Here is a 55,542-nt window from a genome sequence, read left to right on the forward strand (position 1 = left end):
GTCGTGTTGGACCCCTCGGAGCGTGCCTTCCAGTCGACGGCGAACTCGGCCGCCTCGGAGGTGTCGAGGCTCGTGTGCCCGGATCCCTCGAAGAGCGTGCCGTTCCAGACCGTCGTGGCTTCGCTTGTTACCGCCATGGTGCAACCTCCATCGTCGGGCCGTGCAGGAGCGCATCGGCGCTGGTGTTCGTGGGGTCAGCCTAACCGGATCGACCTGGACGGTCACCCCGTCGACAAACGGTGTCGACAGGTGCTTCAGGCCACCGTCACGCTTGTCGTCCGATGACGCGGGCGCGGAGGAGGAGCACATACAGGCGGCAGCCGAGGCAGAACCCGAACGCCGCGTTGAGGAAGGCGGCGACGAACGCGGCACCGGCGGAGACGGCGAGGGATCCCGGCAACCCGACGAGGTGCAGCACGAGTCCGATCGCGACCACCACGAGCCCGACGCCCTGCGCGAAGGTCGGTGGTTCAGGTGCCTCGAGTTCGACGGGCGGGCCGAGCCTCGGGCGGATGAGGCGTCGGAACACGACGCCGTACGGGTGGCGTCGGATCCCGGCGAACGCGCCCCACGCGAACAGGGCTGCGATGACGACGAGGAGGACGAAGGCCGGTTGGCCGGCCTGCGCGGGCAGCGTGTCGGCGAGCGGCGCCGTCAGCGCGAGGAAGACGGCGACGAGGAGGAGCACGGCGGTCACGGTCGCGCCGAACCGCGGGCTGCGCGGGTCGATGCCGGTCGGCTGTGCTGCTGGAGGGTTCGAGGTCATGCTGGTCTCCCGAGGACGGATCGGAGCTCGCCGGCGAGTACCGCACGGCGTGCGGCCCCGGAGAACCGACCGCGCACGATCCCGGCGCGGTCGAGGAGGAGGACGGTGGGCGTCTGCAGGACGGAGAAGCGGTCCGCGAGGTCGGGACGGTGGGTCAGGTCGACGTCGAGGACGCCCACGCCCGCCTCCCCGTCGGCCAGCTCGTGCAGCAGTCGTCTGGTCCCGGGGCACTGGGCACAGAACTCGGTGCTGAACTGCACCAGGGTGGCCGATCGGCCGAGCGGAGTGGTCGTCCCGAGTGCCGCCGACGAGAGGCGGTCCCCGTCGGTGCGGTGCGACGCACGCCCGCTCCGTGCACGCACGACCAGACCCACCGCCGTCGTGGACAGGACGAGGACGAGCATCAGCGAGAGGGCGGGCAGCGGGGACATGGTGTCCGTCAGCATAGGTTCCGGGTGCCGGTCCCTCGGCCAGTGTGACGCGAGGTGACGGCCGTGCGGATGGTGACCCGCAAGAGGGAAACCCGATAGCCTGAGAGGGTGTCGCGTGCAGAGAACCCCTTCGGTCAAGTCCTCGTCGCCCTGGTGACGCCGTTCACCGCCGACGGCGAGGTCGACTGGAAGGCCGTCGAGCGACACATCGACGACGTCGTGACCGCGGGGGCCGACGGCATCGTCGTCACCGGCACCACGGGTGAGACCTCGACGCTGACGGACCCGGAGAAGGTCAAGCTCGTCGAGGTCGGCAAGGCCGTCGCGGGCGGGCGCGCGAAGATCATCACCGGTGGTGGCTCCAACGAGACGGCCCACGCGATCGAGCTCGCGAAGAAGAGCGAGCAGGCGGGCGCCGACGGCAACATGATCGTCACCCCGTACTACAACAAGCCCACCCAGGCCGGCGTGCTCACCCACTTCCGCATGATCGCCGACTCCACGGATCTGCCGGTCATCCTCTACGACATCCCGGGGCGAACCGGCATCCCCATCACCTACGAGACGATCCTGCGTGCGGCCAAGCACCCGAACATCCTCGCGGTGAAGGACGCCAAGGGCGACCTCAGCGAGGTGAGCCGGGTCATGAACCAGACGGACCTCATGTACTTCGCGGGCGACGACGCCAACGCACTGCCGACACTCGCCATCGGCGGCACCGGCCTCATCGGCGTCACGGCCAACATCGCGCCGACGCCCTACCGACACATGGTCGACGCGGTGAACTCCGGCGACCTCCCCGCAGCCACCGCAGCGCACCGGCAGCTCGAGCCGCTCGTGCGCGCGGTCATGACCCACGTCCCCGGCACCGTCGCCGCCAAATACATCTTGCACGGCCTCGGCCGGATCCAGAGCCCGCGGGTACGTCTTCCGCTGGTCGGTCCGGAGGAGTGGGAGGCCGCGCAGATCGAGGATGAGATCGACCTGGTGAAGGACATCCCAGGCGTCGACTTCCGCAACTTCCGGCCAGACCGCAACGCCGCCGCCGGTGGCGCGCTGCCCAAGGTCGCCGGTACGACTCGCTAGACAAACCAGAGGGGGGCTACATGCCCAATACCATCATCGATCCGCCAGTCCTCGAGCCGGGGACGCTCCGCGTCATCCCCATCGGAGGACTCGGCGAGATCGGCAGGAACATGACCTGCTTCGAGATCGACGGCAAGATCCTGATCGTCGACTGCGGCGTGCTCTTCCCCGAAGAGCACCAGCCGGGCGTCGACCTGATCCTGCCCGACTTCACCTCCATCAAGGACCGGCTCGACGACATCGTCGGGGTCGTGCTCACGCACGGTCACGAGGACCACATCGGCGCCGTGCCGTACCTCCTGAAGCTCCGCAAAGACATCCCGCTGATCGGTTCCGGCCTGACGCTCGCGCTCATCGAGGCGAAGCTCAAGGAGCACCGCATCGTCCCCTACACCCTGCCGGTGAAGGAGGGCCAGATCGAGGCGCTGGGGCCGTTCGACCTCGAGTTCGTCGCGGTCAACCACTCGATCCCGGACGCGCTTGCGGTGTTCATCGACACCGACGCCGGCACCGTCCTCGTGACCGGTGACTTCAAGATGGACCAGCTGCCGCTCGACGGCCGCCTGACGGACCTCCGCGCCTTCGCCCGCCTCGGTGAAGAAGGCGTCGACCTCTTCCTCGTCGACTCGACGAACGCCGACGTGCCGGGATTCACGCCGCTCGAGCGGTCCATCGGGCCGGTCCTCGACCAGGTCATCGCGAAGTCCGAGCGCCGCGTCATCGTCGCGAGCTTCTCGAGTCACGTGCACCGCGTCCAGCAGGTCCTCGACGCGGCTCACGCCCACGGCCGCCGCGTTGCGTTCCTCGGTCGTTCCATGGTGCGCAACATGGGTATCGCAGCCGACCTCGGGTACCTGAACGTCCCCGAGGGCCTGCTCATCGACTACAAGAAGGCGAAGGACCTCCCCGAGGACAAGATCGTCTACATGTCGACCGGGTCACAGGGCGAGCCGATGGCCGTCCTCAGTCGGATGGCGAACCTCGACCACGCGATCGAGCCGGGCCCGGGCGACACCGTCATCCTCGCCTCGAGCCTCATCCCGGGCAACGAGAACGCGGTCTACCGCGTCATCGACGGCTTGACGAAGCTCGGCGCCACCGTCGTCCACAAGGGCAACGCGAAGGTCCACGTCTCCGGTCACGCGGCCGCCGGTGAGCTGCTCTACTGCTACAACATCCTCCAGCCGAAGAACGTGCTCCCGGTCCACGGCGAGTACCGTCACCTCGTTGCGAACCAGAAGCTCGCGATCGACAGCGGTGTCCCGGCGCAGAACACCTTCATCGGCGAGGACGGCATCGTCATCGACCTGAAGGACGGCGTCGCGAAGGTCGTCGGCCAGCTCGACGTCGGGCTCGTCTACGTCGACGGCTCGACCGTCGGCGAGATCACCGACGCCGACCTCAAGGACCGTCGCATCCTGGCGGAGGAGGGCTTCATCTCGGTCATCGTCGTCGTCGACTCGAAGACCGGACACATCATCTCCGGCCCCGAGGTGCACGCGAAGGGCTTCGCCGAGGACGACAAGGTCTTCGCCGACATCAAGCCGAAGGTCGCCAAGGCACTCGCAGAGGCGGCGGAGAACGGCGTCCGAGACACGCACGCGCTGTCGCAGGTGATCCGTCGGACCGTCGGCCGCTGGGTCAACACGTCCTTCCGCCGCCGCCCGATGATCGTCCCGCTCGTCATCGAGGCCTGATCACCGGTCGGGTCCGCTCGGTCCCACCCGCCAGGAGGCGGTCGAACATCATTCGCGAGGGTGATGTCCGGCCGCCTTCCGCGTTGCTACCTTGGAATCCCCTATGGCCGCTCGTCACTCCGACTGCGGTGGATTCCGGAGGTCGGCGTGGGCATTGTCCGCACCTGGGTGTTCCCCATTCTGAAACTGCTCGTCTTCGCCGCGATCGCGGTGGCGCTCGTGAAGGTCGCGTTCTTCCCGGACGCACCAAAGGAGGAGGGGCCGACGCAGCCGACGGGGAGCCTCGTGGAACCACAGGTCCAGGCCGCGCTCGGCACCGTGGTCAACACCGTCTCGGTGGAGGGCCAGGTCGTCGCCGACCCGGCCAGCACGGCGAAGTCGACCGTCGCCGGCACCGTCGACGAGGTGTTCGCCGCCAAGGGGGCCGTCCTCGCGGAGGGTGATCCCATCCTCGACGTCAAGACGATCGACGAGGAGGGCAAGGAGCGGTACGTGCAGGTGACCGCGCCGGTCGCGGGCACCCTCGGCAACGTCAAGCTCATCCACGGGCAGTCGGTGCAGATCGGCGACGCGGTGGCGCAGGTGTCGCCGGCCACGTTCTCCATCACCGGGGCGTTGAGCGCCGACAAGCAGTACCGTCTGCTCACCATCCCCGGCGAGGCGACGGTCACCATCAACGGCGGCCCGGCCCCGTTCGTCTGTCCGGCGGTGCGCGTCACGACGCCGTCGAGTGGTGGCGACGAGGAGGAGCCGACGACGGGCGGTGGATCCGGGCAGACACCCGGTGCCGGCGGAACCGCCGTCACCTGCGCGGTGCCCGGTGACGTCCGGGTCTTCGCCGGACTCGCCGCGACGATCGAACTCGCGGGCGGCGTCGCCGAGAACGTCCTCGTGCTCCCGACGACCGCGGTCAAGGGTTCGGCCGGGACCGGGACCGTCTGGGTCGTCGGCGCCGACGGTGCGCAGGAGGAACGGCCGGTCACGCTGGGACTGAACGACGGACAGCAGGTGCAGATCGTCGACGGTGTCGCCGAAGGCGACTCGGTGCTCCAGTTCGTCCCTGGAGCCGTCGCACCCGCGCCCGAAGGGTGCACCACGCTTCCGGACGGCAGCATGGCCTGCGACGGGTCGGTCGGGTGACGCTCCTCGAACTCCGCGGGGTCACCAGGGTCGTCCAGATCCCCGATGCGCCGCCGCTGACGATCCTCGACGGCGTCGACCTCGAGGTGCACGAGGGCGATCGCGTCTCCATCGTCGGTCGGTCGGGTTCGGGCAAGTCGACGCTCCTGAACCTGCTCGGCCTGCTCGACAAGCCGACCTCCGGATCGCTCGTCTTCGACGGCCGGCCGGCGGAGCGTCTCGGGTCCGGTGCGCGCGACCGCCTGCGCGGAGCCCAGATCGGTTTCGTCTTCCAACAGTTCAACCTCCTGCCGGGCCGGACCGCGCTCGAGAACGTCACGACGCCGCTCCTCTACGCGAGTGGACGCTCGTTCTGGCGTCGCCGCGAGATCGCCGCCGCGATGCTCGAACGCGTCGGACTCGGTGACCGCCTCGATGCGATGCCGACGAAACTGTCCGGCGGCGAGCAGCAGCGCGTCGCGATCGCGCGCTCACTCGTCCGCGGGCCACGGCTCATCCTCGCGGACGAGCCGACCGGCGCTCTCGACGTCGAGACCGGCACCTCAGTCATGTCCCTGCTCGACGAGGTGGCGACCTCCACGGGCGCCGCCCTCGTGACGATCACCCACGACCGGGCGATCGCCCGACTCGCGACGACCCACCACCGTCTCGACCACGGCGTGCTCACCCCCGATCACGAACTGGAGGCAGCGGATGTCTAGGATCCTGACCTCGATCGTCGGAGCGGTCGTCGAGGCCGCCCAGGAGCTGCGGATCCATCGTGGCCGGGTCATCCTCTCGCTCATCGGCGTCGGCGTCGCGGTGTGCGCCCTCACGAGCATGGTCGGCATGTCGTCGCTCGCGGCGCAGGCCCAGACCGAGTCGCAGGAACGCTACGGCGGCCGGCCCGCCACGCTCATGGCTTCGGCCTACGGCACCGGAACGGAGCAACCCGACCCGGAGACCTACATCACGGCGGTGCACGACCTCGCCGAGCGGTACGGCATCGGGTACGTCTCGCAATCCGGCAGCACCCAGTTGAACGTGCAGTTCGCCGACGGGACCGTGCCGGTGCAGTCCACCGTCGTCGACGTCCCATACGGCGAGATGCACCGCATCAGACTCGACGAGGGCGCCTGGTTCCAGGAGGACGACGGCGACCGCCTCGCACCCGCGATCGTCGTGAACCCGGCGTTCTGGCAGCGCCTGGGCTCACCACCCATCGAGACGCACCCCACGGTCACGGTCCACGGTGAGCACCCGGTCACGGCCGTGATCGTCGGGGTGTACGCGAGCAACGAGTGGGACACCGAACCGCAGCTGTCGATCCTGCCCGCGGGGACGGCGCTCATCGGTCCGGTGTCCGGCGCCGAGGAGGGCATGGGGCAGCCCGGTCAGCTGCCGCAGTTCGAGTTCTGGGTCCCGAACGCGGACGCCGAGGCCTTCACCCAGCGGATCCAGTCCGACCTGCGTGCCGAACTCGGTGACGCGTACAGCGTCGACGTGTTCCGCAACGACTTCGGCCAGACGGGGGAGGACCCGCTCCTGTCGTTGAAGCTCGTGGTCGGCGCGGTCGCCGGGCTCATCCTCCTGCTCGGAGCCCTCGGGCTGATCAACCTCTCGCTCGTCACCGTCCGCCAGCGGATCCGCGAGATCGGGATCCGACGCAGTTTCGGGGCGACCGCGCCGCGGGTGTTCTTCGCCGTGATGATGGAGAGTGTCGTCGCCACCTTCGTCGCCGGGGTCATCGGCGTCATGCTCGCCGTCGCCGTCGTGAAGAGTCCGATCGTCGAGCAGTTCATCGGTCAAGGGCTCGTGACGGACTTCCCGCCGTTCCCCATCGAGGCGGCGGTCCTCGGGCTGGTGAGTGCCACGGCCGTCGGGGCGATCGCCGGGCTCCTCCCGGCGCTCGTCGCCGTCCGCGTGAAGGTGATCGACGCCATCCGGTACTGACCGACGGCGACCCCTCGCGCGTCATCTGCTCGAAACACCGGTGGCGTACCATCCGTCCATGGCGGTCTACTCGATCCGCGACGCCGCGGTGGCTGATGTGCGCGTCCTCACCGACATGATGGTCGAGGCGGCGAACTGGAACGCCGTCGCGCCCCGTCCCCGGTCCGCCGTCCTCGCCGATGCGCAGCACACCCGGTATGTGCACGGCTGGCGTCGCCCCGGCGACGCCGGGGTCGTCGCCGTCGGGCAGGACGGTGCGCCCGTCGGGGCGTGCTGGTATCGACTCTTCCCGTCCGATGCACCCGGGTTCGGGTACGTGGCGGGCGGCGTCCCCGAACTCATCCTGGGGGTCAGTCCGATCCACCGCGCCCAGGGTGTCGGCCGGCAGTTGCTCCGCGCGACCGTGCAGCTCGCCAGAGCGGCCGGGTACCAGCGCATCAGCCTGAGCGTGGAGCGGGCGAACCACGCCGTCTCGCTGTACCGCACCGAGGGGTTCGCGACCGTGGACCGGCGGGGGACCCGTGACACGATGGTCCTGAATCTGCGCTGACCGCCTGGCGGATCGCGGATCGTGGACACCCCGCCAGCTTGCCGGGCTGCGTCGGTGGCGACGAGTACCGTGAACGCATGGCCGCACGTTCCAACTCGACCAGCCGTTCGCGCAGCGCTTCCTCGCCGAGCGGCGCTTCGTCGCGCACCACGAGCACGAAGACGAACACCAAGCCCGGCACCAAGGCGGGCGCGTCGACGACGAAGCAGCAGAAGACCGTCGCCTATCCGGCCGCCGAGGAGCAGCGCAGTGTGCTGACCTCGATGTGGCTCGGTCTCGCGCACGGCGTCGGTGGAGCGGTCAGAGCCCTCGGCCCCGAGCGAATCGCCAAGGAGGACCGTCGCGACGGCTTCCCCTTCCTGCTCTTCCTGCTGGCCGTCGTCGGTGCCGTCGTCGAGTGGTTCGGCGCGGCCGACCCGGTCGCCCAGACCTTCGACGCCTGGTCGTTCGGCGGCCTCTTCGGCCGACTCGCCTTCGTGCTCCCGGTCATCATGATCGTGTTCGCGGTCTGGCTGTTCCGGCACCCGGCCTCGGTCGACGACAACGGCCGCATCAGCATCGGCCTCGGTCTGCTTCTCATCAGCATCTCGGCGCTCTGCCACATCCACGGCGGCCAGCCGAACCCGAGTCAGGGCCTGCCTGCGCTGGCGCAGGCCGGCGGTCTCCTCGGGTGGATCCTCGGCGCTCCGCTCGCCGCGATCATCACCCCGATCGGCGCGACCGTCCTCATCTCGCTCCTGATCCTCCTCAGCCTCTTCATCGTGACCAAGACGCCCCCGAACCGCGTCGGTGCCCGCGTGCGGCAGTTCTCCACCTGGATGTTCGGCGAGCAGCCGGAGGCACCAGAAGGAGAGCCCGCGGAGCCGAAGAGCGCGCGGACGAAGCGACTCGACGACCTCGACGAGGAACCCGACGAGCCGGCGGCACTGCCGTGGTGGCGTCGCAACACGAGCCGTCGCGAGGACGACCCGACGTTCGAGGACCCGCTCATGGGCGACAACATGACCGAGCTTCTCGGCCTCGAGAAGCCGTCCGGCGGGTTCGACTCGCCGCTCGAACCGGTGGCCATGCCTGCCGCGTCGCCAAAGGTCGCTCCGGTGCACGACGCCTTCGGCTCCGAGCTCCTCGGCGACCTCGAAGCGGCGGAGAGCGCCGTCAAGCGGTTCAACACGGGCGAGATCAAACCGCAGACGGGTCTGCATGACGACAGCATCCCCGGCGCGACCGAGGTCATCGAAGACCTCGACCCGGCGCTCCTCGGTGCACCCGACCAGATCGACTTCTCGGCGCGCCCGATGGCGCAGCAGGGCCAGGACGACACGCCGTATCGTCTCCCGTCCGCAGGGACCCTGGCGGCGGGTGAGCCAGCGAAGACGCACAGCGCGGCCAACGACGAAGCGGTCGCTGCGATCACGAGCGTCCTCGACCAGTTCGGCGTCGACGCGAAGGTCACGGGCTTCTCCCGCGGCCCGACCGTGACGCAGTACGAGATCGAGCTCGGCCCGGGCGTCAAGGTCGAGCGGGTGACGGCACTCAGCAAGAACCTCTCCTACGCCGTGGCGTCCAACGAGGTCCGCATCCTCTCGCCCATCCCGGGGAAGAGCGCCATCGGCATCGAGATCCCGAACACCGACCGCGAGATCGTCACCCTGGGCGACATCCTGCGCTCGACGGCGGCCACGAACAGCAACCACCCGATGACGATCGGCGTCGGCAAGGACGTCGGCGGCGGCTACGTCGTCGCGAACCTCGCGAAGATGCCGCACCTCCTGGTCGCCGGGTCGACCGGCTCCGGCAAGTCGGTCTTCGTGAACTCGATGATCACCTCGCTCCTCATGCGCGCCAAGCCGAGCGAGGTGCGCATGGTCCTCATCGACCCCAAACGCGTCGAGCTCGCGCCGTACGCGGGCGTCCCGCACCTCATCACGCCCATCATCACGAACCCGAAGAAGGCGGCGGAAGCGCTGCAGTGGGTCGTGAAGGAGATGGACATGCGGTACGACGACCTCGCGAGCTTCGGCTACCGGCACATCGATGACTTCAACAAAGCCGTCGTGGCCAACGAGATCGTCCTCCCCTCGGGCAGCGAACGCGTGCTGAAGCCCTACCCCTACCTGTTGGTCGTCGTCGACGAGCTCGCCGACCTGATGATGGTCGCCCCCCGCGACGTCGAGGACTCCATCGTCCGCATCACGCAGCTGGCCCGTGCGTCCGGTATCCACCTCGTCCTCGCGACGCAGCGTCCGTCGGTCGACGTCGTCACCGGCCTCATCAAGGCGAACGTCCCCTCGCGCCTCGCCTTCGCCGTCACGAGCGTCACCGATTCCCGGGTCATCCTCGACCAGCCGGGCGCCGACAAGCTCATCGGTCAGGGCGACGCCCTGTTCCTGCCGATGGGTGCGAACAAGTCCATCCGTGTGCAGGGCGCATGGGTCGGCGAGAACGAGATCCAGCGGGTCGTCGAACACGTCACGAACCAGGCGCGGCCGGAGTACCGGAAGGACGTCCAGGCCGTCGCCGAGCGCAAGGAGATCGACGCGGACATCGGCGACGATCTCGAACTCCTGCTCGCCGCAGCGGAGCTCGTGGTGTCGACGCAGTTCGGATCGACCTCGATGCTGCAGCGGAAGCTGCGGGTCGGTTTCGCGAAGGCCGGCCGGCTCATGGACCTCATGGAGTCGCGCGAGATCGTCGGCCCGTCCGAGGGCTCGAAGGCCCGCGACGTCCTCGTCACCGCGGAGCAGCTGCCGGGTGTCCTGGCCCGTCTGCGCGGCGAGGACGACGGTTCGGCCGCTCCGGCCCCCGCAGCGGCGGCCTCGACAGCCGCTGCGGCCGCTCCGGTCGTCGGCGCTGCCGGCGGCGTCGAGCCCGACCCCTACGGTGCGGACCCGGTCGAGGCCCAGTTCCAGGACTATCCTGAGGTCGAGGGCGGTTCTGACGAAGACGCCTGGAGTCTCACCGGTCGGGAGTAGACATGACGGCATCGAACGCGTCGGCTGCTGAGCCACGCATCTCGAACTGGAACCTCCCGAACGCGATCACCGTCGCGAGGATCGTGCTCGCACCCGTGTTCATGTGGATGCTGTTGGCGGACGACGGTTCCGACGGCGCACTGCGGTGGTGGGCCGCCCTGCTCTTCGTCGTGGCGATCGCGAGCGACGGCATCGACGGACACATCGCCCGCAGTCGCAACCTCGTGACGGACCTCGGCAAGATCCTCGACCCGATCGCCGACAAGGTGCTGACGGGCGGAGCGCTCGTCGCGTTGTCGATCCTCGGCGAACTGCCGTGGTGGGTCACGGCCGTCGTGCTCGTGCGCGAGATCGGCATCACCGTCCACCGCTTCATCGTGATCTCCGACCATGTCGTCGCCGCCGCGTGGATGGGGAAGCTCAAGACCCTGGCACAGGCCGTCGCGATCTCACTCGCCCTCGCGCCGTTCTGGGTGCTCCTCGGTGACTGGGTGCTCTGGGTGAACGGGGTCTTCATGACCATCGCCGTGCTCCTGACCATCGCCAGCGGCATCGACTACGTCGTCACCGCCGTCCGGGGGTCTCGCGCCGACCGGCAGGTCAAGCGATGACGTCCGCCGCCGTCGAGTCGGCCGACGCCGGTGCCGCCTCGGCGGTCCACGCGCTCATCGACGCCCGGTTGACGATCGGTGTCGCGGAGTCCCTGACCGGCGGGCTGCTGGCCGCGGCGCTCATCAGCGTGCCCGGCGCGTCCGCGACGGTCCGAGGCGGTGTGGTCGCGTACGACACCCGCCTGAAGCACTCGTTGCTCGGAGTCGACGCCGGCCTCCTCGCGCTCCATGGCGCCGTGCACCCGGAGGTGGCCCTCCAGATGGCGGACGGCGTGCGCCGTGCCCTGGCGATCGACGGGCTTCCGGCAGACGTCGGTATCGCCACGACCGGCGTCGCAGGACCGGACCCGCAGGACGGCCAGGCCGTCGGGACGGTCTTCGTGGGCATCGTGACGCGAGCGGGTGGACGGGTGGTGCCGCTCACCCTGGACGGAGGCCGCCAGGAGATCCGACACCGGACCGTGGAGCTGGCGTTGGAAGCCCTCGTGCGCGAACTCGGCGCACTCCAGTGAACGCCGGCTCCGTTCGGCGGAATACCGTCCGTTTCCATCGCGTTACAGATGGCGTATTCACAAGAAAAGCCCAGTGATCCTGGTTACTGTTCGGCATACAGTGGTTGTAATGTTGGCCATCCACGAACGAGACGGCGATCAGCTGGGACGACGTGAATCCGCGTTGGAGAAGCAGAGCGCTGTACGACACGAGGTCGTAGAGCACAGAGGGAGGGTCACGTGGTTCTAGTCCGTCAAGAGATCGGCGACGTGCTGAGGGACTTCCGGTTGCAGAAGGGTCGCACGTTGCGCCAGGTGGCGAGCAAGGCGAGCGTCGCACTCGGATACCTGAGCGAGGTCGAACGAGGCCAGAAGGAGGCGTCGAGCGAGATCCTCGCTTCGGTGGCCGACGCCCTCGACACCCCCATCTCCGTCATCATGCGAGAGGTCGGAGACCGCCTCGCGGTCATCGAGGGTCTCTCCCCGAACATCCCGGACACCGTTCCGGACGAACTGGTCAACGAGCTGGACGAACTCGTCTCCCGCTGATCGAGCGAGCACGGCAGCAGAACGCCCCGGGATCCCTCTCCCGGGGCGTTTCCGCGTCCGGACGGACGACGGAGGAAGGGACAGGAGCAGGAATGAAGCTGAGTGAGTTCAGGACGGCCGTCGCCGACGAGTTCGGCGCGGCGTACGGAGCGGTACTCACCGGTGACCTCGGACTCACCGAGTTCGGCTCGAAGACCGCCGAGGAGGCGTTGCGCGCCGGTGTCCCGCCCCGCGACGTCTGGATCGCGCTCTGTACCGCGACCGACGTGCCGGACGAGCGACGCCACGGCGTCGGACGGCTGCAGCCGGGCGCGTAGCGCGTCCAGCGCCACGGGCGAAGCGGTCTTCGACACGCCGCCCGATCGGTATCGAACATCCGTTCTAGTGGTGCTAGTGTCCTCCACAGGATCATTCGTGAGTGCGTTCTGCACGGATCGAGCCGTCCACCGGTGCATGTCGGTGGTGGCGCGTACCGTCGGAGACATCAGGAACGACCGACGCCTTGTCGCCCTCGGGCCCCGACCTTCAGCAGAAGCGGGTCCCGGAACACGCGGCGACAGCCTATAGGCACCCGACACCGAGCAGAGAGAAGCACACCATGCCAAGTCCAGCTGAACGCGAGAAGTCCCTCGAAACCGCACTCGCCCAGATCGACCGTCAGTTCGGCAAGGGCTCGGTGATGCGCCTCGGCAGCGACGAGCGCGCACCGGTCGAGGTCGTCTCCACCGGCTCGATCGCCCTCGACGTCGCGCTCGGCATCGGAGGGCTCCCGCGAGGCCGCATCGTCGAGATCTACGGGCCTGAGTCGTCAGGTAAGACGACGCTCACGCTGCACGCCATCGCGAACGCCCAGCGTGCCGGCGGCATCGCCGCCTTCATCGACGCGGAGCACGCACTCGACCCCGAGTACGCAAAGAAGCTCGGCGTCGACATCGACTCGCTGCTCGTCTCCCAGCCCGACACGGGTGAGCAGGCGCTCGAGATCGCCGACATGCTCGTGCGCTCGGGTTCCATCGACCTCATCGTGATCGACTCCGTCGCCGCGCTCGTGCCCCGTGCCGAGATCGAGGGCGACATGGGTGACTCGCACGTCGGTCTGCAGGCCCGCCTCATGTCGCAGGCACTGCGCAAGCTGACCGGTGGCCTGAACCAGACGAACACGACGATGATCTTCATCAACCAGCTGCGCGAGAAGATCGGTGTGATGTTCGGCAGCCCCGAGACGACCGCCGGTGGTAAGGCCCTGAAGTTCTACGCCTCGGTCCGCCTCGACATCCGTCGCATCGAGACGCTGAAGGACGGCACGGAGGCCGTGGGCAACCGTACGCGCGTGAAGGTCGTCAAGAACAAGATGGCTCCGCCCTTCCGGCAGGCCGAGTTCGACATCCTGTACGGCGTGGGCATCTCCCGCGAAGGGTCGTTGATCGACTTCGGTGTCGAGCACGCCATCGTCAAGAAGGCCGGCGCCTGGTACACCTACGAGGGCGATCAGCTCGGTCAGGGCAAGGAGAACGCCCGGAACTTCCTGCTGAAGAACCCGGACATCGCCGCTGAGATCGAGCGCCGGATCCTCGGCAAGCTCGGTGTCGGTGCCGAGGGTGCCGCAACCAAGAAGGCCGCGGATGCCGCCGCAGCCGAGGTCGCTGCTGCCGAGGCCGCCGCGCTCGAGGCGGCGACCGGTGGAGCCCCGCAGCTCGCAGCCGCCGGCGCACCGAAGTCCGCCGCGAAGCGCAGCGCGTAACGCACGCCCCGAACAGCGAGGTCACCATGGTCGTCTCCTTCCCTCCCGCCGGTCCGGCCGACGAGTCGTCGGAGCGCGTGGCCCCCGTGACCTCGCTGTTCGGGCGCCGTCCGGCGCCCGATCCAGCTGCCGAGCCCGACGGCTGGTTCGTCGGGCAGACCGACGACGCTCCTGTCGTTGCCGCGCCCGTCGTGCGTCCCGTCGCTCCGTTGCGACGGACGTCCACCGAGCGCGACGAGACGGAGGCCACCCCGCCGGGCGACGCATCGAGCGATGCCCCCGCAGCGACGAGCCCGACGACACCACCCGAGCCCGCCCCGCGGACGCTCGCCTGGACCTCGGTCGTCGAGGCGCCGGAGGACGACGACGCAGACGACCGCGCCGAAGTCGATGAGGTCGATGCTCCCGTCGATCCGGAGGTCCGGCTGGCCGAACTCGACCTGCTCGCGGTCCGACGACTCGCCCGCCGCGGGTGTTCCGAGTGGGAGATCGCGGAACTCCTCCGCGGCCACGACGCCGCACCCGACGAAGTCGAACACGTCCTCGCCGAGCTCCGCCGACGCGGCTATCTCGACGACGCCGAACTCGCCCGGCAGCTCGTCGAGAGCCTGCACACCCGCAAGGGGCAGTCCCGTGCGGTGATCGGCCGCGAGCTCTCCTCGCGACGCATCGACGCCTCGATCGTCTCCGAGGCACTGGAGGCCATCGACGACGACGACGAGCTCCGACGAGCGCTGGTCGTCGCCGAGAAGCGTGCTGGTCAACTGCGCTCCCTCGATCAGGCGACGGCCGAGCGACGTTTGTCGGCCTATCTCGCGAGACGCGGATATGGCTCGGCGATCATCCGTGAGGCGTGCTCGCGTGCCCTGTCGGGGTCGAAGCGTTCCGGCGTGAGTTTCCGCTGACCGGAGGCATCTCAGGCCGCGCGTAGACTGCCGGTATGAGCAGCATCGTCGAGACGCCCACGGTCATCAGCGCCTCACCCGCCGCGATCGACGAGTCAGGTCGGCAGCGGAGCTATGAGGTCCGCACCTACGGGTGCCAGATGAACGTGCACGACTCCGAGCGGCTCAGCGGGTCGCTCGAGGCAGCCGGTTACGTCAAGGCGGACGGCGAGCAGGCCGACATCGTGGTCATCAACACCTGCGCGGTCCGCGAGAACGCCGACAACAAGCTGTACGGCAACCTCGGCCACCTGGCATCGATCAAGAAGCAGCGCAGCGGCATGCAGATCGCCGTCGGCGGTTGTCTGGCGCAGAAGGACAAAGAGGTCATCCTCCGGAAGGCCCCGTGGGTGGACGTCGTCTTCGGGACGCACAACATGGGCTCACTGCCGTCGCTGCTGGAGCGGGCTCGGCACAACGACGAGGCCCAGCTGGAGATCCTGGAGTCGCTCGACACCTTCCCCTCCACCCTCCCGACCAAACGCGATTCCAGCTACAGCGGTTGGGTCTCGATCTCCGTCGGGTGCAACAACACGTGCACCTTCTGCATCGTGCCGTCGCTCCGTGGCAAGGAGAAGGACCGTCGCCCGGGCGAGATCCTCGGTGAGCTGCGCGCCCTCGTCGAGGACGGCGCCATCGAGGTGACGCTGCTCGGGCAGAACGTGAACTCCTACGGTGTCGAGTTCGGGGATCGTCAAGCGTTCGGCAAGCTCCTGCGGGCGGCCGGCACGATCGAGGGCTTGGAGCGCGTCCGGTTCACGAGCCCGCACCCGGCCGCCTTCACCGACGACGTGATCGATGCGATGGCCGAGACGCCGAATGTGATGCCACAACTGCACATGCCGCTGCAATCGGGTTCCGACCGCATCCTCAAGGCGATGCGTCGCTCCTACCGGTCCGAGCGCTTCCTCGGGATCCTCGATCGGGTCCGTGCCAGGATCCCGCATGCGGCCATCTCCACCGACATCATCGTCGGGTTCCCCGGCGAGACGGAGGAGGACTTCCAGGAGACCCTCCGCGTGGTCGAGGCCGCACGGTTCGCCAGCGCCTTCACCTTCCAGTACTCGATCCGCGCCGGGACTCCGGCGGCCACCATGCCCGATCAGGTCCCGAAGGCCGTTGTGCAGGAACGGTACGAGCGCCTCATCGCGTTGCAGGACCGCATCAGTCTCGAGGAGAACCAGCGCCAGGTGGGCCGGCAGGTCGAGTTGCTCGTCGCGGTCGGCGAGGGTCGCAAGAACGACGCCACGCATCGACTGAGCGGGCGGGCCGAGGACTCACGGCTCGTCCACTTCGAGGTGCCGGCGGGCTCCGAGGTGCCGCGACCGGGCGACGTCGTGACCGTGACCATCACCGAGGCCGCGTCCTTCCACCTCATCGCCGACGCACCCGGTGGCGAGCCCCTGCGGGTCCGTCGGACGCGTGCCGGAGACGCCTGGGATCGAGCTCAGGCCGACTCCTGCGGCGTGCCGACGCCGGCCGGTGCGTCGGAGCCCGGCCGGGTCTCGCTCGGCCTGCCGGGCCTGCGCATCGGGGCGCCGACCGTCGGCGTGACCACGTCGCCCATCTACGACCCGAGCGACGGCGAACGTCGGTGACCGGCTTCCTCGCGGTCGTCGGAGCGACCGGGACGGGGAAGTCCGCACTGTCGCTCGAGCTGGCGACCGCTCTCCGCGAGGCGGGGCGTCCAGCCGAGATCGTCAACGCCGATGCCATGCAGTTCTATCGCGGCATGGACATCGGGACCGCGAAGCTGCCCATGGAGGAGCGGCGCGGGATCCCGCACCACCTCTTCGACGTCCTGGACGTCACGGAGGAGGCGTCCGTCGCCTGGTACCAGCCGACGGCTCGTGCGGTGATCGACGAGCTCACCGCGCGTGGGGTGACGCCGATCCTCGTGGGCGGTTCCGGGCTGTACGTCTCGAGCGTCATCCACGACTTCCGGTTCCCCCCGAGAGACCGCGCCCTGCGCGAGCGCCTGGAACGGGAACTCGAGGAGGAAGGGCTCCCGGCGCTCATCGAGCGGCTCCGCCTGGCCGATCCCGCGACTGCCGACCGCATCGATGCGGCGAACGCCCGCCGGGTCGTGCGCGCACTCGAAGTGCACGAGTTGGCCGAGCGCGGCCACGGTGCAGCGCTTCCGGAACGCCCCGTCCCATGGCGGCCGGTCGAGGTCATCGGGGTCTCGACGCCGCGAGAGGTCCTCGTCGAGCGCCTCGACCGGCGCGTCGAGATGATGTGGGACGCGGGACTCGTCGCGGAGACGGCCGAGTTGCTCGACCACGGCCTCGAGCAGGGCGTCACCGCCGTCCGTGCGATCGGGTACGCGCAGGCGGTGGCGCAACTGCGCTCGGAGCTCACCGAAGCGGAGGCGATCGCCGAGACCCAGCGTCTGACGAGGCGGTACGCGCGCCGTCAGGTCAGCTGGTTCAAGCGCTATCCGGCGATCACCTGGGTGGAGGGCGGCAGCGCCGAGGCGAGTGAGCTGGCCCGCCGAGTGCGCCCGTAGACTGGTCGGATGGCGTCGACACTCTCCTTCACGAAGGGCCACGGCACGGGCAACGACTTCGTGCTCTTCTCCGATCCCGACGGCCAGGAGGCCCTCGATCCGGGCCAGATCGCGGCGCTCTGCGACCGGCACTTCGGGATCGGGGCCGACGGCGTCATCCGCGCCGTCCGGTCCGCGCACCTCGATGCCGGCGCGGCCGTGCTCGCTGAAGACCCTGCCGCGGAGTGGTTCATGGATTACCACAACGCCGACGGATCGGTCGCGGAGATGTGCGGCAACGGCATCCGGGTGTTCCTGCACTACCTGCTCGAGAGCGGGCTCGTGGAGCTGGCCCCCGGCGAACAGCTCGCCATCGGCACCCGCGCCGGCGTCCGGATGGTCGGCTACGACCCGCTCGGCTACGCCGTCGACCTCGGCCGCTGGAGCCTCGACGAGCGGGAGACGCTCGTCCGGGTGAAGGGGCTGCCCGTGGCCCGCCCGGGGATCGGGATCGACGTCGGCAACCCGCACATCGTCGTCGCGGTCGCCGACGCCGCCGAACTCGACGGAGCGGAACTGGAGTACGTCCCACAGCTCGACCCCGTACCGCCGCACGGTGCAAACGTCGAGCTGGTCGTCCCGGGTGAGCCGCTCATCGCCGACGGCGTGGCACGGATCCGCATGCGCGTCCACGAGCGCGGGAGCGGCGAGACCCTGAGCTGTGGCACCGGGACGGCTGCCGCGGCGCTCGCGTTCCGCCACTGGGCGGGCGCGGCGGCTCCGAACGACTGGCGCGTCGAGGTGCCGGGCGGAGCGCTCGGGGTGCGCATGGTTCCCGGCGCAGACGGCGAGCACGTGGTGCTGGCCGGACCTGCGACGCTCGTCTACTCCGGGACGATCACCCTGGCCTGAGCCGGTCAGGCCGAACGGAGCTCCCGGCGCCGGGTGTGCAGGACGCGGAAGCCCTTGGCCATGGCCGCACGTCCGACGTGGAACGACGTCGGCAGCTGCTCCTGCAACCACTTCTGCAGTGAGTCCGAGCCGAGGTTCTTCTGTACGACGAGCCAGGCGTCACCCTCGTCCTCGAGCCGCGGCAACCAGTGCATGAGCATGCGGTGCAGCTCGTCCTTGCCGACGCGGATCGGCGGGTTCGACCAGATGGTCGCGAAGCGGACCGTGTCGGGGACGTCGTCGGGGAGGACGGCACGGATGTTGGCGAGCCCGAGGCGTTCCGCGTTGATCCGGGTCAGGTCGAGCGCGCGTTCGTTCACGTCGACCGCCCAGACGGTCGCGTCCGGCGACGCGAGCCCGAGCGACAGGGCGATCGGGCCCCAGCCGCAGCCGATGTCGAGGAGGTCGCCCGTCGGCGGGGGAGGAGGGGTGTTCGCGAGCAGCACCTGGGTGCCCTGATCGAGGTGGCCTGGGCTGAAGACGCCACCCGCCGAGACGAGCGAACGGTCGACGCCGCCGAGGCGTGCGGTGATCGGTTTGAGCTGCAACTCGCTCGCGGGTTCGGCGGTGAAGTAGTGCTCGTTCGACATACAGGAACGGTACCGGACCAGGAGGAAGTAGGGTTAACGCGATGCCTAGACCACCGATGGACGCACCCCAGGACCACGCAGACGACACCGATGTCGATGTCGAGGCGGTGGTGGACGACGCCTCGGTCACCGATCCCGACGACGTCGTCGCGCGCGTGCTCACGAGCGCCGCGTCCCGATCGAGCGGGTACACCTTGTTCGGCAGCGGTGCCGCGGCGTTGCAGACCGGCGATGCATCGGGCGGCAGCTCCGACGACGGCGAGCAGTACGACCGCGAGGACCGACAAGCCCTCCGTCGCGTCGCCGGGCTCTCGACCGAACTCGAGGACGTCACCGAGGTCGAGTACCGGCAGCTCCGGCTCGAGAACGTCGTCATCATCGGCGTCTACCCGCAGGGAGCGCTCCACGACGCGGAGAACTCCCTGCGCGAACTCGCAGCGCTCGCGGAGACCGCCGGCGCCGTCGTCCTCGACGGGCTCCTGCAGCGCAAACCGCACCCCGACCCGAGCACCTATCTCGGTCGAGGCAAGGCCCAGGAACTGAAGTCCATCGTCCAGGCGCTCGGCGCCGACACGGTGATCGCCGACACGGAACTCGCACCCAGCCAGCGTCGCGCGCTCGAGGACGCGGTCGGCGTGAAGGTGATCGACCGCACGGCGGTCATCCTCGACATCTTCAGCCAGCACGCGAAGAGCCGAGAGGGCAAGGCACAGGTCGAGCTCGCCCAACTCGAGTACCTCCTGCCCCGCCTCCGCGGCTGGGGTGAGTCCATGAGCCGTCAGGCCGGTGGTCAGGTCGGTGGTGCCGGGGCCGGCATGGGGTCGAGGGGCCCCGGTGAGACGAAGATCGAACTCGACCGACGCCGCATCCACACCCGGATGGCGAAACTGCGTAAGTCGATCACGGCGATGAAGCCGGCGCGCGAGGCCAAGCGGGCGAACCGTCGCCGCAACACGGTGCCGTCGGTCGCGATCGCGGGGTACACGAACGCCGGCAAGTCGAGCCTGCTGAACCGCATCACGAAGGCCGGCGTCCTGGTCGAGAACTCGCTCTTCGCGACGCTCGACGCGACGGTCCGCCGCAACGTGACCTCCGACGGACGCGAGTACACCCTGGCCGACACGGTCGGTTTCGTGCGCAACCTGCCGCACCAGCTGGTCGAGGCCTTCCGCTCGACGCTCGAGGAGGTCGCCGACAGCGACGTCATCGTGCACGTCGTCGACGCCGCGCACACCGACCCGGCCGGCCAGATCGCCACCGTGCGAGATGTCATCGGTGAGGTCGGAGCTCGGCACATCCCCGAGCTGGTCGTGTTCAACAAGGCCGACCTCGTGGACGACGGCCAGCTGCTCGTGCTCCGCGGTCTCGTCCCGGACGCCGTCTTCGTCTCGGCCCGCACCGGTCTCGGGATCGATGAGCTCATGGAGCGCATCGAGACGCTGATCCCGTCGCCGAGCAACGAGGTCCACGTCATCGTGCCCTTCGACCGCGGAGACCTGGTCACGCTGCTGCACGAACGCGGCAAGGTGCTGTCGACGGACTACGACGAGCGTGGCACGATCGTGCACGCCCTGGTCGGTGCCGAGCTCGCCGCCGCCCTCGCGCCGTTCGCCGAGGTCGTCCCGGCACCCGCCGTGGCCGGCTGAGCAGAACCTTCACGCGCAGCGCGCGCGGACGGCATCCTTGAGAGCCTCCGCCGTGTCGGCGTCGAGCGGCAGGGTCATGACGGCCTCCGGGCCGTCGTCGATCCGCACGACGAGTGGGAACAGGGTCCCCACCTTGTCCTCCGCCAGGGCGTGCGGGTCGCACCGGGTCGGCATGATCCGCAGTTCGATGGACTGCGGGCCGTCGGCGGCGTCGACGGTCAGGCTGAGCGGCCAGTCCTGGGGTGGGTCACCGCCGCCGTCCGTCGGCGCCGGTCGCAGCAGGACGGTCGAGCGCAGCGCGACGAGCTGCAGCCGACCCGCGGCGCCGGTCGGCACGGCACTGATCGTCAGGACGGCGACCGTCGTGGCTCCGGCACCCTCGAGGCGGATCCCGGGAGCTGCGGCCACCTCGGCGATGCGCTGCACGGCCGCCACCGTGCACGTCGAGGCACGGATCCGCTGCAGCGCGTTCGTCGGATCGGGGAGGTCGGCGGCGGACAGGACCGAGTCGTCGTCGAGTCGGAGCAGGAGATCGACCTGCACGTCCCCGTCGCGTGCGTCGCAGTCGATCGGTGGCAGCTCGACGGCGAGGTCCGTGGTCTGTCCAGCGCGGACCGTCGAGGATCGGTCCCGGACGGTCGGCGCGGTGAACGCCGCCCCCGCCAGCTCCAGTCCGACGATCGTGATGTCGTGGTCGCCGCCGTTACCGACCCGGACGATCGCGGCGTCGCTCGCGTACTGGTCCCGGTTCTGACGGAACTCGACCACGATGTCCTCGGCTGAGGCTGCGCGTGTCGCCCGGGGCACGGGCGAACCGGCGGTCGTGCACCCGGACAGGGCGATCACCACCGCCACGCAGGACGCGATGACGCGCGAACCGGGTACTCGGCGCTCGGCGCCCCGGTGCCTGGTGCCCATGGTCATGGCATCAGCGTAGGACCGGAGCGCCGCCGGGGGAATGTGTCGCAGGATGACGCTGTCGGGCGGATGTCCGTCGCGCGGATCGTCGGGCGTTGCTATCGTCGTGCGCATCGTACCCGCCCTCACCGGCGGATTCGGAGCGACAGCCGAGCCCGGCACCCGCCCACGACACACCAGCGGAACCGCTGCGTGCTGCGTGGTCGCCGGCTCTCGATCCGCTGCCACCGAGACGAGACCTCATGACCACGACGGAGCCCGCCTGTCCCAGGCGCACCCCCTTCTCGTTCGAGCTGTACCCGCCGAAGACGCTCGACGGCGGCGTCGCGCTCGCACGGACGGTCGAGCACCTGGCCGCCGCCGGCCCGGAGTTCATCTCGGTCACCTTCGGCGCCGGTGGTTCCTCGCGAACGGCGAGCCTCGACGTGCTGCGCAGCATCAGGACGTCGACCTCGGTGGATCCGATGGCCCATCTCACCTGCGTCGGTTCGACGCACGCGCAGGCCAGCCGACTCATCAAGGACTTCCTCGATGCCGGGGTGCACAGTTTCCTCGCGCTCCGCGGCGACCCGCCCGCCGGAGCCGTCGAGGGGGACGCCTTCCTCGGTGATCTGGGGAGTGCCGCAGAACTCGTGCAGCTCATCGGCCGGGTCAGTGCCGAGCACGAGCCGTACGCCGAGGGGTCGCTGGCCGGACTCCCGGGCGCGGTGCAGCTCGGTCGACGCCGTCGGCCTCGGATCGCGGTCGCCGCGTTCCCCAACGGTCACCCGCGCTCCCGGTCGACGACGCAGGACCTCGACACCCTGTTGGCCAAGCAGGCGGCGGGGGCGACGCTCGCCATCACCCAGCTCTTCTTCCATGCCGACGACTACCTCGCCTTCGCCGAACGTGCGAGACGTCACGGCGTCACCATGCCCATCCTGCCGGGCGTGATGCCCATCACGAGTCCGGCGCGGCTGCGTCGGGTGCTCGAGCTCAGCGGCGAGGCGCTCCCGAGCGACCTGGCCATCGCACTCGAGGTCGAGCCGGACGAAGCGGGACGGATCGACATCGGCACGGAGTATTCCGCCCGACTCATCCGCGACGTCGTCGCGGGCGGTGCGCCGGGCGTCCACCTCTACGCCTTCAACCAGCATCGGACGGTGCTCGACGTGTTGCACCGTGCCGGCATCCCCATGCAAGGCGACCGACCGGTCCGCCATCCCATCCCCGATCCACTCACCAGCAAGGACGCACGATGATCCCCACCTCCGCATTCCCCGTCGGCACCATCCTCGGCTACCCGCGCATCGGGCCGAACCGGGAGCTGAAGCGCGCCGTCGAGTCCTTCTGGGCCGGCCGGATCGACGCCGAAGCGCTCGAGCGGACGGCCTCCGAGCTGCGCGCCGCCACGCGTGCCCGCCTCGCGGGGCTCGGCCTCGATCCGACGAACGCCGCGATCCCCGAGAGCTTCTCGTTCTACGACCAGGTCCTGGACGCCGCGCTCACCGTCGGCGCCGTCCCGGAGCGCTTCTCGTCGCTCGTCGGGGCCGACGGCCGGGTCGACCTCGCCGGGGCGTTCACGATCGCTCGTGGCGCCGGCGACCTCGCCCCGCTCGAGATGACGAAGTGGTTCGACTCGAACTACCACTACCTCGTCCCGGAGATCGGCGAGTCGACCCCGTTCGCGCTCTCCGACGACCGAGTGGTCGAGCAGTTCCGCGAGGGCCTCGCCGAGGGGTACGTGACGCGGCCGGTCATCGTGGGCCCCGTGACGTTCCTGCTGCTGTCCAAGGCGGCCGAGGGGGCCTCAGTAGGATTCGCCCCGATCGATCGACTGGAGGCGTTGCTGCCCGTCTACGCGGAACTCCTCCAGCGCCTCGCCGCTGCCGGCGCGCCCTGGGTGCAGCTCGACGAACCCGCACTGGTGTCGGAGACGTTCGACGTGCCGAGGTCGACGGTCCTCGCGGCGCTCGAACGATCGACGGCCGTCCTGTCCGCCGTGTCGGACCGACCGGCGATCTTCGTCGCGGCTCCCTACGGCGCCTTGGGCGACGCCCTCCCGGTGCTGGCCGCCTCGGGCGTCGAGGCTGTCGGTGTCGACCTCGTCCGAGGCGGCCTGCCGGAGTCGTCTCCCGGACTCGCCACGAAGACCGTCGTCGCGGGAGTGATCGACGGCCACAACGTGTGGCGTGGCGACCTGGCGGCCGCGGCCGATCTCCTGGCGCGCGCGGTGGAGCGCTTCCCACAGCTCGCGGTGTCCACCTCGACGTCCCTGCTGCACGTCCCGCACGACGTGTCGGTGGAGACGAGGCTCGACCCCCGTCTCCGGAGCTGGCTCGCCTTCGCCGACCAGAAGGTGGATCAGATCGCGGTCCTCGCACGCGGCCTCACCCGGGGGCGTGCGTCCATCGCGGCCGAGCTCACCGCAGCGTCGGCCGCGCTCGACGATCGGCTGGCCGCGCCCGGCGTCGTCGATGCCGCCATCCGCGCACGAACGGCAGCGCTCGCACCAGCCGACTTCACCCGAGGCGACTACCAGGAGCGCGCCGCGGCGCAGGAGCAGGCGCTCGGCCTGCCGTTCCTCCCGACGACGACGATCGGTTCCTTCCCGCAGACCGGCGACATCCGTCGCGCCCGCGCGCAGCGGGTCGCCGGGACGCTCGACGAGGAGGCCTACGTCGAGACGATGCGCGCGGAGATCGGGCGCGTCGTGGCGCTGCAGGAGGACCTCGGCATCGACGTCGTCGTCCACGGTGAGCCCGAGCGCAACGACATGGTCCAGTACTTCGCCGAGCACCTCGACGGGTTTGCCGTGACGGAGCACGGGTGGGTGCAGTCCTACGGTTCGCGATGCACCCGTCCGTCGATCCTGTGGGGTGACGTCTCGCGGCCGGCGCCGATCACGGTCGAGTGGTCGGCCTACACGCAGTCGTTGACCACCAAGCCGGTGAAGGGCATGCTCACGGGCCCGGTGACGATCCTCGCCTGGTCGTTCGTGCGCGACGACCAACCGCTCGCCGAGACGGCGAACCAGGTCGCCCTCGCCCTGCGTGACGAGATCGCCGACCTGGAGCGGGCCGGCATCCGCATCATCCAGGTCGACGAACCCGCACTCCGCGAACTGCTCCCGCTCCGGCGGGCCGACCAGGGGCGGTACCTCGACTGGTCGGTGGGCTCCTTCCGGCTGGCGACCGCGGGCGTGCGCGCCGAGACGCAGATCCACACCCACCTCTGCTACTCCGAGTTCGGTGTGGTGATCGACGCGATCCGACGACTGGACGCCGACGTGACGAGCATCGAGGCGGCACGGTCTCGGATGGAGGTCGTGTCCGACATCCGGGCGAGTGGTTTCGACCACGGCATCGGCCCGGGCGTCTACGACATCCACTCGCCTCGGGTGCCGAGCGTCGCGGAGGTGACCGCGTTGCTCGAGATCGCGCTGGAGGGGATCCCGCAGCGCCAGGTCTGGGTGAACCCGGACTGCGGACTCAAGACGCGAGGCTACGAGGAGACGGTCGCCTCCCTCGCCAACATCGTCGAGGCGACGCGTGCGGTCCGCGCACGGGTCGGTGCGACCGGCTGACGTCGAGGGGCCTGCACGGACGAGGGCCGGGACGATCCACGGATCGTCCCGGCCCTCGTCGGTGTCGCGGAATGGTCCGGTCGGTCAGACCGTCCGGAGCACGGCGACGACCTTGCCGAGGACCTCGGCGTGGTCGCCGAGGATCGGTTCGAAGGCCGAGTTCCGGGGGAGCAGCCAGGTGTGACCGTCGCGCTGGCGGAACACCTTCACGGTCGCCTCCTCGTCGAGCATCGCCGCGACGATCTCGCCGTTCTCGGCGGTCTTCTGCTCGCGGATGACGACCCAGTCGCCGTCGCAGATCGCGGCGTCGACCATCGAGTCGCCGACGACCTTCAGCATGAACAGACTGCCCTTGCCGACCAGCTGGCGGGGCAGGGGGAAGATCTCCTCGACCTGCTGCTCGGCCGTGATCGGGATGCCGGCGGCGATGCGACCGACGAGCGGGACCATGGCGGCGTCGCCGACCGGGGGAGCGGAGTCGGGATCGCTGCCCTCGACGGCGCTCGGCAGGTCGATGAGCACCTCGATGGCGCGGGGACGGTTGGGATCGCGTCGGAGGTATCCGCTGAGTTCGAGCTGTCCGAGTTGGTGCGTGACACTCGACAGGGAGGCGAGCCCGACGGCGTCGCCGATCTCGCGCATGCTCGGCGGATATCCGCGCTGTGAGACCGAACGCTGGATGACGTCGAGGATCGCCAGCTGCTTGTCGCTCAGGCTCTTCCGTCGCCGGGTGCCGCCGATCTGGCGCTCCCGGGCTCCGTCGCCCGCCGTGTTCGCTGCCATCTTCGCTCCTGCCCTGATCGGCTGTCGGTGACCGATGTCGGTGGGTGGTGGTGTACTGCTTCCAACACTCGAAACTGTATCCGCACCAGCTCCTCCAGACAAACATCTGTTCGAGCGTGTCGCCGATCCCGCGCGTCGCAGGTACGAAGACAGGGTTGAGTATTCGAACAATCGAAGATATATTCGGAACACAGGTTCGTATCCGGCACTCCTGGTCGAGTGTCGGGTACGAGTCCTCATCACACGATGAGCACACTCTTGGAGGGTTGACATGAGCGCAGCACTGATCGGGTCCCACCGGGCGCTTCCCGCACGGACGGCGCAGGTACCGACGTCAGACGCACCGTCCACACGCCGACTCCGCCTGACGAAGCGCGGTCGCGTCGTCTTCACCACGCTCGCCGCCATCCCGCTGGTCATCGGCGTCGCGGTCGTCGGACTCTCCGCAGGCGGTGCCGCGGCCAACACGGCGGCGGCGGGAGCCACGTTCACGTACATCACGGTCGACCCGGGCGAGTCGCTCTGGCAGCTGGCCGAGTCCATCGCGCCCGACGCCGACCCGCGCGACGTCATCGCCGAGATCATGAACCTCAACCAGCTCAGCACCGCCGGTGTCGAGCCCGGGCAGCGCCTGGCGATCCCGCAGCGCTACGCGGCCGAGTAGGCCGACAATCGGCGGGTCACTCCGCGCTGGTTCTCAGCTATCGTCGATGGCGCGGTGCAACGACGCCCGCAGCATCGTCGGAGGCAAGCATGAGTACAGACGATCGGAGCCGCTCGCTGCTCCGGAAGAAGCCGATAGCGGAGATCGAGGATGAGACCTCCGGTTCGAAGCTGTTCAAGAGCCTTGGGCTCTGGCAACTCACGGCCATCGGGGTCGGCGGCATCATCGGGGTGGGGATCTTCTCACTTGCCGGACTCGTCGCTCATGGGAGCGAGACCTCGCCCGCTGTGGGGCCGGCCGTCCTCTTCTCGTTCCTGATCGCGGGTCTCGCCTCCGCGGCCGCAGCCTTGTCGTACGCGGAGTTCGCCGGCATGATCCCGAGAGCCGGGTCCGCCTACACCTACGGGTATGTGGCGCTCGGCGAGATCATCGGCTGGTTCATCGGCTGGGACCTGTTGCTCGAGTACATCGCGATCGTCGCGGTGGTCGCGATCGGGATCTCCGGCTACTTCGACGCCTTCCTGTCCGGCATCGGGATCCACATGCCGGCCTGGATGACCTCGACCGCCGACGAGGGGAAGGGCGGCCTCGTCAATCTCCCCGCCATCTTCGTCTGTCTCCTCGTGACCTTCATCCTGAGCCGCGGGACGAAGGCCTTCGGTCGATTCGAGCTCGTCGCGGTCGGGATCAAGGTCCTGCTCATCCTGTTCATCATCGGCCTCGGTGTCTTCTATATCGACGGTGAGAACTACGACCCGTTCCTCCCCAGCGGGTTCGGGCCGGTGTTCGCCGGTGCCGCGACGGTCTTCTTCGCGGTCTTCGGATACGACGCGATGAGTACGGCGGCCGAGGAGGCGAAGGACGGCAAGAAGCACATGCCGAAGGCGATCATCCTCTCCCTCATCATCGCCATGCTCCTGTACGTCGCGGCCACCCTCGTGCTGACCGGCATGCAGAACTACACCGACATCGACCCCACCGCCGGGTTCGCATCGGCGTTCCAGAGCGTCGGCCTGCCCGTGGTGGCGACGATCATCTCCGTGTTCGCCGTCCTGTCGATCCTCACCGTGATGCTGACGTTCCTGTTGGGCGTCACCCGCGTCTGGTTCTCGATGAGTCGCGACGGTCTCCTTCCGCGGTGGTTCTCGCGCACGGATCGGCGAGGTGTGCCGCAGCGGGTGACCTGGATCGCCGGCGGCGCGGCAGCCGTCTTCGCCGGGGTGTTCCCGATCAAGCAGGTCGCCGACCTCACGAACATCGGCATCCTGGCCGCCTTCATCGTGGTCTGCGTGTCGGTGATCGTGTTCCGGTACACGAAGCCGGACGAGCCCCGCTCCTTCCGGTTGCCGTTGATGCCGTTCGTCCCGGCGTTCGGCGTCCTGGCGTCCGGCTTCCTGATCCTGCAGTTGCACTGGGAGACCTGGCTGCGGTTCGGGGTCTGGCTCGTGGTCGGTCTCATCGTGTACTTCGCCTACGGGCGACGCCACTCGCTGTTGAACCCGGCGAGCCCCCGGCACGAGGTCCTTCGTCGGGAGCGTCAGGCGGAGTGAGTGCGCCGGTCGGAGTGGCTAGCATTGTGGAGTGACCGCTCTCGACGACCTCCCCATCCGCGACGACCTCCGAGGACAGCGCCCGTACGGCGCTCCCCAGGCCCTGGTGCCGGTGGCGCTCAACGTGAACGAGAACACGCACCCGATCCCCGAGGCGGTCGCGCACGACATCGTCGCCTCGCTCGCCTCCGCGGTCCTCACGGTGAACCGGTACCCCGATCGCGAGTTCACGGAACTCCGGGAGGCGCTGGCGGGATACCTGGGTCACGGGGTGGTCCCGGAGCAGATCTGGGCGGGGAACGGGTCGAACGAGGTGCTCCAGCACATCCTGCAGGCCTTCGGCGGTCCCGGGCGATCGCTCCTCGGGTTCACGCCGACGTACTCGATGTATCCGCTCCTGGCCGCCGGTGTCGGCACCAGGTGGATCCCTGCGACGCGTGACGCCGAGTTCGAGCTCTCGCCCGAGACCGCCGCGCGTCAGATGGCCGAGGCGGATCCCGACCTCGTGTTCCTCTGCTCGCCCAACAACCCCACCGGAACACCGTTGTCGCTCGAGACCGTCACCGCGGTGTACGAGGCGTCGCGGGGCATGGTGATCGTCGACGAAGCGTATGCGGAGTTCGCTCCCGACGACGAGGCGAGCGCGCTCACGCTGTTGGAGGGGCGTCCGCGCTTGATCGTCTCCAGGACGATGAGCAAGGCCTTCGCCTTCGCCGGGGTCCGTCTCGGGTATCTTGCGGCCGACCCCGCGGTCGTCGACGCGCTGAGACTCGTCCGGCTCCCGTACCACCTGAGCGCCCTGACGCAGGCGGCCGCGACCGCCGCGCTCCGGCACGCCGACGAGATGCTGGCGATGGTCGACGACATCCGGACGCAGCGCGATCGCCTCGTCGTCGAGCTCGGGCGTCTCGGCTACGACCCGAAGCGGAGCGGATCCAACTTCGTCCTGTTCGGCGGCGTCGCCGATCCGCACGCGGCGTTCGAGTCGCTCTTGGCGCGGGGGATCCTCATCCGTGACGTGGGTATCCCGAACCACCTGCGCGTGACCGCGGGCACCGAAGCGGAGACGACCGCGTTCCTCGAGGCCCTCGCGGCGATCAGCCCCGCCTGACCAGCACTCAGCCGGGCGGAGGTGGGGCGCCTGCTCACGGCAGGCGGGAGATGGCCTCCTCGGCGGCGACCCACGGGAGCATGGCGCACTTCACGCGGGCGATGTAGCGCGAGACGCCACTGAACGCCGCGGCGTCTCCGAACCGTTCTTCGTCGAACTCGAGCGTGCCCCGCGAGCGGATGACCGTCCGGAACTCGTCGACCAGGGCCTGGAGCTCGGCCGGTGTGAGGCCTGCTGCGAGGTCGCTCAGGCAGGAGCTCGACGCCTGCGAGATCGAGCAGCCGTGCCCCTCCCAGGCGATCGGTGCGAGACGACCGTCGGGCCCGGGATGGAGCTGCAGGGTGACCTCGTCGCCGCAGGTGGGGTTGAGCTGGTGCGACTCGGCGGCGGGCGCGTCCCGCAGCCCGAAGCCGTGGCGCTGGCGGGCGTGGTCGAGGATGAGCTCCTGGTAGAGGCTCTCCAGGCCGCTCATCGGGACACCCCGAAGAACGGACCGACCAGGGTGGCCGCGTGGAGGAAGGCGTCGATCTCGGCCTCCGTCGTGTAGAGGTAGCTGCTGGCGCGGGTGGACGCGGTGAGTCCCAACCGGCGGTGGAGTGGTTGCGCGCAATGGTGACCGACGCGGACCGCGATGCCCCGGTCGTCGAAGAACTGACCCACGTCGTGGGCGTGCACACCGGCGAGGTCGAAGCTCGCCAGCCCGGCGCGAGGCGTCCTGGGTGGCGGCCCGATGAGCGTGACGCCGGGGATGGCGGCGAGTCCGGCCGCGAGACGCTGTCCGTAGGCCGCCTCGGTGGCGTGGACACGGTCCATGCCGACCGCTTGCAGGAACCGGACGGCGCTCGCGAGGGCGATCGCCTGCGACACCGGCTGGGTCCCGGCCTCGAACCGTTGCGGAGCGGGCAGGAAGTCGGCGCCGTCGAGTGTGACGGTCGTGATCATCGACCCGCCGGTGAGGAAGGGGGGAAGGGCGTCGAGCAGCCGGCGGCGACCCCACAGGGCCCCGATGCCGTTCGGACCGAGCATCTTGTGGCCGGAGAACACGAGGAAGTCGACGCCGAGGGACGCGACGTCGACGGGCAGGTGCGGCACGGACTGGCAGGCGTCGAGCACGGTCAGCGCGCCGACGCGTTCGGCGAGGGCGACGAGCTCGGAGACCGGCGCGATCGCCCCGGTGACGTTGGACACATGCGCGAAGGCGATGATGCGCGTGCGTTCGCCGATGATGTCGTCCACGGCGTCCAAGCGCAGCACGCCGTGGTCGTCGACCGGGAGGTGACGGAGGGTCGCACCGGTACGTGCGGCGAGTTGCTGCCAGGGGATGAGGTTCGCGTGGTGTTCGAGTTCCGTCACGACGATCTCGTCGCCTGGACCGAGTCGGAACCGCTCGGCGGCAGCACCACCGAGGCCGGCGCTCGCATTCCCGATGGCCCCGGCGATGAGGTTGAGGGCTGCGGTCGCGCCGGAGGTCCAGACGAGTTCCCGCTCGTCGGCACCGATGAACGCGGCGACCGTGGCGCGAGCGTCCTCGAAGAGCTCCGTCGCCTCGGCGGCCAGGAGGTGGGCGCCACGGTGGACGGCGGCGTTCTGGTGCGTCGCGTAGTCACGCTCCGCGTCGATGACCTCGATCGGGCGTTGCGAAGTGGCTCCGGAGTCCAGATAGACGAGCGGGTGTCCGTTCATCTCCCGGGCGAGGATCGGGAACCGTTCACGGAGAGCGGCGATCTCCGTCGCGTCGAGTGGGACGGCCGGGGCGATGCTGGGTGTGGAAGTCATGACCTCTCAACGATAGGCGTCGGCACGGCCTGGTGCAGCCGCATGACGCGACGATGCCCACCCGTCGACACGCGGCGTGCAGCGGCGGTGCGCTCGATACACTGGATCCCATGACCACCCAGCAGCGCACGGCCCGGATCCAGCGCGCGACGAGCGAGTCCAGCATCGAGCTGGAGTTGAACCTCGACGGCACCGGCACGAGCAGCATCGAGACCTCCGTCCCGTTCTACAACCACCTGCTCACGGCCTTCGCGAAGCACTCGCTGACCGACCTGACCGTCCGTGCGACGGGCGATGTCGACATCGACGTCCACCACACGGTCGAGGACGTCGGTATCGTCCTGGGCCAGGCGATCCGTCAGGCGCTCGGCGACAAGGCCGGCATCTCGCGATACGGGGACGCGCTGGTCCCGCTCGACGAGGCCCTCGTGCAGGCCGTGGTCGACATCTCCGGTCGTCCGTACCTCGTGCACGGCGGGGAACCGGCCGGATTCGAGTTCCACCTCATCGGCGGGCACTTCACGGGTTCGATGGTGCGTCACGTCTTCGAGGCGATCACCTTCAACGCGGGCCTCACCGTGCACGTGAACGTCCTCGGCGGTCGCGATCCGCACCACATCGCCGAAGCGGAGTTCAAGGCGTTCGCGCGGGCCTTCCGGCAGGCGAAGGCGTTCGACCCCCTGGTCCAGGGCATCCCGTCGACGAAGGGCGCGCTGTGAGTGCACGCCCGTCGGTGGTCGTCCTCGACTACGGCTCCGGCAACGTGCACTCCGCGGTCAAGGCCCTCGAGCTCGCCGGCGCCGACGTCGTGCTGACGGGTGATCGCCAAGCCGCCCAGGCCGCCGACGGTCTCGTGGTGCCAGGGGTCGGCGCCTTCGACGCGGTGATCGGCGCCCTCCGTTCCTCGCACGGCGACGAGGTTATCGACCGCCGTCTCGCAGGAGGCCGTCCGGTCCTCGGCATCTGCGTCGGGATGCAGGTGATGTTCGAGCGCGGCTTGGAGCGCGGTTCCGAGGCCGACGGCCTGGGGGAGTGGCCAGGCGCGGTCACGGAACTCGAGGCTCCCGTCCTGCCGCACATGGGCTGGAACACGGTGTCGCCGGACGCGGGGTCCGTGCTCTTCGACGGCCTCGCCGACGAGCGCTTCTACTTCGTCCACTCCTATGCCGCACAGCAGTGGACCCTCGAGGTCATGCCGCCGTTCCCAGAGCCACGCCTCACCTGGGCGACCCACGGCGTGCCGTTCCTCGCGGCCGTCGAGAACGGTCCGTTGTCGGCGACGCAGTTCCACCCGGAGAAGTCGGGCGACGCCGGTATCCGTCTGCTGTCCAACTGGCTCGGCACCCTGTAGCCGACTAGGATCAGGTGCTTGTGCCACGAGGCATGCTGTGCGCCGGGAACCGAGGGGCTCGCAGCTCCCGAAGAGACGGTGGATCATGAACGAGTTCAACACGACGGCCGGACTGACGCTGCTCCCCGCGATCGACATCGTGGACGGCAAAGCCGTCCGGTTGACGCGCGGCGAGGCCGGTTCGGAGACGAACTACGGCGAGCCCGTCGACGCGGCCCTGGACTGGGCCCGTCAGGGGGCGGAGTGGATCCACCTCGTCGACCTCGACGCCGCGTTCGGTCGTGGCGACAACCGGTCGATCATCCGCAAGGTCATCTCGAAGGCGCGCGGCGTCAACATCGAGCTGTCGGGCGGCATCCGCGACGACGCCTCCCTCGAGCAGGCGCTCGAGACGGGCGTCGCACGCGTGAACCTCGGGACCGCGGCGCTCGAGAACCCCGAGTGGGCCGCGAGCGTCATCGCCCAGTACGGCGAGGCGATCGCGGTCGGCCTCGACGTCCGTGGCACGACGCTCGCCGCTCGCGGGTGGACGCAGGACGCCGGCGACCTGTGGACCGTCCTCGACCGTCTCGAGGAGGCGGGCTGCGCACGCTACGTCGTGACGGACGTCACGAAGGACGGCACGATGCAGGGGCCGAACATCGAACTGCTCCGACAGGTGCTCGAGCGCACGGAGCGGCCGGTGGTGGCCTCCGGCGGCATCTCGAGCCTCGACGACCTGGTCGCGCTGCGCGAGCTGGTCCCCCTGGGGCTCGAGGGCGCCATCATCGGGAAGGCGCTCTACAACGGCGCGTTCACCCTGGCCGAGGCGCTGGATGTCTCGGGCCGCTGACGACTCCTCCGCGCCCGACCGGCACGGTCCGTCGGGCGGGCATGCCCAGCGTGCGATGGGTGGTGCCGATTCGGCCGGCCAGCCCTGGGCCGGTCGGAGCTTCCAGCCGAACGCGAGTTCCGGTGACGACGGCAGTGCGCCCGAGCGGCTGATCGAGTCCCTCCGACGCTTCCGGGCCGGCGAGGTCGGCGAGGCCGAGGTCGTCGACGCGTTCCGGGACTCCCGCCTGCTCATCCCGCTCGTGGCCCACCTCGGTGAGGCCGGCGAGAACGAGCACGGCCAGTTGGTCGACAAGTCGCAGGAGCTGTCCATCGTGACGGTGACCGGTCCGGACGGCCGCACCGTGCTCCCGGTGTTCAGCTCGGTGCAGGCGATGTCCGCGTGGAACCGGACGGCGAGGCCGATCCCGGCCGACGGCGTCCGGGTCGCACTGGCGGCCGCGAGCGAGCAGACGGACGTCGTGGTCCTCGATCCGACGTCGAGCACTGAGTTCGCCGTACGCCGCCCCGCGCTGTGGGCGATCGCGCAGTCGCAGCCGTGGACGCCCAGCTTCGCGGACCCGCTGGTGCGCGACGCGTTCGAGCGGTCGATCGAGCAGGAGCTCGCGGTCGTGAGTGTGCGCCTGCGAGCCGGAGATCTTGAGGCGAAGCTCGCCGGATCCGAGCTCGTGGTCGAGCTCGGCCTGCTGCAGGGACTGACCCAGCAGGAGCTCGACGCAGTGCTCGCGCGGCTGGCTCAGCGCTGGGCCGCGGACGAGGTCATCGCGACGCGCGTCGACTCGCTCGCGGTGTCGCTCCGCCCCGCCGACTGATCGGCGAGGCGGAGCGCCGCGCTGCGATCAGGTGACCGGGCCGGTCCACTTCTCGCCGGGACCCTTGCCGATGGGATCCTGGATGGTGGACGCCTCCCGGAAAGCGAGCTGCAGGGATCGCAGGCCGTCGCGCAGCGACCGGGCGTGCATGTCGCTGATCTCCGGGGCGCCCGCGGTGATGAGACCGGCGAGGGCGTTGATGAGCTTGCGGGCTTCGTCGAGGTCCGTCTGGGCGTCGGGGGCGTCCGCGAGGCCGCACTTGACCGCTGCGGCGCTCAGGAGGTGCACGGCGGTGGTGGTGATGACCTCGACGGCGGGGACGTCGGCGATGTCCCGGGTGGCCTGCTCGGCCCCTCCCGACTCGTCGTCGTGGTCGTACGGGCTGGTGGTGTTGTTCACGTGGATCCTCTGTTAGACTCGTGCGGTGCTCCGAGACATGTCTCGGTACGAAAGAGGAGATTCTCCCACCCGCGCTTGACCGCTTCACAAGGTTACCGGGTTGTCACGCTCCGCCTGTCGCTTCACCGCTTCGGGTCGTCGGGCGTGGTGCCTTCCGACAGGTGTTCTGAACACCGGCGGAGGGTACGGGTGTGTGGTGAACCGATTTCGTCGCGTCGCAGGTATCGGACCTGGTCGCGTGGCATCCCACCAAGTCAGAGGAGCTCCGCATCAGCGATCCCCGTACCAATGACCGTATCCGCGTCCCGGAGGTCCGACTCGTCGGTCCCGGCGGAGAACAGGTCGGCGTCGTCAAAATCGAGGTCGCCCTTCGCCTCGCGCAGGAAGCGGATCTCGACCTCGTCGAGGTCGCACCAAACTCCAAGCCGCCCGTCGCGAAGATCATGGACTACGGCAAGTTCAAGTACGAGGCTGCGCAGAAGGCCAAAGAGGCCCGGCGCAACCAGGCGAACACGATCCTCAAAGAGGTCCGGTTCCGCCTCAAGATCGATCAGCACGACTACGAGACCAAGCGCAAGCGCGCCGAGGGCTTCCTCAAGGCCGGTGACAAGGTGAAAGCCATGATCCAGTTCCGCGGCCGCGAGCAGTCCCGCCCAGAGCAGGGCGTCCGCCTGCTCCAGAAGTTCGCCGAGGACGTGTCCGAGTGGGGCACCGTCGAGTCCACCCCCATGGTCGACGGTCGCAACATGGTGATGGTCGTCGGTCCACTCAAGAACAAGTCCGAGGCGAAAGCCGAAGCCAACGCACAACGTGCGGCATCCAAGGCACGTCCGGCTGAAGCCGACGAAGCCGACGAGGCTGCTCCGGTGGAGTCATCCACCGACGAGAACCGATAAGAAACGAGGAATCCCATGCCGAAGCAGAAGACCCACTCCGGGGCCAAGAAGCGATTCAAGGTCACCGGCAGCGGCAAGCTGATGAAGCAGCAGGCCGGTATGCGACACAACCTGGAGAGCAAGTCCAGCCGTCGCACCCGTCGCCTGAACCAGGACCAGGTGCTGGCGCCCGCCGACGCCAAGGTCATGAAGAAGCTGCTCGGTCGCTAGACCGTTTACCCGTAAGGAACTAGGAACATGGCAAGAGTCAAAAGGGCGGTCAACGCTCACAAGAAGCGTCGCGTCATCCTCGAGCGCGCCGCCGGTTACCGCGGTCAGCGTTCGCGTCTGTACCGCAAGGCCAAGGAGCAGGTCACTCACTCCCTCGTCTACTCGTACCGCGACCGTCGTGCGCGCAAGGGTGACTTCCGTCGCCTCTGGATCCAGCGCATCAACGCGGCTTCGCGTGCCAACGGCATGACGTACAACCGCTTCATCCAGGGTCTCGGCCTCGCCGGGATCGAGGTCGACCGCCGTATCCTCGCGGACCTCGCGGTGCACGAGCCCGCCACCTTCGCGGCACTCGTCGCGTCGGCCAAGGCCGCGCTGCCCGCCGACACCTCGGCGCCCAAGGTCTCCGCGTAGTCGGAAGCCCTGCGTCCGCCCGGACGACGTGTTCGAACGGCCCGATCCCACCAGGGATCGGGCCGTTTCGTCTGTCCGGAGTGCGACCCATAGGATGGGTGCGTGCTTGACAATCCGCGGTCACCGCGCGTCCGTTCCGTCGCCAAACTCGCCAAGCGTCCGGCGAGACAGGAGACCGGCCTGTTCCTCCTCGAAGGACCCCAGGCGGTCTCGGAGGCCCTGCAGTTCCGGCCCGACCTGATCCTCGAGCTGTACGCGACGCCGACGGCCCTCGAGCGCTACACCGACATCGGGGCAGCCGCCACCGATGCGGGACTCGAGATCGAGTTCGTCACCGAGCAGGTCCTCGAGTCGATGGCCGACACCGTCACCCCGCAGGGGTTCATCGCGGTCGCGCAGCAGTTCCCGACCTCGATCAAGGACATCTTCGCCGGAGAGCCGCAGCTCGTCGTCATCCTGGAGGAGGTCCGCGATCCGGGCAACCTCGGGACGATCATCCGAGCCGCCGACGCCGCCGGCGCCGACGCCGTCGTCCTGAGCGGACGGACCGTCGACCTCTACAACCCGAAGGTCGTGCGCTCCACGACCGGCTCGCTCTTCCACCTGCCCGTCGCGGTCGGTGTCGAGCTGCCCGCCGTGCTGGAACGCGCCCGTGCAGCGGGACTGCAGACGCTCGCGGCCGACATCAAGGGCGAGGACCTCCTCGTGGCCCGGTCGGAAGGTGTGCTCGCGCAGCCGACGGCATGGGTGTTCGGCAACGAGGCCAGGGGACTCACCGACGAGCACCTCGAGCTCGTCGACCGTGCGGTTACGGTACCGATCTACGGCCGTGCCGAGAGCATGAACCTGGCCACGGCGGCATCGGTGTGCGTCTTCGAGAGCGCGTTCGCGCAGCACGCGTGAGCGCCTGAGGCGTCTACCGTCGAGGTTACGAAACGGTAACCGTAGCGCTTCCGTCATGCGCACGAAACACACGGTCACCTAGTTTGGGTTACATGGAGCCAACAGTGTCCCCGAACTCCGGCCCGACGGAACCCGATGCAGCAGCCGCGCATGGTGCCGCCGGCGCATACGAGACCACGAGCAACCCGATCCAGGCCGGGCGCGGCGAGCCCCTCGTCGTCATGGAGAACGTCGAGAAGCACTACGGCGAGTTCCACGCCCTGAAGGACATCAACCTCACCGTCAACAAGGGTGAGGTCGTCGTCGTGATCGGACCGTCCGGGTCCGGCAAGTCGACCCTCTGCCGGACGATCAACCGGCTCGAGACGATCAGCTCGGGGGAGATCCGGATCGACGGCAAGAAGCTGCCGGAGGAGGGCAAGCAGCTCGCCGAGCTGCGCGCCGACGTCGGCATGGTGTTCCAGTCGTTCAACCTGTTCGCGCACAAGACGATCCGCGAGAACGTCACCCTCGGCCCGATCAAGGTGCGCAAGCAGAAGAAGCGCGACGCCGACGATGCGGCGAAGGTGCTGCTCGAACGCGTCGGCATCGGCGTGCAGGCCGACAAGCTGCCGGCACAGTTGTCCGGCGGGCAGCAGCAGCGCGTGGCGATCGCCCGCGCCCTCGCGATGAAGCCGAAGGTCATGCTGTTCGACGAGCCGACCTCGGCCCTCGACCCCGAGATGATCAACGAGGTCCTCGACGTCATGGTGCAGCTCGCCAGCGAGGGCATGACGATGATCGTCGTCACCCACGAGATGGGCTTCGCCAGGAAGGCCGCCGACCGCGTCGTCTTCATGGCCGACGGCGAGATCCTCGAGGACACCGACCCCGAGTCGTTCTTCACGAACCCGCAATCCGAGCGGGCGAAGGACTTCCTGTCGAAGCTCCTCACCCACTGACCCATCCGACTCCGGATCGCGCGACCCGCGCGGCGACCTGGAACTGACCAACCGATCGGCCCGTCCCGGGCACCAAGGAAGGAAGGAAAACATGCGCAAGAGGCTCATGTTCATCACCGCGGGAGTCGCTGCAGCAGCGCTCGCGCTCAGCGGGTGCAGCGGCGGCGACGCCGGCACCGGATCGACCGACGGCGCGTCCGACGGCGGCGCACTCTTCGAGGTCGCCTCCGACGTCCAGCTCGAGGGTAGCCCCACGTACGACGCGATGGTGAAGGCCGACAAGGTCCACATCGGTGTCAAGGAGGACCAGCCCGGTCTCGGATACCTCGACGCCGCCACCGGCGAGCGTTCCGGCTTCGACGTCGAGATGGCCACCTGGATCGCCGCGTCGCTCGGCTTCGACGCCGACAAGATCGAGTTCAAGGCGATCCCGAGCGCCAACCGCGAATCGGCCATCGTGAACGGTGACATCGACTACTACGTCGGCACCTACTCGATCACCGACAAGCGCAAGGAGCAGATCGACTTCGCCGGACCGTACTTCGAGACCGGCCAGGGCCTGCTCGTCGCCGCGGACAACGACGACATCAAGGGCGAGGACGACCTCGCCGGCAAGACCGTGTGTTCGGCGACGGGCTCCACGCCCATCCAGAACATCAAGGACAACTTCCCCGATACCAAGACGGAGGAGTTCGACACCTACTCGCAGTGTGTCGAGGCCCTGAACGACGGCAAGGTCGACGCGGTCACGACCGACCAGGCGATCCTGATCGGGTACGCGGCGCAGTTCCCGGACGACCTCAAGGTCGTGGGCGAGCCGTTCAGCACCGAGCTGTACGGCATCGGTCTGCCGAAGGGTGACGACGCCCTCCGCCACTTCATCAACACGATGTTCACCGATGGCGGCGACACCTGGACCAAGATCTACGACGCCACCCTCGGCGCCTCCGGCACCAAGGTGACCCAGCCGGCGGTCGACGACTACTAAGCAGCGCCCCGGGCGGCCGCCGACCAGCGGCCGTCCGGGGGAGCTGTCCCGTCGACTCCGCCCAGGCGCCCGCCACGGGCGTCCCCCTCCCGAAAGGCGTGCGCGACATGAACGTCCTGCTCGACAACCTCGACCTCTTCGTCACGGGCTTCCGCAACACCCTGCTGCTCTTCGTGGTGTCGGGGTTCTTCGCGCTCATCCTCGGCACCATCGTCGGTGCCATGCGGGTCTCGCCGGTCCCGGCGATGCGCCTCTTCGGCACCGTGTACGTCAACACGGTGCGCAACACCCCGCTGACCCTCATCCTCTTCTTCTTCGCCTTCGGCTACCCGAAGCTCGGGCTCCCCGAAGTGAGTTACACGACGCTCGCGATCATCGGGCTGAGCCTCTACACCGCGACCTACGTCGCAGAGGTCCTGCGGTCCGGCGTCAACACGGTGCCGATCGGTCAGGCCGAGGCCGCACGCGCGATCGGGCTGCCGTTCGGACAGACCATGACGCTCGTCATCCTGCCGCAGGCGTTCCGTGCCGTGCTGCCTCCGCTGTTCAGCGTGCTCATCGCCCTACTCAAGAACACGACGGTCGCCGCCGGCTTCTCCGTCGCCGAAGCGGGCGCGATCCGCGCGAACCTGTCAGAGCGCGGTGAGCCGCTGCTCGTCGGTCTCCTGTGGGTCGCCCTCATCTTCGTGGCGCTCGTGTCGCTCCTGTCCCTCGCCCAACGGGCCTTCGAGAAGAAGTGGAGGATCGCGCGATGAGCTCCGTCCTGTTCGACACCCCCGGCCCGAAGGCCATCGTCCGCTATCGCTGGATCGGTGCGGCGACGGTGCTCGTCGTCGCCGGCATCCTCGCCTTCGTCGTCTTCCGCTTCATCGAGACCGGACAGTTCACCGCCTCGAAGTGGAAGCTCTTCACCTTCCCGCGCGTCTGGGAGCAGATCCTCCAGGCGACGGGTGCGACCCTGTCCGCGTTCGCGGTCGCCGCCGTCTGCAGCGTCGTCCTCGGACTGGTGCTGGCGATCGGCCGACTGTCCGACCACAAGATCATCAGCGTCCCCTTCACGATCTTCATCGAGTTCTTCCGGGCGGTCCCGGTCCTCATCCTGATGATGCTCATGTACTACGGGCTGCCGCCCCTCGGCTTCACCTTCGTGACGCCGTTCGTCGCCGTCGCCATCGCGCTGACGCTGTACAACGGCGCGGTGTTCTCCGAGATCTTCCGAGCGGGCATCGAGTCGCTGCCGAAGGGGCAGGGCGAGGCCGCCTACGCCATCGGCCTGCGGAAGTCCGCCGTCCTGCGCCTCATCCTGTTCCCGCAGGCGATCCGCGCGATGCTGCCGGTGATCATCGCCCAGCTCGTCGTCGCCCTCAAGGACACGGCACTCGGCTTCCTGATCACCTATCAGGAGCTCCTCTACCTCGCGAAGCAGTTCGGGTCGCAGGCGCTCTACGGCAGCCCGATCATCCCCTCGATCATCGTGATGGGCTCGATCTACATCGTGCTCTGCCTGATCCTCTCGGGCGTCGCGAAGATCGTCGAGGTGCGTACCCGACGGTCGCCGCGGACGCCGAAGGAACAGGCCGTGACCGAGGACACGACGACCAAGATCCTCGGCATCCAGGCGGGGAACCAGTCGTCCGGCGCGAGCATCTGACGTCGTCCCGACGGAGCCCGGGCGATCGGGCCGCCGTCGGGGCGAGGACGGTCGCCCATGTGGGCCGACCGCCTGGGTAGACTTGGCTCTCGTGTCCGACGCATCCCCAATCTCCGAACCAGCGGTGAACGCCGCGGTCGACGCCGCTCTCGAAGCGATCGCCGCAGCCACCGACTCGGCCGCCCTGAAAGCGGTCCGATCAGCCCACGCCGGCGAAGCGTCACCGCTCGCCGCCCTCAACGGATCGCTCCGCAGCGTGCCGAACGACCAGAAGGCCGCGCTCGGCAAGCTGGTCGGTCAGGCCCGCGGGCGCGTCTCGAAGGCGTTGAGCGAGCGCGAGGGCGAGATCGTCGCCGCCGAGACGGAGGCACGCCTCGCCGCCGAGGCGATCGACGTCACCGCCGTGCCACTGCGACGCGTGCCCGGTGCGCGGCACCCCCTCACGCTGCTCCAGGACCGCGTGTCCGACATCTTCGTCGGCATGGGGTGGGAGATCGCCGAGGGGCCCGAGGTCGAGAGCGAGTGGTTCAACTTCGACGCCCTGAACTTCGACGCCGACCACCCGGCCCGCGCGATGCAGGACACCTTCTTCGTGGAGCCGCTGGAGTCGCACCTCGTCCTGCGGACGCACACCTCGCCGGTCCAGGTGCGCTCGCTGCTCGAGCGCGAGCTCCCCGTGTACGTGCTCGCCCCCGGGCGCGTCTACCGCACGGACGAGCTCGACGCGACGCACACGCCCGTCTTCATGCAGTTCGAGGGTCTCGCCGTCGACAAGGGCCTGACGATGGCGCACCTGCGCGGAACGCTCGACCACTTCGTGAAGAGCGTCTTCGGTGACGACGCGAAGGTCCGCCTGCGTCCCAGCTACTTCCCCTTCACCGAGCCGAGCGCCGAGCTCGACTTCTGGCACCCGACCTTCAAGGACGGACCGCGCTGGATCGAGTGGGGTGGGTGCGGCATGATCAACCCGAACGTGCTCCGGTCCGCCGGTATCGATCCCGAGGTCTACTCGGGCTTCGCCTTCGGGATGGGCGTCGAGCGCGGTCTGATGCTGCGCGACGGCGTGCAGGACATGCGAGAGATGGTGGAGGGCGACGTCCGCTTCTCCCAGCAGTTCGGGATGGTGGTGTAGTCGTGCGTGTTCCATTGAGCTGGCTCGGGGAGTTCGTCGAACTCGCCCCGGGGACCACCCCTGAAGACGTCCACGCGGCACTCGTGCGCGTCGGGCTCGAGGAGGAGGACGTCCACCGCTTCGAGCTGACCGGTCCCATCGTGGTCGGCGAGGTCCTCGAGTTCGTCGAGGAGCCGCAGTCCAACGGCAAGACCATCCGCTGGTGCCAGGTCCGCGTCGCCGAGGGTGACGCCGAGGGCGCCGTGCGGGGCATCGTCTGCGGCGCCGGCAACTTCTTCGTCGGCGACCAGGTGGTCGTCACCCTGCCCGGTGCCGTCCTGCCCGGTCCGTTCCCGATCGCCGCTCGCAAGACCTACGGCCACGTGTCGGACGGCATGATCGCCTCGGCTCGCGAGCTCGGTCTCGGTGAGGACCACGACGGGATCCTGCGCCTCTCGACGATCGGGGTCGAGGCACCCGTCGGCACCGACGCGATCAGCCTGCTCGGTCTCGACGACGCTGCGGTCGAGCTCAACGTGACGCCCGATCGCGGGTACGCGTTCTCGATCCGAGGGGTCGCACGCGAGTACTCGCACGCGACCGGGGCGGCTTTCCGCGACCCGGCGGCGAGCGTTCCCGAAGCCTTCACCGGACCACTCGACGGCTTCCCCGTCACGATCGAGGATGCGGCGCCGATCCGCGATCGCGTCGGGTCGAGCGTCTTCGTCACCCGCGTCGTGCGCGACGTCGACCCGACGAAGCCGACCCCACCGTGGATGGTGGCGCGGTTGAAGCTCGCCGGCATCCGCTCGCTGTCGCTCGTCGTCGACATCACGAACTACGTCATGCTCGAGCTCGGGCAGCCGATCCACGGGTACGACCTCGACAAGCTCACGGGCGGCATCGTCGTCCGGCGCGCGCGGTCCGGCGAGACCTTCGTCACGCTCGACGGCCAGGAGCGGAAGCTCCACGACGAGGACCTGCTGATCACCGACGACTCGGGCCCGATCGGGCTCGCGGGCGTGATGGGTGGCCTCGACACCGAGATCACCGATGCCACGCGCAACGTCCTGATCGAGGCCGCGAACTTCGACCAGGTGTCCATCGCGCGGAGCGCGCGCCGCCACAAGCTGCCGAGCGAGGCCTCGAAGCGGTTCGAGCGCGGTGTCGATCCGCAGATCGCCGTCGCGGCCGCCGGTCGCGTCGCGCAGTTGCTCGTCGACCTGGCCGGTGGCCGGACGGACGACCTCGGCTCCACCGTCACCACGGCGCCGGATCGCGAGCCGATCCTGCTCCCCGACGACTACATCAACGGCCTCATCGGCGTCACGTTCGGAGCGGACGAGACACGATCCGCGCTCGCCGAGATCGGCGCGGCCGTCGAGGCGACCGATGGCGGCCTGCTCGTGACGCCGCCGAGCTGGCGCCACGACATCACCGGCAAGGAGGACCTCGCCGAGGAGGTGGCGCGGATCCTCGGATACGACCGCATCCCGTCGGTGCTCCCCGTCGCGCCTCCGGGACGTGGGCTCTCGCGTTCGCAGCGGTTGCGCCGTGGGGTCGCCGATGCGCTCGCCTACGGCGGCGCGACCGAGGTGTTGGCCTATCCGTTCGTCTCCGCCGAGGAGAACGCGCGGTTCGGCGCTCCGCAGCCGGGTGCGTTCCCAGCCGTGAAGCTCGCGAACCCGCTCGACGCGAAGGCCCCCTTCCTCCGTGCGTCGATCCTGCCCGGTCTCCTCGCGGTGGCCCACCGGAACGTCTCGCGCGGTCTGACCGACCTCTCGATCTTCGAGGTGGGCGCGGTGTTCCGTCCGTCCCGTCACGGCGCGTTCGGCCAGGCCGAACTCCCGCAGGCGGCGGTCCGTCCGAGCGAGGCCCAGCTCGAGGAGCTCGAGGCGGGCGTCCCGTCCCAACCACGTCATATCGGATTCCTCGCGGTCGGCAACGCCGTCGCGAAGCAGCCGGGCCAGCCCGCCGTCGCGGCCGGTATCGCGGACGCGCTCGAGGCCGTCCAGGCCGTCGCGGTGGCGACCGGTGTCGGCATCACCGTCTCGCAGGGCAGCCACCAGGCACTGCACCCCGGACGGACTGCGGCGCTGCATGTCGGCGACGTCCTGGTGGGGTACGCGGGGGAGGTGCACCCGGCGGTCGCCGAGGAGGCGAACCTGCCGCGCGTCGTGGCGGTCGCGGAACTCGACCTGGATCGCATCATCGCGCTCGGCGACGCACTGCCCGAGGCCGTCGGCATCGGAACCCTTCCCGCTGCGACGCAGGACCTCTCGCTGCTCGTCCCGGCGACGGTCTCAGCCGGTGAGGTCCTCGACGCCGTCCGGGTCGGAGCCGGTTCGCTGCTCGAGCACATCCGCCTCGTCGACGACTATCGCGGTTCGGGCGTGCCCGAGGGTGGCAAGAGCCTGACCTTCGCCCTGCGGTTCCGCGCGCCGGACCGCACGCTCACCGCGGCGGAGGCGAGCGACGCGAAGCTGGCCGGCGCGGCAGTGGCGGCCGAGCGCTTCGGCGCGAGCATCCGGGACTGAGCCGGTCGTACCGGACGACAGCGGCCCCGCGGATCGACGATCTGCGGGGCCGCGTCCGTCGGACGGGACGACTCAGTCGCGGAAGGTCTCGATCGACGCACCCAGGGTGATGAGCCGCTCCTGCAGCTGCTCGTACCCGCGAGCGATGATGTCGACGTTCCGGAGCACGCTCGTACCTTTCGCGGCGAGCATGGCGAGCAGGATGACGACGGCCGGTCGCAGCGCAGGAGGGCAGCTCACCTCGGCGCCGGACCAGTGGGTCGGCCCGGAGACGTCGATGCGGTGCGGGTCGCGCAGGCGGACGTTCGCGCCGAGTCGCGTCAGGTCGGTGAGGTGGATCGCCCTGCCCTCGTACACCCAGTCGTGGATGAGCGTGTCGCCCTCGGCGCAGGCCGCGATGACCGCGAAGAACGGGAGGTTGTCGATGTTGAGCCCCGGGAACGGCATGGGGTGGATCTTGTCGATCGGGGCGTGCAGCTTCGAGGGGTGCACGGTGACGTCGACGAGACGGGTCCGACCGTTCGCGGCTGCGTACTCGGGGGAGCGGGTGTAGCGCAGTCCCATCTCGCCGAGCGTCGCGAGCTCGATCTCCATGAACTCGATCGGCACGCGCGTGACGGTGATCTCCGAGTCGGTGACGATCCCGGCGGTGAGTAGACTCATCGCCTCCACCGGGTCCTCACTCGGCCAGTAGTCCACGTCCTCGTTGATGACGCTGCGGCCGGTGATCCGGAGCGTCGTGCTCCCGATGCCCTCGATGGTGATGCCGAGGAGCTCCAGGTAGAAGCACAGGTCCTGCACCATGTAGTTCGGGCTGGCGTTGCGGATGGTCGTGACGCCGTCGCGTACCGCGGCGGCCATGATGGCGTTCTCGGTCACGGTGTCGCCGCGCTCGGTGAGCACGACGCTCAGCTCCTCGGGCACGTCGGGGGCGACGGTGGCCTGGTACCAGCCGGCGGTCGCTTCGATGGACAAGCCGAACGGCCGGAGCGCGATGAGGTGCGGTTCGACGGTCCGGGTCCCGAGGTCGCAACCACCGGCGTAGGGGAGGGCGAAGGTGTCGTAGCGGCCGAGCAGCGGGCCGAGGAACATGAGCACACTGCGGGTCCGGCGACCGGCGTCCTCGTCGATGCTCTCGAGTGAGAGGTCGTCCGGGACGTGTATCTCGACGTCCTGGCCGTCGGGCGACCAGACCACGGAGACGCCCAGGCTGCGCAGGACGTCGATGATGCGGTCGACCTCGACGATCCGGGCGATGCCGTGCAGCGTGGTGCGGCCGCGGTTCATGAGCGCCGCGCACAGGAGCGCGACCGAGGCGTTCTTGCTCGAACGCACCGCGATGGTCCCGTGCAGCTGTCGGCCGCCCTGGACGCGGAGGTGCGAGTTCTTCTTCTGTTCGCCGAAACTGACGATCTCACTCTCGAGCGCGGTGCTGATCCGGCTCAGGAGGTCGATGCTGATGTTCTGACTGCCCTGCTCGATCCGGTTGATCGCGCTCTGGCTCGTGCCGACGCGTTCCGCCAGCTGGGCCTGGGTGAGTTTGCGTCCCTGACGGGCGCCGCGGATGAGTGCTCCGACCTGCCGGAGCGGTGCCGCAGGGTCCGTTCGTTCAAACGTTGCCGTGTCTTCCATGTCGTCACTCTATCTCAGATATGAGATAGAGCGCCGTTGGGGACGCCCCTGAGATGTCGGAACGGAATCTGAAACCCGCTCCGTGGTGTCAGGCGCGGGCGCGGAACTCCGGAAGAGGACGGCATACACCGGGCCTGCGGCGAACCAGATGCCGGAGATCGCGACGAGCTTGATGATCATGCCCCAGATGACATCCTCGTTCGCGAGGGCGAAGGACGCGGGGACGGTCCAGCCGACCATGGTCTGCATCGCGAGGAGCCCGGCGACCGCGATCGCGACGGCGAGGACCACCCGACGCCACTCCGACCAGGCGGCCCGGACGTACGCGGGCCCGGACTTCGGCTTCGGCCGCGGTGCTGGACCGCCGGCGAACCGGTGTGCGAACCAGACGTCCGCCTTCGTGACGAGCGCGTGGCCGAACGCCACCGTGAAGCCCAGGTAGATGGTCGCGAGGAGGTGCGTGACGTTGGGCTCCTCGCCGGACGCGAGGTCGGTCGCGGTCAGGACCAGGAGGACGAGGTCCACGACCGGTACACTGATCAACATGATCGCGCTGAGCCGGCGTCGCCGGAGGAGGTAGCGGACCGCGAGCCCGCCGAAAAGGAGGATCCAGAACGCGGCCTCCGCGCCGAGGATGGCCCAGATGAGTGGGCTCGTGCCGAAGAGTTCAGTGAAGCTGTCCATGTTCCGATGGTGTCGCGGGGTGATGCCGTGCCACATCGACCGTGCTGCTGATCCTCCGGCGACGGGGTCAGCGGAACTGCGTACGCGGGCTCGTCCCTCCGGCGCTCGCGCCGTGTGGCGCGAGCTGGTGTGATGGAGGTATGGCTGCTCTCGAAGGACCGCGCGCATGGGTGGATCGACACCGCGAGCCGGTCATCACCACGGTGTGCGCGGCCATGGGACTCCTGTTCGCCCTCCTCGGGATCCATGTCCCCTGGGGGACGACCGTGTCGGAACCGCCGCTCCTCCTCACCCTCGTCTTCCTCGCCGCCATCCTGGCGGTGCACCTGCTCCGCCGTCGACGCCCGTTGACCACGCTGGCCGTCGGCGTCCTGATCGCCCTCGCCGAGGCGCTCACCACCGGAGGCAGCGGCCTCGGGATGCTCATCGTCGTGTCCGACCTCGCCTATGCGGCGGCGCTCTACTCGCGGTCCCGGGTCATGGACGTCGCCGCGTTCGCCTGCACCGCGCTCGCCGTCGTGTCCGTCGGTGTCTTCGCGGTGATCTGGTTCACCGACGACGTCGAGGCCGTCACCCGGCTCGGTCGCGGCGTGGTCCTCGGCTCGCTCATCATCGTCCCGGTCATCCTGGCGAGCTCGATCTGGTACGGCAGGATGGTCCGGTACCCCCGTCTCGAGGCCGAACGCCAGCGCGAGCGCGCGGACACGATCGCCCAGGCGGCGGCTGCGCTCCGGCAGGACGCCGTGACCCGTGAACGGCTCGAGCTCAGCCGGGAGCTGCACGACGTCATCGCCGGTCACCTCTCGGCGATCGCGATGCAGTCGGCGGCGGCCCTGGAACGACGGGACGGCACCGACCCGGTGGCGCTGCGGCGCAGCCTCGCACTCGTCCGGACGAGCAGTCTCGACGCGCTCGCCGACATGCGCACCATGATCGACGTGCTCCGCGGTGACCAGTCGGCCGACGACCCGACCCAGGCACCAGACCGACTCACGGCCGAGTCGGTCCGCCGCGCGGTCGAGGTCGCCCGTGCCAACGGACTGGAGGTGGAGGTACGGGCACCGGACGACGCGGCGCTCGCCGAGGTCCCCGCGCAGACCTCGATCGTCGGGCTCCGCACGCTCGTCGAAGGCCTGACGAACACCGCGAAGCACGCACCGGGTGCCTCCGTGCGGGTCGAGGTCTCGCTCCCGCCCGGTGCCCTGTCCGTCACGCTCAGTAACCCGCTGCCGACGGCGACCTCGTCTTCGGTGCTCGCCGGGTCCGGTGGGGTCGGCCTCGTCGGCCTGGCCGAGCGGGCACGGCTGGTCGGAGGCGACCTCGTCGCGGGGCCGGACGGTCCGGACTGGCGGACGGCGCTCACCGTGCCGAGCCCGGTGTCACCGACCACCCCCGCGGTCGTCACCGCAGGAGGGGCGTCATGACCATCACGGTCCTCATCGCGGACGACCATGCCGCCGTCAGAGCGGGTCTGGGAGCGCTGCTCGACGAGCCGGACGACATCCTGGTCATCGCCGAGGCGGCGGACGGGGAGGCCGTCGTCGCGCAAGCCGTGCGACACCGACCGGACGTCGTGTTGCTCGACGTCCAGATGCCGCGTGCCTCCGGGATCGACGCGATCCCGGCCATCCTCGCCGCGGTCACCCCACCGCCGAGCATCATCATGCTCACCACCTTCGCGCTCGACCGGTACGTCGACGAGGCACTGGCGGCCGGGGCGAACGCCTTCCTGGTGAAGACGGTCTCCGCTGCCGGCCTCGTCGATGCGATCCGACGAGTGCACGCGGGCGAGGCGGTGCTCGCCCCTGAGGTGACCCGCCGAGTCCTCGAACGTCTCGCCGCGGCCAGACCCCCGGTCGTGCCGGAGCTGGCGCCGGCGCACCCCGGTCTGGCTACGCTGACACCGCGGGAGCGTGAGGTCCTCGAGCAGTTGCGCGAGGGGCTGAGCAATGCGGGGATCGCGACCGCGCTCGGGCTGTCCGAGGCGACGGCCCGCACGCACGTGTCCCGGATCCTTGTGAAGCTCGACGCACGGTCGCGGGTCCAGGCCGCGCTCATCGCGGAGCGGGCTGCTCCGGGCGCGGATTCGTCGGCATCCTCGTCGTCGTAGTACGCTCTCGACATGGCACGTTTCCAGGCACAGGGTTCTTCGCGGGCGATCACGCTCCGCGCCCTCCGCCGTCCCGTGTCCGCACGCGCTACCGCAGAGCGACGATAGGCGACCCCGGTGCTCGCACGGTCCAGGTGACCGTGCAGTCGTCCAGGAGTCGCCGCCTCCGCCCCTCGAGCGTCCACTCAATAAGGTAGAGCCATGTCCTTCTCTGTAGCGGTGGCCGGAGCATCCGGCTACGCAGGAGGCGAGCTGCTTCGGCTGCTCGCCGACCACCCCGACTTCGACGTCCGGACGGTGACCGCGCACGCGAACGCCGGTCAACCGCTCGTCGACCACCAGCCACACCTCCGATCACTCCGGCATCTCGTCCTCGAGGCGACGACGCCGGAGGTGCTCGCGGGACACGACGTCGTCTTCCTCGCCCTGCCGCACGGCAAGTCGGGAGAGGTCACGGCATCGCTTGCACCGGAGACCCTCGTCGTCGACTGCGGAGCCGACCACCGGCTCGTCGACGAAGCCGACTGGGACGCCTTCTACGGCGGCGACTACTTCGGCGCCTGGGCCTACGGTGTGCCGGAGCTCCAGACGTCCACCGGTCGGGGGCGCGACGCTCTCGTGGGCACCAAGCGGATCGCCGCTCCTGGATGCAACGCGAGCACCGTCGCCCTGTCCCTCGCGCCCGGCATCGCCGCGGGGGTGATCGAGCCGCTCGACCTCGTCTCCGTGCTCGCCGTCGGGCCGTCCGGCGCGGGGAAGAGCCTGAAGGTCAACCTGCTCGCGAGCGAGGTGCTCGGCACGGCCAACCCGTACGCCGTCGGCGGTACCCACCGGCACATCCCCGAGATCACGCAGAGCCTCCGGGCGGCCGGTAGCGATCGCGCGTCCATCTCGTTCACCCCGGTCATCGTCCCGATGTCGCGCGGCATCCTGGCCACCTCGACGGCACGCATCGTCCCGGGCACCACCGCGGCGGCGGTCCGCGAGGCCTGGGAGACGGCCTACGCCGACGAGCCGTTCGTCCAGGTGCTCCCCGAGGGCTCGTTCCCCCGGACGGCCGACGTCCTCGGCGCCAACACCGCGCTGATCGGACTCGCCGTCGACGAGACGGTGGGACGGGTCGTCGTCGTGACCGCCGTCGACAACCTCGTGAAGGGGACCGCCGGCGCGGCGATCCAATCGGCGAACATCGCGCTCGGGCTCCCCGAGACGACCGGCTTGAGTGTGAATGGAGTGGCACCGTGAGTGTGACAGCAGCAGCAGGGTTCCTCGCGGCGGGCGTCGCCTGTGGCCTCAAGACCTCCGGGGGCCTCGACCTCGCGGTGGTCCACAACGTCGGTCCGCTGCAGCACGCGGCGACGGTGTTCACGAGCAACCGGTGCAAGGCCAACCCGATCCTCTGGAGCGAGCAGGTCATGCAGGACGGCATCGTCTCGGCGATCGTCCTGAACTCCGGCGGCGCGAACTGCTACACGGGGACGCGCGGTTTCCAGACGACGCACGCGACCGCGGAGGCCGTCGCAGAGCGACTCGCGATCTCGGCCGGCGACGTCCTCGTCTGCTCCACGGGGCTCATCGGCGAACAGCTCGACCTCGACAAGCTGACCGCGGGCGTCTGGGACGCCACCCGCGCGGTCGCCGACGAGGACGGTGCGAGCGAAGCGGCCGGCCTCGCCGCGGCGACCGCGATCATGACGACCGACACGAAGCCGAAACAGGCCGATCGGAGCGCGGACGGATGGACCGTCGGCGGCATGGCGAAGGGTGCGGGCATGCTCGCCCCCGGGCTCGCGACGATGCTCGTCGTCATCACGACCGACGCTGTGCTCGAGCCGGCGCAGCTCGACCAGGCGCTCCGCAGCGCGACCCGTGTCACCTTCGACCGCCTCGACTCCGACGGCTGCATGTCCACCAACGACACGGTGTCGCTCCTCGCGTCCGGGTCGAGCGGCGTCACCCCGGAGCTGTCCGCCTTCACCGAGGCGCTGACGGAGGTGTGCCGCGACCTCACCCTGCAATTGCAAGCCGATGCCGAGGGCGCGGCCCACGACGTCGCGATCGAGGTCGTCGGCGCGGTGTCCGAGGACGACGCGGTCGAGGTCGCCCGCGCGGTCTCCCGCAGCAACCTCTTCAAGGCGGCCATCTTCGGCAACGACCCGAACTGGGGCCGGGTGCTCGCGGCCGTCGGGACCACGGGCGCCGAGTTCGACCCGTACGGGATCGACGTGGCCATGAACGGCGTCCAGGTGTGCACCGCCGGCGAGCCGGATCAGTCGCGCGACCTCGTCGACCTCTCACCGCGCGCCGTGCACGTGCTCATCGACCTCCACGCCGGTGACACGGGAGCCACCATCTGGACGAACGACCTCACGCACGACTACGTGCACGAGAACAGCGCGTACGCGAGCTGATGATGACCCAGTATCGAGACAACTCTCCCGAGGAGGCGGCGATCAAGGCCGCCACCCTCATCGAGTCGCTTCCCTGGCTGAAGACCTTCCGCGACCAGACGATCGTCGTCAAGTTCGGCGGCAACGCGATGGTGAGCGACGAGCTCGCGCAGGCGTTCGCGGAGGACATGGTCTACCTGCGCTACGCGGGGCTCAAGCCCGTCGTCGTGCACGGTGGCGGCCCGCAGATCTCCGCGATGCTCGAGCGGCTCGACATCCACAGCGAGTTCCGCGGCGGGTACCGGGTCACGACGCCCGAGGCCATGGAGGTCGTCCGCATGGTCCTCACCGGTCAGGTCAACCCCGAGCTCGTGGGGCGGATCAACGAACACGGCCCGCTCGCCGCAGGACTGTCCGGCGAGGACGCGGGCCTGTTCGGCGGGCGTCGTCGCTCGATCGTCGTCGACGGTGAGACCGTGGACATCGGGCTCGTCGGCGACGTCGTCAGCGTCGACCCCACCTCGGTGCAGGCCTACCTCGACGCCGGCAACATCCCGGTGGTCTCCTCGATCGCCCCCGACCTCGACCAGCCCGGCCAGACGCTCAACGTGAACGCCGATGCGGCCGCCGCGGCGCTCGCCGTGGCACTCGGTGCCGCGAAGCTCGTCATCCTGACCGATGTCGCCGGGCTGTACAGCGACTGGCCCAACCGCGACTCGCTCGTCTCGCAGATCACGACGAGTGAGCTCCGAGCCATGCTGCCCTCGCTCGAATCGGGCATGATCCCGAAGATGACCGCCTGCCTCGACGCCGTCGACGGCGGGGTCGCCAAGGCTGCCATCATCGACGGCCGCGTACCCCATTCCATCCTGCTCGAGGTGTTCACCCAGAACGGCTCAGGCACCGAGGTCGTCCCGGAGGACTCATGAGCGACTGGAAGAGCCGCGTCGACCGCGACATGATGCGCACGTTCAACACGCCGATCGCGATGCTGACGCGCGGTGAGGGATGCCATGTCTGGGACGCCGAGGGCAACCGCTACCTCGACTTCCTCGCGGGCATCGCGGTGAACGCACTGGGACATGCCCATCCGGCGTTCGTCGGTGCGATCACGCGACAGGCGAGCACGCTCGCGCACGTCTCCAACTACTTCTCGAGTCCGCCGCAGCTCGAGCTCGCGGCCCGGCTGAAGCGTCTCGCCGGAGCGGACGAGGGCGGTCGGGTGTACTTCGCGAACTCCGGTGCCGAGGCGAACGAGGCGGCGTTCAAGCTCGCCCGACTCAACCACGGCGACGGATCGCGGACCCGGGTCCTCACCCTGGAGAACTCCTTCCACGGGCGGACCTTCGGCGCGCTCGCCCTGACCGGCAAGCCCGCCCTGCAGGAGGGGTTCCACCCGCTCCCGGGCGGCGTCGAGCACATCCCGACCACGATCGAGGCACTCGAGGCGGCGATCGACGACCGGGTCGCCGCGCTGATCCTCGAACCGATCAAGGGCGAAGCCGGCGTCATCGACCTGCCGGAGGGCTACCTCGCCCGTGCCAGGGCACTCACCGAGGCGCACGGCGTGCTGCTCATCATCGACGAGATCCAGACCGGGGCCGGTCGGACGGGGGAGTGGTTCGCGTTCCAGCGGGACGGCATCGTCCCGGACGCGATCACCGTCGCCAAGGGGATCGGCGGTGGCATGCCGATCGGCGCCCTCATCACCTTCGGCGCCGCCTCCGAGCTGTTCGGACCCGGCCAGCACGGCAGCACCTTCGGCGGCAACCCGCTCGCGACCGCGACGGCGAACGCGGTGCTCGAGGAGATCGAGCACGCCGGTCTCGTGCAGAACGCCGCTGCGCGCGGTGAGCAGTTGCGGGCCGTCATCACCGCCATCGGTTCCCCGCTCGTCGAGGAGGTCCGCGGACACGGGCTGCTCATCGGCATCGGCTTGAGCGCCCCGGTGGCGGCCGAGCTGTCGGCCGCGGCGTTCGACCGAGGGCTCATCATCAACGCCCCGAACGCGACGAGCATCCGGATCGCGCCGCCGCTCATCATCGGCGACGCCGAGATCGACGAGTTCACCTCCCTCTTCCGCGCGGCGCTCGACGCCGTCCGGGCCTGACCGGCCATCGACCCACACGAACAGGACCACCAGCCATGACCCGTCACTTCCTCCGCGACGACGACCTCAGCCCGGCCGAGCAGGCCGAGATCCTCGACCTCGCCACCGAGCTGAAGCGCGACCGCTGGTCGCGCAAGCCGCTCGAAGGCCCGCAGACCGTCGCGGTCATCTTCGACAAGTCCTCGACTCGGACACGCGTCTCCTTCGCCGTGGGGATCGCCGACCTCGGCGGATCACCGCTCATCATCTCGACGGCCAACAGCCAGCTCGGCGGCAAGGAGACGGCCGCCGACACCGCTCGTGTCCTCGAACGTCAGGTCGCGGCGATCGTCTGGCGGACCTACGCCCAGTCCGGTCTCGAGGAGATCTCGGCCGGGACGACGGTGCCCGTCGTCAACGCGCTGTCCGACGACTTCCACCCCTGTCAGCTCCTCGCCGACCTCCTCACGATCCGCGAGCACAAGGGCGAACTGGCCGGTCTGACGATGTCGTTCTTCGGCGACGGTGCGAGCAACATGGCCCACTCCTACCTGTTGGCCGGCGCGACGGCGGGGATGCATGTCCGCATCGCCGCCCCGGCCGAGTTCGCCCCGGCTGCGGACGTCGTCGCCGACGCGGAGCGCATCGCCGCGACGACGGGCGGCTCCGTGCTCGTGACCACCGACCCCGACGCGGCGGCGGCGGATGCCGACGTCATGATCACCGACACCTGGGTGTCGATGGGCAAGGAGGACGAGAAGGCGCAACGCGTCGCCATCTTCGGCGGCTACCGCGTCGACCGCAGGCTCATGGGGCTCGCAGCGTCCGACGCCGTCTTCATGCACTGCCTGCCCGCCGATCGCGGCTTCGAGGTCGAGGCCGAGGTCATCGACGGTGCGCAGAGCATCATCTGGGACGAGGCGGAGAACCGCCTCCACGCGCAGAAGGCCCTGCTCGTGTGGCTGCTCGAGCAGCAGCACGCCGGCTCCGCGGCCTGACCCTTCCCCGGCTGCGGCCGACCGACCAGTCCGGAGCACTCCGGACGTCAGCAGTACAGGAGGCCCATCGTGGCAGATCAGCAGAACCGAGCAGGCGAATCCGGGGCCCTCTGGGGTGGACGCTTCGCGAGCGGACCGTCGCCGGAACTCGCCCGTCTGAGCAAGTCCACACAGTTCGACTGGGTCCTCGCCGCATACGACATCGCGGGCTCCCGTGCCCACGCCAAGGCGCTCGCGTCGGCGGGGTATCTCGACGAGGACGAGCTTCGCGGGATGCTCGCCGCCCTCGACGTCCTGGACGCCGACGTGGCCGACGGGACGTTCGTCGCGGCGGAGGGCGATGAGGACGTCCACTCGGCGCTGGAACGCGGGCTCGTCGAACGGGCCGGCAAGGAACTCGGTGGGAAGCTGCGCGCCGGACGAAGCCGGAACGACCAGATCGCGACGCTCGTGCGCCTCTACCTCATCGATCACGGACGGGTGATCGCCCGCGACGTCATCCACCTGATCGACGCGATCGTCTCCCAGGCCGAAGCACACCCGGACGCGGTGATGCCCGGCCGCACGCACCTGCAGCACGCCCAGCCGGTGTTGCTCGCCCACCAGCTGCTCGCGCACGCCTGGCCGCTCACCCGCGACCTGGAACGGCTCCGCGACTGGCTCGCCCGGGCGAGCGCCTCGCCGTACGGTTCCGGAGCGCTCGCCGGCAGTTCCCTCGGTCTCGACCCGGTGCTCGTCGCGCACGAGCTCGGGCTCGACCGGCCGACCGAGAACTCGATCGACGCCACCGCCAGCCGCGACGTGGTCGCCGAGTTCGCGTTCATCACCTCGCTGATCGGGATCAACCTGTCCCGGTTCGCCGAGGAGATCATCGTCTGGAACACCCGCGAGTTCGGGTTCGTGACCCTCGACGACGCCTACTCGACCGGCTCGAGCATCATGCCGCAGAAGAAGAACCCCGACATCGCCGAGCTCGCCCGCGGGAAGTCCGGGCGACTCATCGGGAACCTGACCGGGTTGCTGGCGACGCTGAAGGCGCTGCCGCTCGCGTACAACCGCGACCTGCAGGAGGACAAGGAGCCGGTGTTCGACTCCGTGAACCAGCTCGAGGTGTTACTGCCGGCGTTCACCGGGATGGTGGCGACGCTCTGCTTCGACACGGCACGGCTGCGCGAGCTCGCACCGGAGGGGTTCTCCCTCGCGACGGACGTCGCCGAGTGGCTTGTCAAGCAGGGTGTCGCCTTCCGCGACGCTCACGAGATCAGCGGCGAGCTCGTGCGGTACTGCGAGGAGCGCGGCCTTGCACTCGACGAACCCGACGACGCCGCACTGGCGGGTGTCTCGGAACATCTCACGCCGGCCGTGCGGAGCGTCCTGACCGTCGACGGCTCGATCGGTAGCCGACTCGGCGCCGGTGGGACTGCGCCGGAGCGGGTCCAGGACCAGCTCGTGACGCTCGTCGGGCGGGTGGGCGCGCTGTCGCAGGCCCTCTCGCTCTAGACGGGGCGGGGTCCGATGACGACGGCCGGTCCGCTGCGGGCGCTGACCTCGGGATCGGCCGTCGAGGTCGCGCCCGCGCTGCTCGGAGCGGTGCTGTCCCACACGACGCCCGAGGGCACCGTGTCGGTCCGTCTCACCGAGGT

56 protein-coding genes (2 of these 56 cut by a window edge) are annotated in these 55,542 nt (G+C 69.4%); 45 read left to right on the plus strand and 11 right to left on the minus strand.

All coding sequences use genetic code 11. The features are described from left to right. The 3 genes from ACQG07_RS13725 to ACQG07_RS13735 form a co-directional block, all read right to left on the minus strand. Window positions 1-137: the beginning of an OsmC family peroxiredoxin gene (locus ACQG07_RS13725; protein ID WP_064294452.1), read on the minus strand. Its footprint begins 289 nt before the window's first position; the window shows 137 of its 426 coding nt (coding positions 1-137); it begins with the start codon at window positions 135-137; the stop codon falls past the left edge of the window. A 128-nt stretch (window positions 138-265) separates the two neighbouring features. Then, window positions 266-766, minus strand: a complete 501-nt coding sequence (locus tag ACQG07_RS13730) for a DUF4395 domain-containing protein (protein ID WP_426738544.1) — start codon at window positions 764-766, stop codon at window positions 266-268. Next, the gene (locus ACQG07_RS13735) at window positions 763-1,197 is read right to left on the minus strand and encodes a thioredoxin family protein (protein ID WP_137243237.1); all 435 of its coding nucleotides are present in this window, start codon (window positions 1,195-1,197) and stop codon (window positions 763-765) included. Before ACQG07_RS13735 ends, ACQG07_RS13730 begins: the two co-directional genes overlap by 4 nt. 108 nt (window positions 1,198-1,305) lie before the next feature. Here ACQG07_RS13735 and dapA point away from each other — a divergent pair, with 108 nt between their 5' ends. From dapA to dapF, 16 genes are all read left to right on the plus strand, one after another. Continuing rightward, the gene (gene dapA, locus ACQG07_RS13740) at window positions 1,306-2,283 is read left to right on the plus strand and encodes a 4-hydroxy-tetrahydrodipicolinate synthase (protein ID WP_137243236.1); all 978 of its coding nucleotides are present in this window, start codon (window positions 1,306-1,308) and stop codon (window positions 2,281-2,283) included. Window positions 2,284-2,303: 20 nt separating this feature from the next. Then, on the plus strand, window positions 2,304-3,980 hold the full coding sequence (locus ACQG07_RS13745) for a ribonuclease J (RefSeq protein WP_064294449.1): 1,677 nt from the start codon (window positions 2,304-2,306) through the stop codon (window positions 3,978-3,980). A gap of 147 nt (window positions 3,981-4,127) precedes the next feature. Continuing rightward, window positions 4,128-5,120 carry a hypothetical protein gene (locus tag ACQG07_RS13750; protein ID WP_426738545.1) on the plus strand — a complete coding sequence of 331 codons (993 nt, stop codon included), beginning with the start codon at window positions 4,128-4,130 and terminating at the stop codon, window positions 5,118-5,120. Further along, the gene (locus tag ACQG07_RS13755; protein ID WP_079707092.1) at window positions 5,117-5,821 is read left to right on the plus strand and encodes an ABC transporter ATP-binding protein; all 705 of its coding nucleotides are present in this window, start codon (window positions 5,117-5,119) and stop codon (window positions 5,819-5,821) included. The genes ACQG07_RS13750 and ACQG07_RS13755 overlap by 4 nt, the downstream gene beginning before the upstream one ends. Then, a complete protein-coding gene (locus ACQG07_RS13760; RefSeq protein ID WP_192006555.1) occupies window positions 5,814-7,052 on the plus strand; it encodes an ABC transporter permease in 1,239 nt (412 codons plus the stop codon). Before ACQG07_RS13755 ends, ACQG07_RS13760 begins: the two co-directional genes overlap by 8 nt. Before the next feature lie 58 nt (window positions 7,053-7,110). Then, on the plus strand, window positions 7,111-7,602 hold the full coding sequence (locus tag ACQG07_RS13765) for a GNAT family N-acetyltransferase (RefSeq protein ID WP_079707090.1): 492 nt from the start codon (window positions 7,111-7,113) through the stop codon (window positions 7,600-7,602). A gap of 77 nt (window positions 7,603-7,679) precedes the next feature. Beyond that, a complete protein-coding gene (locus ACQG07_RS13770; RefSeq protein ID WP_274500916.1) occupies window positions 7,680-10,574 on the plus strand; it encodes an FtsK/SpoIIIE family DNA translocase in 2,895 nt (964 codons plus the stop codon). 2 nt (window positions 10,575-10,576) lie between these two features. Next, window positions 10,577-11,185: a CDP-diacylglycerol--glycerol-3-phosphate 3-phosphatidyltransferase gene (pgsA, locus tag ACQG07_RS13775; protein WP_159879061.1), complete on the plus strand. Its 609-nt coding sequence runs from the start codon at window positions 10,577-10,579 to the stop codon at window positions 11,183-11,185. Continuing rightward, window positions 11,182-11,697: a CinA family protein gene (locus ACQG07_RS13780; RefSeq protein ID WP_274500918.1), complete on the plus strand. Its 516-nt coding sequence runs from the start codon at window positions 11,182-11,184 to the stop codon at window positions 11,695-11,697. Before pgsA ends, ACQG07_RS13780 begins: the two co-directional genes overlap by 4 nt. 219 nt (window positions 11,698-11,916) lie before the next feature. Next, window positions 11,917-12,225, plus strand: a complete 309-nt coding sequence (locus ACQG07_RS13785) for a helix-turn-helix domain-containing protein (RefSeq protein ID WP_056012120.1) — start codon at window positions 11,917-11,919, stop codon at window positions 12,223-12,225. A gap of 92 nt (window positions 12,226-12,317) precedes the next feature. After that, window positions 12,318-12,542 carry a DUF3046 domain-containing protein gene (locus ACQG07_RS13790; RefSeq protein ID WP_079707086.1) on the plus strand — a complete coding sequence of 75 codons (225 nt, stop codon included), beginning with the start codon at window positions 12,318-12,320 and terminating at the stop codon, window positions 12,540-12,542. 281 nt (window positions 12,543-12,823) lie between these two features. Further along, complete coding sequence (recA, locus tag ACQG07_RS13795; protein WP_079707085.1) at window positions 12,824-13,966, plus strand: recombinase RecA; 1,143 nt, start codon at window positions 12,824-12,826, stop codon at window positions 13,964-13,966. A 26-nt stretch (window positions 13,967-13,992) separates the two neighbouring features. Then, window positions 13,993-14,871, plus strand: coding sequence for a regulatory protein RecX (locus tag ACQG07_RS13800; protein ID WP_426738546.1), 879 nt, complete (start codon window positions 13,993-13,995; stop codon window positions 14,869-14,871). 35 nt (window positions 14,872-14,906) lie between these two features. Next, window positions 14,907-16,508 (plus strand): tRNA (N6-isopentenyl adenosine(37)-C2)-methylthiotransferase MiaB, encoded by a 1,602-nt coding sequence (miaB, locus tag ACQG07_RS13805; protein ID WP_274500919.1) that lies wholly within the window; start codon window positions 14,907-14,909, stop codon window positions 16,506-16,508. Next, on the plus strand, window positions 16,505-17,419 hold the full coding sequence (gene miaA, locus ACQG07_RS13810) for a tRNA (adenosine(37)-N6)-dimethylallyltransferase MiaA (RefSeq protein WP_426738547.1): 915 nt from the start codon (window positions 16,505-16,507) through the stop codon (window positions 17,417-17,419). The genes miaB and miaA overlap by 4 nt, the downstream gene beginning before the upstream one ends. A gap of 9 nt (window positions 17,420-17,428) precedes the next feature. Continuing rightward, the gene (gene dapF, locus ACQG07_RS13815) at window positions 17,429-18,310 is read left to right on the plus strand and encodes a diaminopimelate epimerase (RefSeq protein WP_124769508.1); all 882 of its coding nucleotides are present in this window, start codon (window positions 17,429-17,431) and stop codon (window positions 18,308-18,310) included. A gap of 5 nt (window positions 18,311-18,315) precedes the next feature. Here the strand turns inward: dapF and ACQG07_RS13820 are convergent, their stop codons facing one another. Further along, window positions 18,316-18,939 carry a class I SAM-dependent methyltransferase gene (locus ACQG07_RS13820; protein ID WP_079707080.1) on the minus strand — a complete coding sequence of 208 codons (624 nt, stop codon included), beginning with the start codon at window positions 18,937-18,939 and terminating at the stop codon, window positions 18,316-18,318. A gap of 41 nt (window positions 18,940-18,980) precedes the next feature. Here ACQG07_RS13820 and hflX point away from each other — a divergent pair, with 41 nt between their 5' ends. Continuing rightward, complete coding sequence (gene hflX / locus ACQG07_RS13825; RefSeq protein WP_426738548.1) at window positions 18,981-20,585, plus strand: GTPase HflX; 1,605 nt, start codon at window positions 18,981-18,983, stop codon at window positions 20,583-20,585. 9 nt (window positions 20,586-20,594) lie between these two features. On the opposite strand, the gene ACQG07_RS13830 is transcribed toward hflX, so the two are convergent. Then, complete coding sequence (locus ACQG07_RS13830; RefSeq protein ID WP_426738549.1) at window positions 20,595-21,509, minus strand: hypothetical protein; 915 nt, start codon at window positions 21,507-21,509, stop codon at window positions 20,595-20,597. A 236-nt stretch (window positions 21,510-21,745) separates the two neighbouring features. Between ACQG07_RS13830 and ACQG07_RS13835 the strand changes: the two genes are divergently transcribed. Beyond that, complete coding sequence (locus tag ACQG07_RS13835) at window positions 21,746-22,744, plus strand: methylenetetrahydrofolate reductase (RefSeq protein ID WP_411558492.1); 999 nt, start codon at window positions 21,746-21,748, stop codon at window positions 22,742-22,744. Next, the gene (gene metE, locus ACQG07_RS13840; protein WP_426738550.1) at window positions 22,741-25,068 is read left to right on the plus strand and encodes a 5-methyltetrahydropteroyltriglutamate--homocysteine S-methyltransferase; all 2,328 of its coding nucleotides are present in this window, start codon (window positions 22,741-22,743) and stop codon (window positions 25,066-25,068) included. The genes ACQG07_RS13835 and metE overlap by 4 nt, the downstream gene beginning before the upstream one ends. An 84-nt stretch (window positions 25,069-25,152) precedes the next feature. Here metE and lexA read toward each other — a convergent pair whose 3' ends face one another. Continuing rightward, window positions 25,153-25,851, minus strand: a complete 699-nt coding sequence (gene lexA / locus ACQG07_RS13845; RefSeq protein ID WP_071262299.1) for a transcriptional repressor LexA — start codon at window positions 25,849-25,851, stop codon at window positions 25,153-25,155. 271 nt (window positions 25,852-26,122) lie between these two features. Here lexA and ACQG07_RS13850 point away from each other — a divergent pair, with 271 nt between their 5' ends. The 3 genes from ACQG07_RS13850 (at window position 26,123) to ACQG07_RS13860 (ending at window position 29,176) form a co-directional block, all read left to right on the plus strand. Beyond that, entirely contained in the window at window positions 26,123-26,515 is a 393-nt protein-coding gene (locus ACQG07_RS13850) for a LysM peptidoglycan-binding domain-containing protein (protein ID WP_079002676.1), read from the plus strand. Window positions 26,516-26,604: 89 nt separating this feature from the next. After that, on the plus strand, window positions 26,605-28,065 hold the full coding sequence (locus ACQG07_RS13855; protein WP_426738551.1) for an amino acid permease: 1,461 nt from the start codon (window positions 26,605-26,607) through the stop codon (window positions 28,063-28,065). A 31-nt stretch (window positions 28,066-28,096) separates the two neighbouring features. Beyond that, window positions 28,097-29,176: a histidinol-phosphate transaminase gene (locus ACQG07_RS13860; RefSeq protein WP_426738552.1), complete on the plus strand. Its 1,080-nt coding sequence runs from the start codon at window positions 28,097-28,099 to the stop codon at window positions 29,174-29,176. 34 nt (window positions 29,177-29,210) lie between these two features. Here the strand turns inward: ACQG07_RS13860 and sufU are convergent, their stop codons facing one another. Together sufU and ACQG07_RS13870 are read right to left on the minus strand one after the other, a co-directional pair. Beyond that, entirely contained in the window at window positions 29,211-29,648 is a 438-nt protein-coding gene (gene sufU / locus ACQG07_RS13865; RefSeq protein ID WP_191941341.1) for a Fe-S cluster assembly sulfur transfer protein SufU, read from the minus strand. Beyond that, complete coding sequence (locus tag ACQG07_RS13870; RefSeq protein WP_426738553.1) at window positions 29,645-30,952, minus strand: SufS family cysteine desulfurase; 1,308 nt, start codon at window positions 30,950-30,952, stop codon at window positions 29,645-29,647. The genes sufU and ACQG07_RS13870 overlap by 4 nt, the downstream gene beginning before the upstream one ends. A 110-nt stretch (window positions 30,953-31,062) precedes the next feature. Between ACQG07_RS13870 and hisB the strand changes: the two genes are divergently transcribed. From hisB to ACQG07_RS13890, 4 genes are all read left to right on the plus strand, one after another. After that, entirely contained in the window at window positions 31,063-31,671 is a 609-nt protein-coding gene (gene hisB / locus ACQG07_RS13875; protein ID WP_079707070.1) for an imidazoleglycerol-phosphate dehydratase HisB, read from the plus strand. Next, complete coding sequence (hisH, locus tag ACQG07_RS13880) at window positions 31,668-32,303, plus strand: imidazole glycerol phosphate synthase subunit HisH (RefSeq protein ID WP_159879037.1); 636 nt, start codon at window positions 31,668-31,670, stop codon at window positions 32,301-32,303. The genes hisB and hisH overlap by 4 nt, the downstream gene beginning before the upstream one ends. An 85-nt stretch (window positions 32,304-32,388) precedes the next feature. Continuing rightward, window positions 32,389-33,135, plus strand: coding sequence for a bifunctional 1-(5-phosphoribosyl)-5-((5-phosphoribosylamino)methylideneamino)imidazole-4-carboxamide isomerase/phosphoribosylanthranilate isomerase PriA (gene priA / locus ACQG07_RS13885; RefSeq protein WP_079707068.1), 747 nt, complete (start codon window positions 32,389-32,391; stop codon window positions 33,133-33,135). After that, window positions 33,119-33,946 (plus strand): SseB family protein, encoded by an 828-nt coding sequence (locus ACQG07_RS13890; protein WP_426738554.1) that lies wholly within the window; start codon window positions 33,119-33,121, stop codon window positions 33,944-33,946. The genes priA and ACQG07_RS13890 overlap by 17 nt, the downstream gene beginning before the upstream one ends. A gap of 27 nt (window positions 33,947-33,973) precedes the next feature. Here the strand turns inward: ACQG07_RS13890 and ACQG07_RS13895 are convergent, their stop codons facing one another. After that, entirely contained in the window at window positions 33,974-34,345 is a 372-nt protein-coding gene (locus ACQG07_RS13895) for a DUF1844 domain-containing protein (protein WP_426738555.1), read from the minus strand. A gap of 269 nt (window positions 34,346-34,614) precedes the next feature. Here ACQG07_RS13895 and infC point away from each other — a divergent pair, with 269 nt between their 5' ends. The 10 genes from infC to pheT all read left to right on the plus strand — a co-directional run bounded on the left by infC (window position 34,615) and on the right by pheT (window position 43,996). After that, window positions 34,615-35,241 carry a translation initiation factor IF-3 gene (gene infC / locus ACQG07_RS13900; RefSeq protein WP_079002671.1) on the plus strand — a complete coding sequence of 209 codons (627 nt, stop codon included), beginning with the start codon at window positions 34,615-34,617 and terminating at the stop codon, window positions 35,239-35,241. A 15-nt stretch (window positions 35,242-35,256) separates the two neighbouring features. Beyond that, window positions 35,257-35,451: a 50S ribosomal protein L35 gene (rpmI, locus tag ACQG07_RS13905; RefSeq protein ID WP_056012069.1), complete on the plus strand. Its 195-nt coding sequence runs from the start codon at window positions 35,257-35,259 to the stop codon at window positions 35,449-35,451. Between the two features lie 27 nt (window positions 35,452-35,478). Beyond that, complete coding sequence (gene rplT / locus ACQG07_RS13910; protein ID WP_064294422.1) at window positions 35,479-35,865, plus strand: 50S ribosomal protein L20; 387 nt, start codon at window positions 35,479-35,481, stop codon at window positions 35,863-35,865. 102 nt (window positions 35,866-35,967) lie between these two features. Next, the gene (locus ACQG07_RS13915) at window positions 35,968-36,768 is read left to right on the plus strand and encodes a TrmH family RNA methyltransferase (protein WP_426738556.1); all 801 of its coding nucleotides are present in this window, start codon (window positions 35,968-35,970) and stop codon (window positions 36,766-36,768) included. A gap of 221 nt (window positions 36,769-36,989) precedes the next feature. Beyond that, window positions 36,990-37,709 carry an amino acid ABC transporter ATP-binding protein gene (locus ACQG07_RS13920; protein ID WP_079707380.1) on the plus strand — a complete coding sequence of 240 codons (720 nt, stop codon included), beginning with the start codon at window positions 36,990-36,992 and terminating at the stop codon, window positions 37,707-37,709. A 91-nt stretch (window positions 37,710-37,800) separates the two neighbouring features. After that, window positions 37,801-38,697, plus strand: coding sequence for a glutamate ABC transporter substrate-binding protein (locus tag ACQG07_RS13925; RefSeq protein WP_426738557.1), 897 nt, complete (start codon window positions 37,801-37,803; stop codon window positions 38,695-38,697). A 107-nt stretch (window positions 38,698-38,804) separates the two neighbouring features. Further along, window positions 38,805-39,452, plus strand: coding sequence for an amino acid ABC transporter permease (locus tag ACQG07_RS13930; RefSeq protein ID WP_124769498.1), 648 nt, complete (start codon window positions 38,805-38,807; stop codon window positions 39,450-39,452). Beyond that, window positions 39,449-40,348: an amino acid ABC transporter permease gene (locus ACQG07_RS13935; protein ID WP_138944586.1), complete on the plus strand. Its 900-nt coding sequence runs from the start codon at window positions 39,449-39,451 to the stop codon at window positions 40,346-40,348. Before ACQG07_RS13930 ends, ACQG07_RS13935 begins: the two co-directional genes overlap by 4 nt. Before the next feature lie 91 nt (window positions 40,349-40,439). Then, window positions 40,440-41,480: a phenylalanine--tRNA ligase subunit alpha gene (gene pheS, locus ACQG07_RS13940; protein ID WP_064294511.1), complete on the plus strand. Its 1,041-nt coding sequence runs from the start codon at window positions 40,440-40,442 to the stop codon at window positions 41,478-41,480. Between the two features lie 2 nt (window positions 41,481-41,482). After that, window positions 41,483-43,996 carry a phenylalanine--tRNA ligase subunit beta gene (gene pheT, locus ACQG07_RS13945; RefSeq protein ID WP_426738558.1) on the plus strand — a complete coding sequence of 838 codons (2,514 nt, stop codon included), beginning with the start codon at window positions 41,483-41,485 and terminating at the stop codon, window positions 43,994-43,996. A 72-nt stretch (window positions 43,997-44,068) separates the two neighbouring features. Here pheT and ACQG07_RS13950 read toward each other — a convergent pair whose 3' ends face one another. Beyond that, window positions 44,069-45,628, minus strand: a complete 1,560-nt coding sequence (locus ACQG07_RS13950) for a helix-turn-helix domain-containing protein (RefSeq protein ID WP_124769494.1) — start codon at window positions 45,626-45,628, stop codon at window positions 44,069-44,071. A 9-nt stretch (window positions 45,629-45,637) separates the two neighbouring features. Further along, complete coding sequence (locus tag ACQG07_RS13955) at window positions 45,638-46,312, minus strand: hypothetical protein (RefSeq protein ID WP_426738559.1); 675 nt, start codon at window positions 46,310-46,312, stop codon at window positions 45,638-45,640. A gap of 140 nt (window positions 46,313-46,452) precedes the next feature. Here ACQG07_RS13955 and ACQG07_RS13960 point away from each other — a divergent pair, with 140 nt between their 5' ends. The 9 genes from ACQG07_RS13960 to ACQG07_RS14000 all read left to right on the plus strand — a co-directional run. Next, window positions 46,453-47,736, plus strand: coding sequence for a sensor histidine kinase (locus ACQG07_RS13960; protein ID WP_426738560.1), 1,284 nt, complete (start codon window positions 46,453-46,455; stop codon window positions 47,734-47,736). Beyond that, on the plus strand, window positions 47,733-48,422 hold the full coding sequence (locus ACQG07_RS13965) for a response regulator (protein WP_426738561.1): 690 nt from the start codon (window positions 47,733-47,735) through the stop codon (window positions 48,420-48,422). The genes ACQG07_RS13960 and ACQG07_RS13965 overlap by 4 nt, the downstream gene beginning before the upstream one ends. A gap of 201 nt (window positions 48,423-48,623) precedes the next feature. Next, window positions 48,624-49,667, plus strand: coding sequence for an N-acetyl-gamma-glutamyl-phosphate reductase (gene argC, locus ACQG07_RS13970; RefSeq protein WP_426738562.1), 1,044 nt, complete (start codon window positions 48,624-48,626; stop codon window positions 49,665-49,667). Continuing rightward, the gene (gene argJ, locus ACQG07_RS13975; RefSeq protein WP_426738563.1) at window positions 49,664-50,833 is read left to right on the plus strand and encodes a bifunctional glutamate N-acetyltransferase/amino-acid acetyltransferase ArgJ; all 1,170 of its coding nucleotides are present in this window, start codon (window positions 49,664-49,666) and stop codon (window positions 50,831-50,833) included. The genes argC and argJ overlap by 4 nt, the downstream gene beginning before the upstream one ends. A 2-nt stretch (window positions 50,834-50,835) precedes the next feature. Beyond that, window positions 50,836-51,741 carry an acetylglutamate kinase gene (gene argB, locus ACQG07_RS13980; protein WP_426738564.1) on the plus strand — a complete coding sequence of 302 codons (906 nt, stop codon included), beginning with the start codon at window positions 50,836-50,838 and terminating at the stop codon, window positions 51,739-51,741. Next, a complete protein-coding gene (locus tag ACQG07_RS13985; RefSeq protein WP_426738565.1) occupies window positions 51,738-52,922 on the plus strand; it encodes an acetylornithine transaminase in 1,185 nt (394 codons plus the stop codon). Before argB ends, ACQG07_RS13985 begins: the two co-directional genes overlap by 4 nt. Window positions 52,923-52,957: 35 nt before the next feature. Continuing rightward, window positions 52,958-53,899 (plus strand): ornithine carbamoyltransferase, encoded by a 942-nt coding sequence (gene argF / locus ACQG07_RS13990; RefSeq protein ID WP_192018608.1) that lies wholly within the window; start codon window positions 52,958-52,960, stop codon window positions 53,897-53,899. Between the two features lie 69 nt (window positions 53,900-53,968). Continuing rightward, window positions 53,969-55,399, plus strand: coding sequence for an argininosuccinate lyase (argH, locus tag ACQG07_RS13995; RefSeq protein ID WP_426738566.1), 1,431 nt, complete (start codon window positions 53,969-53,971; stop codon window positions 55,397-55,399). 15 nt (window positions 55,400-55,414) lie between these two features. Then, window positions 55,415-55,542, plus strand: the 5' end (the start) of a protein-coding gene (locus ACQG07_RS14000) for a DNA-3-methyladenine glycosylase (protein ID WP_426738567.1). Its footprint extends 490 nt past the window's final position; only the first 128 of its 618 coding nucleotides appear in the window; the start codon lies at window positions 55,415-55,417; its stop codon lies beyond the right edge, outside the window.

Origin of the sequence: Plantibacter sp. 2H11-2 (genome assembly GCF_050031945.1) — a bacterium.
Taxonomy (GTDB): domain Bacteria; phylum Actinomycetota; class Actinomycetes; order Actinomycetales; family Microbacteriaceae; genus Plantibacter; species Plantibacter auratus.

Excerpts from the sequence above, each read along its gene's own strand:
- ACQG07_RS13855 (WP_426738551.1), top strand. The coding sequence starts at position 26,605 with ATGAGTACAGACGATCGGAGCCGCTCGCTGCTCCGGAAGAAGCCGATA.
- ACQG07_RS13850 (WP_079002676.1), top strand. The coding sequence starts at position 26,123 with ATGAGCGCAGCACTGATCGGGTCCCACCGGGCGCTTCCCGCACGGACG.
- lexA (WP_071262299.1), bottom strand. The coding sequence starts at position 25,851 with ATGGCAGCGAACACGGCGGGCGACGGAGCCCGGGAGCGCCAGATCGGC.
- ACQG07_RS13765 (WP_079707090.1), top strand. The coding sequence starts at position 7,111 with ATGGCGGTCTACTCGATCCGCGACGCCGCGGTGGCTGATGTGCGCGTC.
- metE (WP_426738550.1), top strand. The coding sequence starts at position 22,741 with ATGATCCCCACCTCCGCATTCCCCGTCGGCACCATCCTCGGCTACCCG.
- argC (WP_426738562.1), top strand. The coding sequence starts at position 48,624 with ATGTCCTTCTCTGTAGCGGTGGCCGGAGCATCCGGCTACGCAGGAGGC.
- ACQG07_RS13820 (WP_079707080.1), bottom strand. The coding sequence starts at position 18,939 with ATGTCGAACGAGCACTACTTCACCGCCGAACCCGCGAGCGAGTTGCAG.
- ACQG07_RS13955 (WP_426738559.1), bottom strand. The coding sequence starts at position 46,312 with ATGGACAGCTTCACTGAACTCTTCGGCACGAGCCCACTCATCTGGGCC.
- dapF (WP_124769508.1), top strand. The coding sequence starts at position 17,429 with ATGGCGTCGACACTCTCCTTCACGAAGGGCCACGGCACGGGCAACGAC.
- miaB (WP_274500919.1), top strand. The coding sequence starts at position 14,907 with ATGAGCAGCATCGTCGAGACGCCCACGGTCATCAGCGCCTCACCCGCC.
- ACQG07_RS13830 (WP_426738549.1), bottom strand. The coding sequence starts at position 21,509 with ATGACCATGGGCACCAGGCACCGGGGCGCCGAGCGCCGAGTACCCGGT.
- hflX (WP_426738548.1), top strand. The coding sequence starts at position 18,981 with ATGCCTAGACCACCGATGGACGCACCCCAGGACCACGCAGACGACACC.
- ACQG07_RS13985 (WP_426738565.1), top strand. The coding sequence starts at position 51,738 with ATGAGCGACTGGAAGAGCCGCGTCGACCGCGACATGATGCGCACGTTC.
- recA (WP_079707085.1), top strand. The coding sequence starts at position 12,824 with ATGCCAAGTCCAGCTGAACGCGAGAAGTCCCTCGAAACCGCACTCGCC.
- ACQG07_RS13790 (WP_079707086.1), top strand. The coding sequence starts at position 12,318 with ATGAAGCTGAGTGAGTTCAGGACGGCCGTCGCCGACGAGTTCGGCGCG.
- ACQG07_RS13930 (WP_124769498.1), top strand. The coding sequence starts at position 38,805 with ATGAACGTCCTGCTCGACAACCTCGACCTCTTCGTCACGGGCTTCCGC.
- argB (WP_426738564.1), top strand. The coding sequence starts at position 50,836 with ATGACCCAGTATCGAGACAACTCTCCCGAGGAGGCGGCGATCAAGGCC.
- ACQG07_RS13735 (WP_137243237.1), bottom strand. The coding sequence starts at position 1,197 with ATGTCCCCGCTGCCCGCCCTCTCGCTGATGCTCGTCCTCGTCCTGTCC.
- ACQG07_RS13870 (WP_426738553.1), bottom strand. The coding sequence starts at position 30,952 with ATGACTTCCACACCCAGCATCGCCCCGGCCGTCCCACTCGACGCGACG.
- ACQG07_RS13780 (WP_274500918.1), top strand. The coding sequence starts at position 11,182 with ATGACGTCCGCCGCCGTCGAGTCGGCCGACGCCGGTGCCGCCTCGGCG.
- ACQG07_RS13800 (WP_426738546.1), top strand. The coding sequence starts at position 13,993 with ATGGTCGTCTCCTTCCCTCCCGCCGGTCCGGCCGACGAGTCGTCGGAG.
- ACQG07_RS13960 (WP_426738560.1), top strand. The coding sequence starts at position 46,453 with ATGGCTGCTCTCGAAGGACCGCGCGCATGGGTGGATCGACACCGCGAG.
- ACQG07_RS13935 (WP_138944586.1), top strand. The coding sequence starts at position 39,449 with ATGAGCTCCGTCCTGTTCGACACCCCCGGCCCGAAGGCCATCGTCCGC.
- sufU (WP_191941341.1), bottom strand. The coding sequence starts at position 29,648 with ATGAGCGGCCTGGAGAGCCTCTACCAGGAGCTCATCCTCGACCACGCC.
- ACQG07_RS13745 (WP_064294449.1), top strand. The coding sequence starts at position 2,304 with ATGCCCAATACCATCATCGATCCGCCAGTCCTCGAGCCGGGGACGCTC.
- ACQG07_RS13925 (WP_426738557.1), top strand. The coding sequence starts at position 37,801 with ATGCGCAAGAGGCTCATGTTCATCACCGCGGGAGTCGCTGCAGCAGCG.
- pgsA (WP_159879061.1), top strand. The coding sequence starts at position 10,577 with ATGACGGCATCGAACGCGTCGGCTGCTGAGCCACGCATCTCGAACTGG.
- ACQG07_RS13920 (WP_079707380.1), top strand. The coding sequence starts at position 36,990 with ATGGAGAACGTCGAGAAGCACTACGGCGAGTTCCACGCCCTGAAGGAC.
- rpmI (WP_056012069.1), top strand. The coding sequence starts at position 35,257 with ATGCCGAAGCAGAAGACCCACTCCGGGGCCAAGAAGCGATTCAAGGTC.
- ACQG07_RS13835 (WP_411558492.1), top strand. The coding sequence starts at position 21,746 with ATGACCACGACGGAGCCCGCCTGTCCCAGGCGCACCCCCTTCTCGTTC.
- ACQG07_RS13730 (WP_426738544.1), bottom strand. The coding sequence starts at position 766 with ATGACCTCGAACCCTCCAGCAGCACAGCCGACCGGCATCGACCCGCGC.
- ACQG07_RS13760 (WP_192006555.1), top strand. The coding sequence starts at position 5,814 with ATGTCTAGGATCCTGACCTCGATCGTCGGAGCGGTCGTCGAGGCCGCC.
- ACQG07_RS13890 (WP_426738554.1), top strand. The coding sequence starts at position 33,119 with ATGTCTCGGGCCGCTGACGACTCCTCCGCGCCCGACCGGCACGGTCCG.
- ACQG07_RS13950 (WP_124769494.1), bottom strand. The coding sequence starts at position 45,628 with ATGGAAGACACGGCAACGTTTGAACGAACGGACCCTGCGGCACCGCTC.
- hisB (WP_079707070.1), top strand. The coding sequence starts at position 31,063 with ATGACCACCCAGCAGCGCACGGCCCGGATCCAGCGCGCGACGAGCGAG.
- priA (WP_079707068.1), top strand. The coding sequence starts at position 32,389 with ATGAACGAGTTCAACACGACGGCCGGACTGACGCTGCTCCCCGCGATC.
- rplT (WP_064294422.1), top strand. The coding sequence starts at position 35,479 with ATGGCAAGAGTCAAAAGGGCGGTCAACGCTCACAAGAAGCGTCGCGTC.
- argF (WP_192018608.1), top strand. The coding sequence starts at position 52,958 with ATGACCCGTCACTTCCTCCGCGACGACGACCTCAGCCCGGCCGAGCAG.
- ACQG07_RS13770 (WP_274500916.1), top strand. The coding sequence starts at position 7,680 with ATGGCCGCACGTTCCAACTCGACCAGCCGTTCGCGCAGCGCTTCCTCG.
- ACQG07_RS13965 (WP_426738561.1), top strand. The coding sequence starts at position 47,733 with ATGACCATCACGGTCCTCATCGCGGACGACCATGCCGCCGTCAGAGCG.